Origin of the sequence: Marinitenerispora sediminis (assembly GCF_003336425.1) — a bacterium.
In the GTDB taxonomy this organism is placed as follows: domain Bacteria; phylum Actinomycetota; class Actinomycetes; order Streptosporangiales; family Streptosporangiaceae; genus Marinitenerispora; species Marinitenerispora sediminis.
In genome coordinates this window covers 1-55533 of record NZ_QEIO01000013.1, presented here as the reverse complement: position 1 = coordinate 55533, position 55533 = coordinate 1, and the positions used below count along the sequence as shown (strand labels likewise).

53 protein-coding genes and 1 tRNA gene (1 of these 54 only partly in view) are annotated in these 55533 nt (G+C 73.0%); 24 read left to right on the top strand and 30 right to left on the bottom strand.

Going from position 1 to position 55533, the window contains the following annotated elements; translation table 11 throughout:
• Positions 1-1331, top strand: partial view of a DEAD/DEAH box helicase gene (locus tag DEF28_RS04105; protein ID WP_114396532.1) — the 3' portion only. It extends 1180 nt beyond the left edge of the window; the window shows 1331 of its 2511 coding nt (coding positions 1181-2511); the start codon falls outside the window, past its left edge; its stop codon occupies positions 1329-1331.
• A gap of 120 nt (positions 1332-1451) precedes the next feature.
• On the opposite strand, the gene DEF28_RS27435 is transcribed toward DEF28_RS04105, so the two are convergent.
• On the bottom strand, positions 1452-2273 hold the full coding sequence (locus DEF28_RS27435; RefSeq protein ID WP_258862200.1) for an SAM-dependent methyltransferase: 822 nt from the start codon (positions 2271-2273) through the stop codon (positions 1452-1454).
• Positions 2274-2574: 301 nt separating this feature from the next.
• On the opposite strand from DEF28_RS27435, the gene DEF28_RS04095 reads away from it, so the two are divergent.
• Positions 2575-3903 carry an alkaline phosphatase family protein gene (locus DEF28_RS04095; protein ID WP_114396531.1) on the top strand — a complete coding sequence of 443 codons (1329 nt, stop codon included), beginning with the start codon at positions 2575-2577 and terminating at the stop codon, positions 3901-3903.
• Between the two features lie 54 nt (positions 3904-3957).
• On the opposite strand, the gene DEF28_RS28285 is transcribed toward DEF28_RS04095, so the two are convergent.
• Together DEF28_RS28285 and DEF28_RS28280 are read right to left on the bottom strand one after the other, a co-directional pair.
• A complete protein-coding gene (locus tag DEF28_RS28285) occupies positions 3958-4419 on the bottom strand; it encodes a cytidine/deoxycytidylate deaminase family protein (protein ID WP_233515079.1) in 462 nt (153 codons plus the stop codon).
• Positions 4416-5102 (bottom strand): RibD family protein, encoded by a 687-nt coding sequence (locus DEF28_RS28280; RefSeq protein ID WP_233515078.1) that lies wholly within the window; start codon positions 5100-5102, stop codon positions 4416-4418. Before DEF28_RS28280 ends, DEF28_RS28285 begins: the two co-directional genes overlap by 4 nt.
• Positions 5103-5147: 45 nt before the next feature.
• Between DEF28_RS28280 and DEF28_RS04085 the strand changes: the two genes are divergently transcribed.
• The 5 genes from DEF28_RS04085 to DEF28_RS04065 all read left to right on the top strand — a co-directional run bounded on the left by DEF28_RS04085 (position 5148) and on the right by DEF28_RS04065 (position 10951).
• Complete coding sequence (locus tag DEF28_RS04085; protein WP_114396530.1) at positions 5148-5654, top strand: TetR family transcriptional regulator C-terminal domain-containing protein; 507 nt, start codon at positions 5148-5150, stop codon at positions 5652-5654.
• A gap of 138 nt (positions 5655-5792) precedes the next feature.
• Complete coding sequence (locus DEF28_RS04080; RefSeq protein ID WP_114396529.1) at positions 5793-7121, top strand: glycoside hydrolase family 15 protein; 1329 nt, start codon at positions 5793-5795, stop codon at positions 7119-7121.
• A 513-nt stretch (positions 7122-7634) separates the two neighbouring features.
• Positions 7635-9050, top strand: a complete 1416-nt coding sequence (locus DEF28_RS04075; protein ID WP_114396528.1) for an ABC transporter substrate-binding protein — start codon at positions 7635-7637, stop codon at positions 9048-9050.
• The gene (locus DEF28_RS04070) at positions 9047-10057 is read left to right on the top strand and encodes a carbohydrate ABC transporter permease (RefSeq protein ID WP_114396527.1); all 1011 of its coding nucleotides are present in this window, start codon (positions 9047-9049) and stop codon (positions 10055-10057) included. Before DEF28_RS04075 ends, DEF28_RS04070 begins: the two co-directional genes overlap by 4 nt.
• On the top strand, positions 10058-10951 hold the full coding sequence (locus DEF28_RS04065) for a carbohydrate ABC transporter permease (RefSeq protein ID WP_199493128.1): 894 nt from the start codon (positions 10058-10060) through the stop codon (positions 10949-10951). It abuts the gene before it with no gap.
• A gap of 653 nt (positions 10952-11604) precedes the next feature.
• On the opposite strand, the gene DEF28_RS04060 is transcribed toward DEF28_RS04065, so the two are convergent.
• Positions 11605-11820, bottom strand: a complete 216-nt coding sequence (locus DEF28_RS04060; protein ID WP_114396526.1) for a helix-hairpin-helix domain-containing protein — start codon at positions 11818-11820, stop codon at positions 11605-11607.
• A gap of 443 nt (positions 11821-12263) precedes the next feature.
• Between DEF28_RS04060 and DEF28_RS04055 the strand changes: the two genes are divergently transcribed.
• Entirely contained in the window at positions 12264-13106 is an 843-nt protein-coding gene (locus DEF28_RS04055; RefSeq protein WP_114396525.1) for an IclR family transcriptional regulator, read from the top strand.
• 259 nt (positions 13107-13365) lie between these two features.
• Here DEF28_RS04055 and DEF28_RS04050 read toward each other — a convergent pair whose 3' ends face one another.
• From DEF28_RS04050 to DEF28_RS04040, 3 genes are read right to left on the bottom strand one after another with little or no spacing between them, the layout of a single operon-like run.
• Complete coding sequence (locus tag DEF28_RS04050) at positions 13366-14025, bottom strand: response regulator (RefSeq protein WP_114396524.1); 660 nt, start codon at positions 14023-14025, stop codon at positions 13366-13368.
• On the bottom strand, positions 14022-15173 hold the full coding sequence (locus DEF28_RS04045; RefSeq protein ID WP_114396523.1) for a sensor histidine kinase: 1152 nt from the start codon (positions 15171-15173) through the stop codon (positions 14022-14024). The genes DEF28_RS04050 and DEF28_RS04045 overlap by 4 nt, the downstream gene beginning before the upstream one ends.
• A complete protein-coding gene (locus tag DEF28_RS04040) occupies positions 15170-16003 on the bottom strand; it encodes a CPBP family intramembrane glutamic endopeptidase (protein ID WP_114396522.1) in 834 nt (277 codons plus the stop codon). The genes DEF28_RS04045 and DEF28_RS04040 overlap by 4 nt, the downstream gene beginning before the upstream one ends.
• Before the next feature lie 785 nt (positions 16004-16788).
• On the opposite strand from DEF28_RS04040, the gene DEF28_RS04035 reads away from it, so the two are divergent.
• The 3 genes from DEF28_RS04035 (at position 16789) to DEF28_RS04025 (ending at position 19636) form a co-directional block, all read left to right on the top strand.
• Complete coding sequence (locus tag DEF28_RS04035; protein WP_114433358.1) at positions 16789-17622, top strand: CoA transferase subunit A; 834 nt, start codon at positions 16789-16791, stop codon at positions 17620-17622.
• Positions 17619-18371: a CoA-transferase subunit beta gene (locus tag DEF28_RS04030; RefSeq protein WP_114396520.1), complete on the top strand. Its 753-nt coding sequence runs from the start codon at positions 17619-17621 to the stop codon at positions 18369-18371. Before DEF28_RS04035 ends, DEF28_RS04030 begins: the two co-directional genes overlap by 4 nt.
• Before the next feature lie 89 nt (positions 18372-18460).
• Positions 18461-19636 carry a thiolase family protein gene (locus tag DEF28_RS04025; protein ID WP_114396519.1) on the top strand — a complete coding sequence of 392 codons (1176 nt, stop codon included), beginning with the start codon at positions 18461-18463 and terminating at the stop codon, positions 19634-19636.
• Positions 19637-20194: 558 nt separating this feature from the next.
• On the opposite strand, the gene DEF28_RS04020 is transcribed toward DEF28_RS04025, so the two are convergent.
• Positions 20195-21028 carry an alpha/beta fold hydrolase gene (locus DEF28_RS04020; protein ID WP_114396518.1) on the bottom strand — a complete coding sequence of 278 codons (834 nt, stop codon included), beginning with the start codon at positions 21026-21028 and terminating at the stop codon, positions 20195-20197.
• Positions 21029-21528: 500 nt separating this feature from the next.
• A complete protein-coding gene (locus DEF28_RS04015) occupies positions 21529-22104 on the bottom strand; it encodes a TetR/AcrR family transcriptional regulator (RefSeq protein ID WP_114396517.1) in 576 nt (191 codons plus the stop codon).
• Between the two features lie 104 nt (positions 22105-22208).
• Between DEF28_RS04015 and DEF28_RS04010 the strand changes: the two genes are divergently transcribed.
• Entirely contained in the window at positions 22209-23039 is an 831-nt protein-coding gene (locus tag DEF28_RS04010) for an oxidoreductase (RefSeq protein ID WP_114396516.1), read from the top strand.
• Here DEF28_RS04010 and DEF28_RS04005 read toward each other — a convergent pair.
• Entirely contained in the window at positions 22934-23407 is a 474-nt protein-coding gene (locus DEF28_RS04005) for a hypothetical protein (protein ID WP_114396515.1), read from the bottom strand. The genes DEF28_RS04010 and DEF28_RS04005 overlap by 106 nt on opposite strands.
• 131 nt (positions 23408-23538) lie before the next feature.
• On the opposite strand from DEF28_RS04005, the gene DEF28_RS04000 reads away from it, so the two are divergent.
• The gene (locus tag DEF28_RS04000; RefSeq protein WP_158562761.1) at positions 23539-23928 is read left to right on the top strand and encodes a peptidase inhibitor family I36 protein; all 390 of its coding nucleotides are present in this window, start codon (positions 23539-23541) and stop codon (positions 23926-23928) included.
• Positions 23929-24141: 213 nt separating this feature from the next.
• Here the strand turns inward: DEF28_RS04000 and DEF28_RS03995 are convergent, their stop codons facing one another.
• Positions 24142-25149, bottom strand: a complete 1008-nt coding sequence (locus tag DEF28_RS03995; RefSeq protein ID WP_114396513.1) for an ABC transporter substrate-binding protein — start codon at positions 25147-25149, stop codon at positions 24142-24144.
• A 163-nt stretch (positions 25150-25312) separates the two neighbouring features.
• On the opposite strand from DEF28_RS03995, the gene DEF28_RS03990 reads away from it, so the two are divergent.
• The 5 genes from DEF28_RS03990 to DEF28_RS03970 all read left to right on the top strand — a co-directional run bounded on the left by DEF28_RS03990 (position 25313) and on the right by DEF28_RS03970 (position 31788).
• The gene (locus DEF28_RS03990) at positions 25313-26368 is read left to right on the top strand and encodes a FecCD family ABC transporter permease (protein WP_114396512.1); all 1056 of its coding nucleotides are present in this window, start codon (positions 25313-25315) and stop codon (positions 26366-26368) included.
• Positions 26365-27465, top strand: coding sequence for a FecCD family ABC transporter permease (locus DEF28_RS03985; RefSeq protein ID WP_309485800.1), 1101 nt, complete (start codon positions 26365-26367; stop codon positions 27463-27465). Before DEF28_RS03990 ends, DEF28_RS03985 begins: the two co-directional genes overlap by 4 nt.
• Before the next feature lie 535 nt (positions 27466-28000).
• A complete protein-coding gene (locus DEF28_RS03980) occupies positions 28001-28852 on the top strand; it encodes an ABC transporter ATP-binding protein (protein WP_114396511.1) in 852 nt (283 codons plus the stop codon).
• Positions 28853-30093: 1241 nt separating this feature from the next.
• Positions 30094-30306, top strand: coding sequence for a hypothetical protein (locus DEF28_RS27955; RefSeq protein ID WP_199493126.1), 213 nt, complete (start codon positions 30094-30096; stop codon positions 30304-30306).
• A gap of 507 nt (positions 30307-30813) precedes the next feature.
• On the top strand, positions 30814-31788 hold the full coding sequence (locus DEF28_RS03970; protein WP_158562760.1) for a helix-turn-helix domain-containing protein: 975 nt from the start codon (positions 30814-30816) through the stop codon (positions 31786-31788).
• 103 nt (positions 31789-31891) lie between these two features.
• Here the strand turns inward: DEF28_RS03970 and DEF28_RS03965 are convergent, their stop codons facing one another.
• Entirely contained in the window at positions 31892-32419 is a 528-nt protein-coding gene (locus DEF28_RS03965) for a sugar O-acetyltransferase (RefSeq protein WP_114396536.1), read from the bottom strand.
• A 114-nt stretch (positions 32420-32533) separates the two neighbouring features.
• Between DEF28_RS03965 and DEF28_RS03960 the strand changes: the two genes are divergently transcribed.
• Positions 32534-33493 carry a LysR family transcriptional regulator gene (locus tag DEF28_RS03960; protein ID WP_114396509.1) on the top strand — a complete coding sequence of 320 codons (960 nt, stop codon included), beginning with the start codon at positions 32534-32536 and terminating at the stop codon, positions 33491-33493.
• Between the two features lie 248 nt (positions 33494-33741).
• Here DEF28_RS03960 and DEF28_RS03950 read toward each other — a convergent pair.
• A tRNA-Asn gene (locus DEF28_RS03950) sits at positions 33742-33814 on the bottom strand.
• A 207-nt stretch (positions 33815-34021) separates the two neighbouring features.
• On the opposite strand from DEF28_RS03950, the gene DEF28_RS03945 reads away from it, so the two are divergent.
• Positions 34022-34333 (top strand): hypothetical protein, encoded by a 312-nt coding sequence (locus DEF28_RS03945; RefSeq protein WP_114396535.1) that lies wholly within the window; start codon positions 34022-34024, stop codon positions 34331-34333.
• Between the two features lie 85 nt (positions 34334-34418).
• On the opposite strand, the gene DEF28_RS03940 is transcribed toward DEF28_RS03945, so the two are convergent.
• Positions 34419-34811 (bottom strand): thiol-disulfide oxidoreductase DCC family protein, encoded by a 393-nt coding sequence (locus DEF28_RS03940; protein ID WP_114396507.1) that lies wholly within the window; start codon positions 34809-34811, stop codon positions 34419-34421.
• A 104-nt stretch (positions 34812-34915) separates the two neighbouring features.
• Here DEF28_RS03940 and DEF28_RS03935 point away from each other — a divergent pair, with 104 nt between their 5' ends.
• Positions 34916-35389 carry a pyridoxamine 5'-phosphate oxidase family protein gene (locus DEF28_RS03935; protein WP_114396506.1) on the top strand — a complete coding sequence of 158 codons (474 nt, stop codon included), beginning with the start codon at positions 34916-34918 and terminating at the stop codon, positions 35387-35389.
• An 80-nt stretch (positions 35390-35469) separates the two neighbouring features.
• On the opposite strand, the gene DEF28_RS03930 is transcribed toward DEF28_RS03935, so the two are convergent.
• Genes DEF28_RS03930 through DEF28_RS03920 form a run of 3 tightly spaced genes read right to left on the bottom strand, consistent with a single transcriptional unit; the run spans position 35470 to position 36720 of the window.
• Positions 35470-35658 (bottom strand): DUF397 domain-containing protein, encoded by a 189-nt coding sequence (locus tag DEF28_RS03930; protein WP_114396505.1) that lies wholly within the window; start codon positions 35656-35658, stop codon positions 35470-35472.
• 17 nt (positions 35659-35675) lie between these two features.
• Positions 35676-35876, bottom strand: coding sequence for a DUF397 domain-containing protein (locus DEF28_RS03925; protein WP_114396504.1), 201 nt, complete (start codon positions 35874-35876; stop codon positions 35676-35678).
• Positions 35866-36720 (bottom strand): helix-turn-helix domain-containing protein, encoded by an 855-nt coding sequence (locus tag DEF28_RS03920; protein WP_158562759.1) that lies wholly within the window; start codon positions 36718-36720, stop codon positions 35866-35868. Before DEF28_RS03920 ends, DEF28_RS03925 begins: the two co-directional genes overlap by 11 nt.
• A 298-nt stretch (positions 36721-37018) precedes the next feature.
• On the opposite strand from DEF28_RS03920, the gene DEF28_RS27430 reads away from it, so the two are divergent.
• The 3 genes from DEF28_RS27430 (at position 37019) to DEF28_RS27425 (ending at position 39190) form a co-directional block, all read left to right on the top strand.
• Positions 37019-37525, top strand: coding sequence for an ATP-binding protein (locus DEF28_RS27430; protein WP_158562758.1), 507 nt, complete (start codon positions 37019-37021; stop codon positions 37523-37525).
• 399 nt (positions 37526-37924) lie between these two features.
• Positions 37925-39052 (top strand): methyltransferase domain-containing protein, encoded by a 1128-nt coding sequence (locus DEF28_RS03905; RefSeq protein ID WP_114396500.1) that lies wholly within the window; start codon positions 37925-37927, stop codon positions 39050-39052.
• Positions 39053-39190, top strand: coding sequence for a hypothetical protein (locus DEF28_RS27425; RefSeq protein ID WP_158562757.1), 138 nt, complete (start codon positions 39053-39055; stop codon positions 39188-39190). It abuts the gene before it with no gap.
• A gap of 5 nt (positions 39191-39195) precedes the next feature.
• Here the strand turns inward: DEF28_RS27425 and DEF28_RS03900 are convergent, their stop codons facing one another.
• From DEF28_RS03900 to arfA, 13 genes are all read right to left on the bottom strand, one after another.
• A complete protein-coding gene (locus DEF28_RS03900) occupies positions 39196-39687 on the bottom strand; it encodes a hypothetical protein (RefSeq protein ID WP_114396499.1) in 492 nt (163 codons plus the stop codon).
• 80 nt (positions 39688-39767) lie between these two features.
• On the bottom strand, positions 39768-40691 hold the full coding sequence (locus DEF28_RS03895; protein WP_114396498.1) for an NAD(P)-dependent oxidoreductase: 924 nt from the start codon (positions 40689-40691) through the stop codon (positions 39768-39770).
• A gap of 258 nt (positions 40692-40949) precedes the next feature.
• Positions 40950-41807 carry a class II fructose-bisphosphate aldolase gene (locus DEF28_RS03890; RefSeq protein ID WP_114396497.1) on the bottom strand — a complete coding sequence of 286 codons (858 nt, stop codon included), beginning with the start codon at positions 41805-41807 and terminating at the stop codon, positions 40950-40952.
• Positions 41807-43285: a four-carbon acid sugar kinase family protein gene (locus tag DEF28_RS03885; RefSeq protein ID WP_114396496.1), complete on the bottom strand. Its 1479-nt coding sequence runs from the start codon at positions 43283-43285 to the stop codon at positions 41807-41809. The genes DEF28_RS03890 and DEF28_RS03885 overlap by 1 nt, the downstream gene beginning before the upstream one ends.
• Before the next feature lie 115 nt (positions 43286-43400).
• Complete coding sequence (locus DEF28_RS03880; protein WP_114399596.1) at positions 43401-44129, bottom strand: FadR/GntR family transcriptional regulator; 729 nt, start codon at positions 44127-44129, stop codon at positions 43401-43403.
• 447 nt (positions 44130-44576) lie between these two features.
• On the bottom strand, positions 44577-45926 hold the full coding sequence (locus tag DEF28_RS03870; protein ID WP_114399598.1) for a glycoside hydrolase family 18 protein: 1350 nt from the start codon (positions 45924-45926) through the stop codon (positions 44577-44579).
• A gap of 66 nt (positions 45927-45992) precedes the next feature.
• Positions 45993-47132 (bottom strand): RNA polymerase sigma factor RpoD, encoded by a 1140-nt coding sequence (gene rpoD / locus DEF28_RS03865; protein ID WP_114446106.1) that lies wholly within the window; start codon positions 47130-47132, stop codon positions 45993-45995.
• A gap of 86 nt (positions 47133-47218) precedes the next feature.
• Complete coding sequence (gene dnaG, locus DEF28_RS03860) at positions 47219-49093, bottom strand: DNA primase (RefSeq protein WP_114399600.1); 1875 nt, start codon at positions 49091-49093, stop codon at positions 47219-47221.
• An 83-nt stretch (positions 49094-49176) separates the two neighbouring features.
• Entirely contained in the window at positions 49177-49560 is a 384-nt protein-coding gene (locus tag DEF28_RS03855) for a hypothetical protein (protein ID WP_147280208.1), read from the bottom strand.
• A gap of 331 nt (positions 49561-49891) precedes the next feature.
• The gene (gene mmsB / locus DEF28_RS03850; RefSeq protein WP_233515076.1) at positions 49892-51178 is read right to left on the bottom strand and encodes a multiple monosaccharide ABC transporter permease; all 1287 of its coding nucleotides are present in this window, start codon (positions 51176-51178) and stop codon (positions 49892-49894) included.
• A complete protein-coding gene (mmsA, locus tag DEF28_RS03845) occupies positions 51175-52740 on the bottom strand; it encodes a multiple monosaccharide ABC transporter ATP-binding protein (protein WP_114399602.1) in 1566 nt (521 codons plus the stop codon). The genes mmsB and mmsA overlap by 4 nt, the downstream gene beginning before the upstream one ends.
• Positions 52741-52756: 16 nt before the next feature.
• Positions 52757-53845, bottom strand: coding sequence for a multiple monosaccharide ABC transporter substrate-binding protein (chvE, locus tag DEF28_RS03840; protein WP_114399603.1), 1089 nt, complete (start codon positions 53843-53845; stop codon positions 52757-52759).
• 103 nt (positions 53846-53948) lie between these two features.
• Entirely contained in the window at positions 53949-55469 is a 1521-nt protein-coding gene (gene arfA, locus DEF28_RS03835) for an arabinosylfuranosidase ArfA (RefSeq protein WP_114399604.1), read from the bottom strand.
• Positions 55470-55533: the final 64 nt, after the last annotated feature.

Below are 55533 nucleotides of genomic sequence, written 5' to 3'. Positions count from 1 at the left end.
ACCCGAAGAAGCGCCGCAAGGTGGTGCGCAAGAAGGCGCCGGAGGGCTTCGTCGGGTGGGACCAGACCGCCTTCGAGAAGCTGATCGCCGCCGAGCCGGAGCCGCTGACCTCGCGGTTCCGGGTGAGCAACGCGATGCTGCTCAGCGTGATCGCGCGCCCGGGCGACTGCTTCGCGGCGATGCGGCACCTGCTCACCGACAACCACGAGGAGCGCCGGAACCAGCGGCGGCACATCCGGGAGGCGATCGCCATCTACCGGTCGCTGCTGGACGGCGGCATCGTGGAGCGGCTGCCCGAGCCCGACGGCGACGGGCGCACCGCGCGGCTCACCGTCGACCTGCAGCCGGACTTCGCGCTGAACCAGCCGCTGTCGACGTTCGCGCTGGCCGCGCTGGAGCTGCTGGACCCGACCTCGCCGAGTTACGCCCTCGACGTGCTCACGGTGGTGGAGTCGACGCTGGACGACCCCCGGCAGATCCTCGCCGCCCAGCAGAACAAGGCGCGCGGCGAGGCCGTGGCGCAGATGAAGGCCGACGGGATCGAGTACGAGGAGCGGATGGAGCGGCTGGAGGAGGTCAGCTACCCCAAGCCGCTGGAGGAGCTGCTCGACCACGCCTACCAGGTGTACCGGCGCGGCCACCCGTGGGTGGGCGACCACCCGCTGCGGCCGAAGTCGGTGGCGCGCGACCTGTTCGAGCGGGCGATGACCTTCACCGAGTACGTCGGCCACTACGAGCTCGCCCGTTCCGAGGGGCTGGTGCTGCGCTACCTCGCGAGCGCGTACAAGGCGGTCAGCCAGACGGTTCCCGAGGACGCCAAGACCGATGAACTGCTCGACCTGATCGAGTGGCTGGGCGAACTGGTCCGCCAGGTCGACTCCAGCCTGCTGGATGAGTGGGAGCAGCTGACCAACCCCGCGGACGAACCCGGCGAACGCGCCGTGGAGGAGCGGCCGAAGCCGGTGACCAGCAACCCCCGGGCGTTCCGGGTGCTGGTGCGCAACGCGCTGTTCCGGCGGGTGGAGCTGGCGGCGCTGCGCCGCTACGACGAGCTGGGCGCGCTCGACGCCGAGGACGGCTGGGACGCCGACGAGTGGGAGGACGCGCTCGCGGAGTACTACGCCGAGCACGACGAGATCCGGACCGGGCCGGACGCGCGTGGCCCGCGGATGCTGCTCATCGAGGAGGGCGCGGACACCTGGGAGGTCCGGCAGATCCTCGACGACCCGGCGGACCACCACGACTGGGGGATCTCGGTCGAGGTCGACCTCGCCGCCTCCGACGAGGAGGGCCGGGCGGTGCTGCGGATGCGGGACCTGGACCGGCTCTGACCTGAGTGAGGGGGTCGGTCGGCGCCGCGCCGGCGGCCGTGGGGGCGGCCGCGGGCCGTGGGGGCGCGCACGCGGCGTCGCCCCGCCCGACCGGTCCCCGGCGCCGCGGTGCGGCGGGGCTCAGGTGTGGACCTTGCGCCCGACCGCTCCCTTGCACCAGATCATGTCGGGATCGAAGACCTGCTCGGGATCGTCCGGGCGCCACGCGGAGACGCACCCGAAACCGGGCGGCACGAGTTCGAGCCCGTCGAGCAGCGCCAGGACCTCCTCGCTGGTGCGGAACTTGAGCCGGCCCAGGGTCTCGCCGCCGACGACCTCGGCCTTGGCGGCGTTGCCCGTGCCGTCGTTGATGAGCGTGGCGAGGCAGAGGTAGGAGCCGACGGGGAGCGGCGCGAGCACCTCGCGGATGATGCCGGGGGCGTCGTGCTCGGGCATGACGCGGTGCAGCGCCCCGGCGACGAGCACGGCGAGCGGCTCGTCGAAGTCGATCAGCTTCTGGTCGCGCAGCGCGGCCATCATCTCGCGCGGTTGCAGCAGGTTCGCGTAGATGAAGCTGGTGTTGTGGTTGTCGGCGAGCAGCGCCCGGCCGTGCACGAGGGCGACGGGGTCGTTGTCGAGGTAGACGACCCGGGTGTCGGGCGCCTCGGCGTGCGCCGCCTCGTGCACCTTGCGGGCGGAGGGCAGGCCCGAGCCGACGTCGACGATCTGGCGGATGCCGGCCTCACGGGTCAGGAAGCGCACCACCCGGCGGACGAACCCGCGCCCGGCCTGGGCGATATCCACCAGTTCCGGAGAGACCTGGCGGAGTTTCCGGCCCGCCTCGCGGTCGACGGCGAAATTGTCCTTCCCCCCGAGCAGGAAATCGTACACTCGGATAACACTCGGATGAGTTGTGTCAATTTCCGGAAATTTTCCCCACTCCGCTTTTGGTTGACGCTTCATCCAATGCATGCTGTCATTTTCCATGGGAGGGCCGCCTCGTTCCTCGAACCACCGGCGCGCAGAGTGGACGCCGCAGGTTAACCCTAACTCGATTCCCGTGGCCGCGATCATTAACCAATCGTTCTGTAACCATTCCGCGTCGCTTACCTCCACCGGATGCAAAACCCGGGAAGAATCCTCCCGGAGGATATATTCACTGCCTGTGGCGAACCGGAAGCCCCGTCCGGCAGGATGAGATCCCATACGCGGCACTTCATGACTATTGGCGAACTTCGCACGGATGCGAGGAGACGATCGGCCCATGCGCAGAAGGTCCTTTCTGGCCACCACCGCGGTTTCGGCCATCGGTGTGGGCGTCCTCGGACCGGCCGCCCAGGCGCAGGCCGCCTGGGGCGCGTCTTCGCCGTTCCCCCGCTCCCGGGCCGACCACGTCGTGCTCATCGACTGGGACGGCATCGACCCGCGCTACCTGGACCGCTACCTCGACACCCCGCGCCTGGCCAACCTGCGGGCCCTGCTGACCTCCGGGAGCGAGGCGGTCGCCGGGTGCACCTACAAGGCGGTGTCCAACCCCAACCGGGCCAGCATGGCCACCGGCGCGTGGCCGGCGGTCCACGGCAACGCCGCCTACGTCCTGGACCCCGCCACCGGGCGCGCGGTCGGCCAGTCCCGGACCGTGAACGCCGAGACCGTCGCGCAGAGCCTGCGCCGCCAGGGGCGTACCGTCCTCGCCGCCGGCTGGTACATCGTGGAGGGCCGCGGCGCCGCCTACGGCGACCCCGAGGGGCTCTACACCCAGGGCGACACCTGGGAGGAGAACCTCGCGTCCGTCACCGCGGTGCTGCGCGGCGAGCCCGTGGACTCCGGCGGCACCGAGGTCACCGTGCCGCGCGTCCCCGACTACATCGCCGTCTACGCCGCCGACATCGACTCGATCGGCCACCGCGAGGGCCCCGACTCGCCGCGCATCCCGGTGCGGCTCGCGGAGATGGACGCCGGGATCGGCGTGCTGGTCGACGCGGTCCGCGCGGCCGGTATCCACGACCGCACCGCCTTCGTGTTCGTGTCCGACCACGGCATGACCGGCTACACCCAGTCGCTGGAGCCGCAGGTGCTCGGCGCCATCACCGCGGCGGGGCATCCGGTGCAGCGGCTCTACTCCGGCCAGTCCCCCGCTCCGGACACCGAGGTGGTGCTGACCGCGAGCCCGCGCGCGGCCAACCTCTACCTGCGCGGCGCGGCGGCCGAGGAGCCCGCGCGCACCCGGCTGGAGGAGCTCCTGCGCGGCCTGCCCGAACTCGAAGGCGTCTACAACCGGGCGGAGCTCGACGCCATGGGCGCGGCGGCCAGCGAGGGCGACTTCGCCATCGAGGCGGTGCCGCCCTACGCGTTCATCGACCCGGCGGCGGTGGACGGCCTGCCGCGCGGCGGCCACGCCAGCACGCGGGAGGCCCTCGCCCCGCTCGGGTTCGCCGGAGCCGGGATCGCGGTCGGCCGGTCGCTGGCGTCGCCGCGGATCGTGGACGTCGCCCCCACCGTGAGCCACCTGCTCGGGGCCGAGCCGCCGGCCGACGCCCAGGGGCGCGTCCTGGTGGAGGTGCTGGAGGCGGACGAGCCCTCGATCGCCTAGGACCGCGGGCCCCGGGCCGGGCGGGCCGGCCCGGGTCGGTGGCGGCGGTGCAGGTCAGCTGAGCAGGTGGGCGTTCACCTCGCGGACCAGGTGCGCGAACTCCGGTGCCTCCACGACCGTCCGCCCGGCGGCCCGCAGGCGCTCGGCGCCGTCGCAGTCCACGAACAGCGAGGGCTCCCGCCACGCGAACACCACGCGCGGGAGCACGGTGTCGAGGATGAGGCAGCTGCACGGGCGGGGGCGGGACGCCCGGGCCGAGCATGGCTCCAGCGAGCTGTAGACGGTGGCCGCGGCCAGCCGGGGGTCGTCGGGTGCCAGGTCGCGCAGTGCGGCCTCCTCGGCGTGGTCGTGCGGGTCGTCGCGCCGCGAGTACCCCTCGGCCAGCACCGCGCCGTCCGCCGCCACCACGACCGCCCCCACGGAGAAGGCGGTCGCCGAAGGCGGACAGCGCCGGGAGAGGTCGATCGCGGCCCGCAGCCACCGGCGGTCCGCGGCCGTGAGCACCGCGCCGTTCACGACGCGGCCCCGTCGAGCAGGTAGCGCAGCACCACGATGCCGCCGATCGTGCGCGCCTCGGCGAGGCGCATGGGGTGGTCCGGGCCGTGCGGGAACCGGCCGGGGCGCACGAAGGTCGGCGCGGCGGCGCCGCCCACGAAGAACGGCGCGACCGCGAGCCGGATCTCGTCGGCCAGCCCGGCGGTGAGGAACGCGGTGTGCACGGCGCCGCCGCCTTCCACGAGCAGCCGGCGCACCCCGCGTCCCGCGAGGTCGGCGGTGATCCACCGGATGTCCGGCTCCACTCCGGCGGGCACGACCTCGACCCGGCAGGCGTCGGCGAAGCGCCGCGCCGCGGCTGGGTACCCGCAAGCCCCCACGTAGAAGAGAGTGGCCGCGTCGCCGCCGAACACCCGGGCCGTCGGCGCCAGGTCGCCGGTGCCGCTCAGCACGACGCGGGTCAGGCTCGCGGACCGGCCGGCGGCCAGCCGGGCCTCGCGGCGCGCGGCGGAGCGCACCAGCAGCCTCGGGTCGTCGCGCCGGATCGTCTCGGCCCCGACCAGGATCGCGTCGCATCCGGCGCGCAGTTCGTCGACCTCGTCGAAGTCCGCCTCGTTGGAGAGCCGCAGCCGGTCCGGGCCGGCATCGTCGATGCGGCCGTCCACCGACATCGCGCAGCTCAGGATCGTGTAGGGGCGCGTCATGTCTGCCAGCGTAGTCGCGCGGCGACGGCTCGGGCGGGGCGGCAGATGCTCACTGCGGCCACCAACGTGCAGGGGCAGAGCCTGTACACGGCCTTCGGCAACAAGGATGCCCTCTTCCACACCGCACTGGCCGCGTACTGCCATCGCCAGATCGACGGGCTCGCGGACGCCGCCGCTTCCGCCGCCACCGCGTGGGAGGCGGCCGTCGCCATCGCGCTGTACCAGGACCCGGGCCGGCTCGGCCTGCGGCCGTGGGGATGCATGCTCGCGCGGGCGGTCGCGGAACGGGGGCGGCGGGACCAGCGGGTGCGCGAGCTCGCGGCACGGACCTACACGGCGACCGTCGAGGCGTTACGCGCCCACATGGACCGTGCCCTTCAACGCGGCGAAATCGCGCCGATCATCCCGCTGGCAGAACTCGTCGAGGCCGGCTACGCCTACTCGCAGGCGATGGCGCAGCTGCGGGCCACCGCCCCCGACGACGCCGCGTTCGAGCCCAGCCGCGCGCACGCCCGCCGCGCCCTTGACGCGCTCGCCGGGCTCGGCCGCTGAGGTCCGTCCGCGCACCGTCGCCGCTGGCGTGCCCTAAGATGCCGGCGCCCCGGTTCGCCGGGTGGGTCTCGGGGAAGCTGCAGGTGGACGGACCCGTCGCCCCGGTAGCGCGGGCCGTGATTCGTCGGGGAGGTCGGGATGCAGGCCGGGACGAGGGTCGTGACGCTGGACGGGCCGGAGCACCATCCGCCGGGGACGCTGGGTACCCGGGGCACCGCGTGGCGGCCGGAGACGCGGCTGTACTCCGACGGCGTGGTGGTCGGCGCGGACGGCACGCCGCTGGTGGTGCCGCCGGGCTCGGCGGTCCGGCGGGTCCCGGGCACCGCTCTCCTCGACCCGTCCGGGGCTCCGCTGGACGGGGCGGCCGAGGCCACTCCGGAGGCCGTGGCGGCGGGGCGGGCGGCATTCGCGGCCACCCGGCCGCCGGGGCGCGGGTCGCGCCACGCCGGCATGGCGGACTGCGCGCTGCTCGACCTGCACGCCCTGACGTACCCCAACGGCGCACTGGTCGCCGCCGCCAGCCCCTACTGGCGGTACGTGTGGCCGCGCGACACCGGGTACGCGGCCGTGGCGCTGTGCCTGGTCGGCGCCCACGACGCCGCACTGGACGCGATCCACTATGTCGCCCGTATGCAGGAGCCGGACGGGACCTGGCAGGCCCGCTACCTGCCGGACGGTTCGGGCCGGGTGCCGGACGAGCGGGGCATCCAGCTCGACGGCATCGGCTGGACACTGTGGGCGGCCTGGGTCTGGGTCCGCACCGCGCCGCGATCGCGCGGCGCGGAGGCGCTGGCCGGGCTCCGCCCGATGCTGCTGGCCGCCACGCGGGCGATCGACGCGGTGGTGGACCCGGACACGGGTCTGCCGCGTGCCACTCCGGACTACTGGGAACAGGAGGTCGCGGAACCGACGCTGGGCACCGTCGCGCCGCTGCTGCTCGGCGCGCGCGCCGGAGCCGACCTGCTCGGCCAGCTCGGCGAGGTCGCGTCCGCCGGCGTGTGCGCGGCCGCCGCGCGGCGGCTGCGTGCAGGGCTGGACCGGTACTTCGCACCGGCCGATTTTCCGCGGCGGCCGGGTGGCGGCCGGGACGCGTCCGTGGCGTTTCTGCTGCCGCCGTTCGCCCGGCAGGCGCCCCGGACGGTGGCCGCGTGGCGGCGGGCGCTGGACGCGCTCCGGCTCGCCAACGGGGGGTTGCGCCCGGGCGAGGAGTGGCCGGACACCGCGACCGCCTGGACGCCGCAGATCTCGCTGTTCGCGATGGCGGCCGCCTCGGCCGGAGACGGGGAGACGGCCCGCGAACTGCTCGACTGGCTGGACGTGCGGCGGACCCGGCTCGGCGCGCTGCCCGAGAAGGTCACCGCCGAGGGCCGTCCGGCCGCGGTGGCACCGCTGGCGATCACGGCGGCGAGCGTCCTCATCGCGCTGGCCGCTCTGGACGGCCGGCCGCTGCCGATTCCGCCGGAGTGAGACGGCGGCAGCGGGAGTGCCGCCGCGCACGGACGTGCTCCCCTGCCGCCGCTGGGCTCGCTGGCGCTCGGTGCGGCCGTCCTGGACCTGGCGGTGCCGGCCGTGCACGTGGCCAGCCAGCGCGTCAGCTACCCGCCGCGCCTTCGACGCGGGCAGCCGCCCGATCGCCGGTCGCATGGTCTGCTGCTCGATCGGCAGCGCCCTCGGCGCCGTCACCGCGACCGCGTGCTACGCGGCCGGCGGGCGGCCGATGGGTGGCCGGCGGTCTGCCTGCTCGGTGGCGCGATCGGCCCCGCGGCGTTCCTGTGGTGGGCGCCGACCGCGCGCGGGGGCGCTCCGTCGGCTTGGCGCCCGGGGGCAGTGGCCGAAGCAGGCCCGGCGCGGACTCTGGTCTCACCGGCCCGATGGCCTGACAATCGAGGGTCCAGCGACCATCACCCACCGCACGCGCGCGATCACCACCGGCGCCGGAACCCGGAGCCGCGGCCCGCCGCGTACCCGACTGGAGGACCGATGTCCGTGCCGAACGACCCGCGGAACCGGCGGCGTGGCCGCGTACCGCGCGCCGTTCCGGTGCTGGCCGTCGTCGCGGCCATGCTGCTGGCCACGGGATGCCAGTTCGGCCGGGAACGCGACGACGCGGGCATCACCTTCTGGACGCCGCACGTCACACCGGGCCGGATCGCCCAGCAGGAGGCGACCGCGCGGCGGTTCACCGAGCGGACCGGCATCCCCGTGACGGTCGTGCCGATGGGCGCCGCGGACCAGAACCAGGCGCTGGTCACCGGGGTGGCGTCCGGGAACGTGCCGGACGTCATCCTGCTGGCACCGGACCAGGCGGCGACGTGGACCCGGCAGGGGCTGCTCGACACGGAGACGGCCGAGGACGTGGTCGCGGACCTCGGACGCGCGACCTTCAGCGCCCGCGCGCTGGACATGGTCACCCTTGACGGCCGGCTGGCGGCGGTCCCCAGCGACGGCTGGGGCCAGGTCCTCGTCTACCGCAGGGACCTGTTCGCCGCGGCCGGGCTGGAGCCGCCGGACTCCCTGGAGCGGATCGCCGCGGCCGCCCGGCGGCTGCACGGCGACGGCATGGCCGGGATCGTGCTCGGCACCCGGCCGGGCGACCCGTTCACCACCCAGACGCTGGAGGCGCTGCTCCTCGCCAACGGCTGCGAGCTGGTCGACGGCTCGGGCCGCATCGCGCTGGCCTCGCCCGCCTGCGTGGAGGGGCTGCGGCTCTACACCGAGATGGCGGCCGCCTCGGTGCGCGGCGACCAGGACGTGGAGACCACCCGGGCGGCCTACCTGGCCGGCGAGGCGGCCATGCTGTTCTGGGGGTCGCACATCTTCGACGAGCTCGCCGGCCTGGCCCCCTCCTTCCCGCCGACCTGCCCCGAGTGCGCCCGCGATCCGCGCTTCCTCGCCGAGAACTCCGGCGTGGTGACCACCCTAACCGGGCCCGACAACGACGTCGGGGTCCAGTACGGCCTCACCCTCAACCTCGGCGTGCCGCGCGGGGCCGACGCCGAGCCGGCCGGACGGTTCGTCCGGTACCTGCTCGGCGACGGCTACCTGGAGTCGCTGGCCGTCTCCCCCGAGGGCCGGGTGCCGATGCGGACCGGCACGCCGGAGTCGCCGAACTCCTTCGCCGACGCCTGGGCGCGGCTGCCCGCGGGGGAGGATCCCGACACCCGCACGCCGCTGGCGGAGGTGTACGGCGCCGGTACCGTCGCGGCGATCGTCCACGGCGCGCAGCACTTCCGGCGCTGGGGCTACGGCACCGAGGACGCCGTGCTCGCGGGCGCGCTGTCGGCGCAGAACACGCTGGTGGCCGACCTCGGCACGCTGTTCGAGACCGGCGATCCGCGTCGCTACGCCCAGGGCATGGCCGAGGCCGCGGCCGGTGTGCGGGCGGACGTCGAATGAGCGGGCTGGCAGGCGGAACGGCGCGGCGCGACGCGGCCGGCGGCCCGCCGGAGCCCGGCCGGCACCGGCCCTCCCGGCGGCGGCTGACCCGGCGGGCACGCGAGGAGCTGCACGGCCGGCTGCTCATCTCGCCGACGCTGCTGGTGGTCGGCCTGGTGGTGCTCGCGCCCTTCGCCGCGGGCATCATGCTGGCCTTCCAGCACGTCCGGCTGATCGACATCCGGTCGCTCACCCCCGCCGACCTGGACTTCACCCTCCGCAACTTCACACGCGTGCTGGGCGGCCCCGGCTTCTGGGCGGCGGCCCGCACCACGCTGGTGTACGCGACCCTGACGACGGCCGGGTCGGTGCTGGCCGGGCTGGCGCTGGCGCTCGCGCTGCGCCGGCCGTTTCCGGGGCGCGGACTGCTGCGCGGGCTGGTCCTGGTGCCCTACGTGCTGCCGGTCGTCGCGGCGGCCACGGTCTGGACCACGCTGCTGAACCCGCAGTACGGGGCGGTCAACGAGATGGGGCGGCGCTTCCTCGGGTGGACCGAACCGGTCAACTTCCTCACCACGCGCGGTGTGGACGTGGCGGGCCTCCCGGTGCCGGTGGCGCTGGGGGTGGTGGTCCTGTTCGAGGTGTGGAAGTCGTTCCCGCTGGCGTTCCTGTTCGTGACGGCGCGGCTGCAGGCGGTCCCGCGCGACGTCGAGGAAGCCGCGGTGATCGACGGCGCGTCGCCCGTCCAGCGCTTCCGGCACGTACTGCTCCCCCAGCTCGCCGGGGTGCTGCTGCTCCTGGCGCTGCTGCGGTTCATCTGGTCGTTCCAGAACTTCACCGACGTCTACCTGCTCACCGGCGGCGCGGGCGGCACCGAGGTGGTCGGGGTGCGGGTGTACCAGGAGCTGGTCACGCGGGCGGACATCGGGACGGCGTCGGCCCTGGGCGTGCTGATGACGCTGGCGCTGCTGGTGCCGCTCGCGCTCTACGTCCGGCTGTCGCGCGGCGAGCGGGAGGAGCGTGGTTAGGTGGCAGCGACCGCCCGGCGGCCCCGCCGCCCACTGGACCGGCACGCGGTCGAGAGCGCCGTGCTGGCCGTGCTCCGGATCGTGGTGATCGCGGTGGCGGCGCTGGCCGCCGTCGCTCCGCTGGCGTACGGGATCGTGCTCTCGGTCCGCCCGTTCGCCGACGTGGTCGCCGACCCGCTGGCCCTGCCCCGTCCGGGCGAGGTGGATGTCAGCTCCTACGGAACGGCGCTGCGCGACGAGGACTCCGGCGGTTTCGGTCTCGCGCGGTTCATGCGCAACTCGGTGGTGGTGGCGACCGCGAGCACGGTGCTGGCCGTGGCGTGCAGCGTACTCGGCGCCTACGCGGCCGTGCGGCTGCGCTTCTTCGGCCGCGACGCGGTCAGCGGTCTCTTCCTGGCGGTGTACCTGTTCCCGGGCATCGTGCTCGCCGTACCGCTGTTCGTGCTGTTCAGCCGGATCGGGCTCACCGGGACGCTGCCCGGGCTGGTCCTCATCTACCTCGCGCAGACGGTACCGGTCTCGCTGTACCTGCTGCGCAGCTACTTCCGGGCGGTCCCCGCGTCGGTGGAGGAGGCGGCGGAGGTGGACGGCTGCAACCGGTTCCAGGTGATCACCCGCGTCGTGCTGCCGATGGCGCTGCCGGGCATCACGGCGACCGCGCTGTACGTCTTCATGATCGCGTGGAACGAGTTCCTGTTCGCGCTGCTGTTCCTGGTCGGCGACCGCGAGCGCTGGACGGTCTCCCTGGGAATCGCCAGGCTGGCCGACTTCAGCATCCCGGCGCCGGTACTGATGGCGGGCTCGATCGCCATCACCGTTCCCGTGGTGGTGGGCTTCGTCCTGGCGCAGCGGCTACTGATCTCGGGCCTGACGGCGGGGGCGGAGAAGGGGTGAGGGGCGCCCCTCCCGGGATCGGCGCGGACGCCCGGGACGGCGTCCGGCGGAGCCGTGCCCACCGTCCTGTCGCTGGTGGCGGAGCCGCCGGAGACGTTTCCGAGCATGGCAGAGGGGGAGGAGAGCGTCCGGGCCACCGAGCGGCGGCCAGCGGGTCCGCGACAGGCTCACCGCCACCGGGCTGCCGGTGGTCGCGCCTGGTCTGGCCCCGGAGCCCGCCGTCGGCGCCGAGGTCCACGCCGGCATGGGGAACCGCCTCTTCCACAGAGGCGAGGCCGCGGTCGTCGTGAGCTGGAAGACCGGCTCCCAGCTGCGGAGTGATGCGATGGGAGACGTGCGACCGGCGCGGGTTCACTGCGGCGATCCGGCAGTCCGCAGAGGTCCAGACCGCGATGCGCGGCGTGGTGATCGCGATCCTGTCGGCGGCCGGGTTCGCCCCGCCACTCCCCAGGACCGCTTCCCTGGATCGTTGACGGGGTGTGCCGGAGCGCGCGTCCACGGCGACGGGGGCCGGGTCCGGGTGCGCGGACCGGCCCTGGCCCCTTCTCACTCCACGTCCATCTGACGATGTTCCGGCCCAGCCTTCGGCGCGGCGCTGACGCGTGTCGACCACGCGGGTCCGGTTCCGCCGCCACGTCGGGGGCGGCTCCCGCTCACGGAGCGGCGAAGGCGAGCCCCTTCGCCGCGAGTTCCGCTTCGAGGATCCGGATCGCCTTGGGCCCCACCCCGTGGAGCTTCAGGATCTCCTTGGAGGTCACCTTCGTGAGCTGGTCGTATGTCGTGTAGCCGTGGGCGACCAGCGCTCGGTGCGCTGGCCGGCCGATCGCCGGTGGGAACTCCGACGGCTGCGCCGCCTCCTGAGTGGCCATGCCGATTCCTTCCTGGTCGCCGACTCGCTGATGCCGGACCAGGTCGAGGCTAGGCGCTGCCAGTGACCATTCGGCGTGCCGTTCACCCCGCCGCGACGCCACAACCGGCTGGTCCGCGCCCCGGCTCGGCTTGGCTCGGCTCGGCTCGGCGATCGAGGGTCCGCCGACCGAACCAGGGTTGGCGGACCGCGGTGCAGTGATATGCCTCCGGCAGGCGAACGCGACGGACGGGGATCATCGCGCCGCGCGTTCCCCGGATAATGGGACCGCCTGACCAACGAGACGGGCGCCGACCGCGTGCCGGTGACCGCCCCGCGCGGCCAGCGTTCGGCTGCACGCGGCGCGTCCGCCATGGGAACATCGCGGCTGCGGCCGCACGCCGCTCCGAGGGGCCGGGGCGGACGGTCCAACGGCCAGGTACCACCGGCGGGGAGCACAGCACCATGAGCACCGAACCGAACGGCGCGAGCCGGTCCGCGGACTCGGCCGCGCCGCGCGGCGACCACTTCGTCCAGTCCCTGGAGCGCGGCCTCTCCGTGATCCGGGCCTTCTCCCCCGCCACGCGGGCCATGACGCTGAGCGAGGTGGCCCGCGCGACCGGGCTCACCCGGGCGGCGGCGCGGCGCTTCCTGCTCACGCTCGCCGACCTCGGCTACGTACGCACCGACGGACGGCTGTTCTCGCTGACGCCGCGGGTGCTGGAGCTGGGCTTCGCCTACCTCGCCTCGGCGGGCCTTCCCGAGGTGGCGCAGCCGCACCTGGAACGGCTGGTGGCGGAGGTGCGCGAGTCGTCGTCGGTGTCGGTGCTCGACGGCGACGACGTCGTCTACGTCGCGCGGGTGGCGACCTCCCGGATCATGGCGGTGTCGATCAACGTCGGCACCCGCTTCCCCGCGCACGCCACCTCGATGGGCCGGGTGCTGCTGGCGGGCCGGGACCCGGCCGAGCTCGCCGCGTACCTGGAGCGGCTGGAGGCCAGGCCGCTCACCCCGCACACGATCACGTCCCCGGCACGGCTGCGCGCGGAGATCGACCGCGTCCGCGCCCAGGGCTGGGCCATCGTGGACCAGGAACTGGAGGAGGGCCTGCGGTCGGTGGCCGCGCCCATCCGGGACCGCGAGGGCCGCGTCGTCGCCGCGGCCAACGTGTCGGCGCACGCCAGCCGGACGTCCGTGGAGGACATCCGACGGGACCTGCTGCCGCCGCTGCTCGCGACCACGGCCCGCATCGAGGCGGACCTGGAGCTCTGCACCCGGGCGGGCGGCGGGACGGCGCTGGGACGGTAGCCGGCTGTCCCGCACGGGTGAGCGGACGCTGAGCACGCCGCGCCCGGTGCCGCACCGCGCCGCGAGCCGGGAGGCGTTCCCCCGCCTCAGCCCGGACGCCTTGTGCGCGGCGGTACACGCGCCGCCGGCCGGCCTCCTCGACACCGAGACCGCCCCGGCCTCCCCGGGCCCGCCCGTCGGCAATGAATGAGGCCGGACGGGTCCCTCTCCGGGGGCGGATGCCTGTCGCCGCCCGCGCCCGGTGCTCCCGCCCGGGCCGTCAGGTCACCAGGCCGTGGCGGAAGGCGTAGACGACGGCCTGGACGCGGTCGCGCAGTCCGAGTTTGGCGAGGATCCGGGAGACGAAGGTCTTGACGGTCTCCTGGCTGATCACGAGGGTCCCGGCGATCTCGCTGTTGGAGAGGCCGTCCGCGATGAGGCGGAGCACCTCCAGTTCGCGGGGGGTCAGCGGGACCTCCGGCGGGGTGTCCTCGGCGGGCCGGATCCGGGCGGCGTACCTGCCGACGAGCTGGCGCGTCACCTCGGGGTCCAGCAGGGCCGATCCCATGGCCACGGTCCGGATGCCGTGCAGCAACTGGGCTGGCGGCGCGTCCTTGAGCAGGAACCCGCTCGCCCCCGCGCGCAGCGCCTCGTAGACGTACTCGTCCAGGTTGAACGTCGTCACCACGAGCACCTTGACCGGGTGCGCCACCCCGGCCCCGGCCAGCCGGCGGGTGGCCTCGATGCCGTCCAGCACCGGCATGCGCACGTCCATCACCACGACGTCCGGACGCAGCCGGCCGGCGAGGTCGACCGCGGTCTGGCCGTCCCCGCACTCGCCCACCACGTCGAGGTCGGGCTGAGCACCGACGATCGTCACCAGCCCCGTGCGGACCAGCATCTGGTCGTCGCAGATGAGGACGCGGATCGGTGCGGTCACACGGGCCTCCCAGCGGGGATGCGGGCCCGCACGACGAAGCCGCCGTCCCCGCGCGGGCCCGCGCTGAAGTCGCCGCCCAGGACGTCCACCCGTTCCCGGAGGCCGGCGAGCCCTCGTCCACTGCCCTCGGGGAATCCGGTCCGCGAGGCGGAACCGTCCGTACCGACCTCCACGGTGATGTCCCGCTCGCCGTGGTCCACCCGGATCGACGTGCGGCTTCCGTTGGCGTACTTCAGGGCGTTCGTCAGTGCCTCCTGTACGACCCGGTAGGCCACGAGGTCCGCGCTGCCGGTCGACTCCGCGGGGGTGCCCTCCTCGGCGAACTCCACTGGCTGCCCGGCCCGGCGCGCCTGCTCCACGAGCGTGAGGAGGCGGCCGACCGGCGGTGTCCTGGCCCCGGTGCCGTGGTCGGGGTTGAGCACGTCGAGCAGGTGCCGCAGGTCGGTGATGGCGCGCCGGCCGGTGTCGGTCACCGCGGTCAGGCTCTCGTCGAGGCGATCCGGCACCGCGGTCAGATACCGGGCCGCCTCGGCCTGCACGACCATCGCCGTCACGTGGTGGGTCACGACGTCGTGCAGCTCCCGGGCGATGCGGGCGCGTTCGGCGGCACGTGTCTCCTCGGCGACGCGGCGGCGGCGTTCGGCATCCGCCATCCGGGTGGAGCGCAGCCACGCTCCAATGCACCACACGAGGACCAGCGCGAGGTAGTAGAGCACGAACTCCCCCACCGGCTCCGTGCCGAGTCGGTGCAGCGCGACCGCCAGCGGCACGTACGCCGCGGAGAACAGGAGCGCCATGGCGCGCCGGTGCCATTCCAGGTGCGCCCCCGCGCTCAGCACCGCGAAGGCCAGCCCGGTGCCCGCGAGCGAGTGGTAGCCGCGGAGCTGGTCGAGGGCCAGGCCGAGCGAGGCCAGGGCCAGGCAGACGGCCGGCCACCGGCGGCGCACGGCGAGCGGGAGGCTCTGGAGGGCGACCGCCGCGACGGCCAGCGCGTCGAAGGGGCGGTCCGGCAGGCCGCCGAGCTGGGTCCCGTAGTTGTGGAACGCCGGCACGAACGAACCGACGAGGAGCAGCAGCCCGAACGGGAGATCCCGGACCGTGACGTCGAGTCGGCGCCACAGTTCCGGGAGCCGCCGAAGGTTCATCACCGGGGAAGTGTAGTGGCGGCGGTCCGGCTGCCGCGCCGGCGACGGGGGACCAGACGGCCGCGTCGGCGGGCCAGCCACATGAACACGATCGTGGCCAGCACGCAGAACACGATCGAGTACAGACTTCCCTCCGGGCCGAACTCGCCACCGGTGAGCAGCACCGGACCCGACATCGTGGCGTCCAGCAGCCCCTGCGCGGTGTCGTTGCCCGAGACCTCGGTGCTGAAGATGGCGGACGCGGCGAAGTTCCAGCCGAAGTGCAGGCCGATCGGCAGCCACAGGCTGCGGGTGGCGACGTAGGCGGCGGTGAGCATGCCGCCGGCCTCGATCGCGATGGCGATGGCGCCCCACAGGCTGGCATGCGGGTTGAGCAGGTGCGACAGGCCGAACACCAGGCCGGTCAGCGCCAGGGCGATCCACGTCCCGGTGCGCTGCTCGATGATCCGGAACAGGACGCCGCGCCACATCAGTTCCTCCGTCACGGCGGCGGCGGCCATGAAGCCGAGCAGCCCCACCACGCCCGTGACCGAGCCCAGGCCGTGGACCTGGTAGCCCCCGAGGAAGGCGATGTTCACGATGACGGCCGCGAATACCGCGACGCCGATCAGGGTCCCCAGGCCGGTCGCGGTAACGGCGCCCCTTCCGGCCAGCTCCGTGACCGGGCGACGCTCGGTCCGCCGCACCACCCACCGGTAGACGGGCACGGAGACCACCGCCGTCAGCAGGCCGATGGCCAGCGTGAGCCACGGGTCTCCCTGCACGGCCATGACCCCTTGACCGCCGAGGAAGGCGACCGCCGCGACGGCCGCGAATTGCCAGACCAGCCTCATGAAGACTCCTCCGCCGGATCCGCGACCGGAGCGCCGCGGCAGCGAGAACGCTACGGAGCCAGCGGCCCGAGATCGTCACCTTGCGGTGGACACCTGCGCGTAGCTCGCACGGGGGACGGATTCCACGATCGTGTCTGACCGGGACCGGGGGGCACGCCGGTCCGGCGGGGGCGTATTAGCCGAGGAAGGTGTGCCGCTCAAGCGCGCGGGCGGTTCATCCCCACATATGGGGCGCGCGGCCTGCGGATCTACCAGACATACGACCAGGGTTCATCCCCACGCACGTGGGGCGCACGCCGACATCGTGCACGGCACCCGGCCCGGCGTCGGTTCATCCCCACGCACGTGGGGCGCACTGACCCGCCGCCAGCGTGTCGAGGCGGAGCGGGGGTTCATCCCCACGCACGTGGGGCGCACATCCTGCTGCGCAGCGGACGCACCCCGGCGGCCGGTTCATCCCCACGCACGTGGGGCGCACCCTTTGCGACCTGGGGCGGAGCAAGGGTGTTACCAAAACGAAATCCACTCGTGGCGCCGAACAGCGAGACCAGCACCCCGCCATGATGCCGTACCCGGTGCCGCTCCACACCTCGCACCCCCAAGATGCGGCGGACCGACACGCGCGGCACACCCAGCACACCCCAGAACCGCCGCCGGTCTCGACCGCCGCCACCCCACTCCCCGCTTCCCCGCCCCTTGACCGGGGCCACACCCCGGGTTACGGTCGGGCGCATGGTGTTCGCTTCGAGAACATGCATTCGCGATACGAACAGGGACGCCGCCCCATGATCGTCTCCCTGGAGGAGGGCGTCCGCGAGCTCGTCCATGACGGGGACACGGTCGCGCTGGAGGGTTTCACCCACCTCATCCCGGTGGCCGCCGGGCACGAGATCATCCGGCAGCGACGTCGCGGCCTCACGCTCGTGCGGATGACCCCCGACATCGTCTACGACCAGCTCATCGGCGCCGGAAGCGCCACGCGGCTCGTGTTCTCCTGGGGTGGCAATCCGGGCGTGGGCTCGCTGCACCGGTTCCGGGACGCGGTGCAGAACGCGTGGCCGGCACCGCTGGAGATCGAGGAGCACAGCCACGCCGGGATGGCCAACCGCTACGTCGCGGGCGCCTCCGGCCTGCCGTTCGCGGTGCTGCGCGGCTACACCGGCACCGACCTCGTCGGGCGGACGGCGAACATCGCGGCCATCACCTGCCCGTTCACCGGCGAGCAGCTGACCGCCGTCCCGGCCCTCAACCCGGACGTGACGATCGTGCACGCCCAGCGCGCCGACCGGCGCGGGAACGTACAGATGTGGGGCATCACCGGGGTGCAGAAGGAGGCCGTCCTCGCGGCGCGGCGCTCACTGGTGACCGTCGAGGAGGTCGTCGACGAGCTGGAGCCGGTCCCCGGCCAAGTCCTGCTGCCGTCCCGGGTCGTGACCGCCGTGGCACGGGTGCCGGGCGGGGCCGCGCCGTCGTACGCGCACGGGTACTACAGCCGCGACAACGACGCCTACCAGGCGTGGGACCCGATCAGCCGCGACCGCGCGGCGTTCGGCCGCTGGCTGGAGCGCGAGGTGTTCGGCCGCGCCGCGGCCGCACAAGGCGGTGACGCCGCCCGATGAGCACGCGCGGCTACTCCTCCGACGAGGTCATGACGGTGACCGCCGCCCGCGCGCTCGCCGACGGCATGGCGTGCTTCGTCGGCATCGGCCTACCCAGCACCGCCGCCAACCTGGCGCGCCGCACGCACGCGCCCAACCTGTGGCTGGTCTACGAGTCCGGCACGCTCGGGGCCAGACCGGACACGCTGCCGCTCTCCATCGGGGACGGGGTGCTCGCCGAGACCGCGGACACCGTCGTCTCCGTCCCGGAGGTCTTCAACTACTGGCTGCAGCCCGGCCGGATCGACGTGGGGTTCCTCGGCGCCGCGCAGATCGACCGGTTCGCCAACATCAACACCACCGTGGTCGGCGACTACGACGCCCCGCGGGTCCGGCTGCCCGGCGCCGGCGGCGCCCCCGAGATCGCGGCGTCCTGCCGCGAGGTGGTGGTCGTCGTCCGGCAGAGCCGGCGCACCTTCGTGGCGGCGGTCGACTTCGTGACCTCGGTCGGCTACGGCAAGGGCCCCGGGGAGCGGGAGCGGCTGGGCCTGCGCGGCGGCGGCCCCTCCCGGGTCATCACCGACCTCGGTGTGCTGGAGCCCGATCCCCGCACCTGCGAGCTGACGTTGGTCAGTGTCCATCCGGGGGTGGAGCCCGAGGAGGTGCGCGCGGCCACCGGCTGGGAGCTCGCGGTCTCCCCCGAGCTCGCCACCACGCCGGAGCCCACCGCCGACGAGCTGGCGGTACTGCGCTCGCTCACGGGTAGGTGACCGACGACGGCCGGCCGCGCCGCACCGTCCACCGCGCCCCGACCACCACGCCGCCACACAGTCCCGGTCCGCCACGAAGGGAAGCCCGTATGACCGACGTGTTCGTCCTCGACGCGGTCCGCACGCCGTTCGGCCGCTACGGCGGCGCGCTCTCGGGCGTCCGGCCCGACGACCTCGCCGCGCACGCCGTCCGGGCGCTGGTCGAGCGCGCCCCCGACCTCGATCCCGCGCGCGTGGACGACGTCTACCTCGGCGACGCCAACGGCGCCGGCGAGGACAACCGGAACGTGGCCCGCATGGCCGCACTGCTCGCCGGCCTGCCCGTCACGGTCCCCGGCGCCACGGTCAACCGGCTGTGCGGCTCCGGGCTGGAGGCGGTGATCTCCGCGAACCGGGCGGTCGCCGTGGGGGACGCGTCGCTGGTCGTGGCCGGGGGTGTGGAATCCATGAGCCGCGCGCCGTGGGTGCTTCCCAAGCCCGCGGGCGCGTTCCCGGCCGGGCCTGAGACGCTGCACTCGACCACGCTGGGCTGGCGGATGGTCAACCCCGCGATGCCCGCGGAGTGGACCGTGTCGCTCGGCGAGAGCACCGAGCAGGTGGCCGAGCTGCACGGCGTCGGCCGCGACGAGCAGGACGAGTTCGCGCTGCGCAGCCACACCAACGCGGCCGACGCCTGGGCGAAGGGGGTGTTCGACGACGAGGTCGTGCCGGTGCCCGGGGTGGAGCTGGAGCGCGACGAGAGCATCCGAGCCACCTCGCTGGAGAAGCTTTCCCGGTTGAAGCCGGCCTTCCGCCCGGACGGCACCATCACCGCGGGCAACGCTTCGCCGCTGAATGACGGCGCCGCCGCGCTGCTCATCGGCGACGCGGCCGGTGCGCGGGACAGCGGGCGGGAGCCGCTGGCGCGGATCGTCAGCCGGGGGGTGGCCGCGGTGCCGCCGGACCGGTTCGGGATCGGCCCGGTCGAGGCGGCGGAGACCGCGCTGCGCCGCGCGGGGATCGGCTGGTCCGACCTCGCCGTGGTGGAGCTCAACGAGGCGTTCGCCGCGCAGGCGCTGGCCTGCCTGCGGCTGTGGCCGGAGCTCGACCCCGCGATCGTCAACCCCCACGGCGGCGCGATCGCCATCGGCCACCCCCTGGGCGCCTCGGGGGCCCGTCTGCTGGGCACCCTCGCCCACGAGCTGCACCGCCGCGGCGGCGGCTGGGGGCTGGCGGCACTGTGCATCGGAGTCGGGCAGGGGCTCGCCGTGGTCCTGCACGCCTGAGCCGCGCGGGCCGTTCGCTTCGCGGAGGCGCTGACGGCAGCCGACCAGCGGCCGGGCCGTCCTCATGCGGATCCGGCGTCCCGGCACCCGGGGTGCCGGGCGGCTAGCGGCGAACACGGAGCGCGTCCGCCGCCGGGGGCTCTCCCGGCTACCGTCGCACCCGCCTGCACTGCCCCGGCTAGTTGCGAGCCCCCGGGGGGAATGAGGAACAGCAGCTCGACAGCGGCTCGACCGACTGCGGAGGCAAACTCAGGGCGTGTTGCAAACTCTCCAGGGCAATAAGGAGCACGACCTCAACGACGAAGAGGCGCAAGCGATGATGTTGCGAGCCCTCCAGGGCTGATGAGGAACGGCCCGAGCTGCGCTACCTCACCACCCGCGACGCGTTGCCAACCCTCTAGGGGCGATGAGGAACCGTCCGGCAGCGCCACGGGCGGGTGAGCGACGGATCCAGGCGATGCCTTTTGGACTGCGAAGCCGTCGAGCGGGATGCGGAGAGGCGGCGCCGCTGTTTCCGCTCGCGCGTCCGCAGTGGGCCGCCGGCTCAGCGCCGCGGGGTCAGTCGGACTCCGCCAGGAATCCGGTGAGCGCCGCTGTGAGCTGGGCTGGTGCGTCGAACTGGACCAGGTGGCCGGCACCGGCGAGCGGGCGCAGGCGGGCGCCGGGAATGCGGGCGGCGAGGTCGCGGCCCTTCTCCGGGGGGACCCAGGTGTCGTCGGTGCCCCAGCAGACGAGCACCGGGATGTCGATGTCGCCGTAACGGGGCTCGACCTCGTCCGTGTAGCGCTGGTCGGCCTGCGCGATCTGCCGGTAGAAGGCGGGCTGCCCCTCGGGGCCGAGCCACGGGGCGCGCAGTTCGGCCAGCGCGGCGGGGGCGAGCTCGGTGTGCGCGGCCGAGGCGATGTAGGCCGTGACCAGCGCCTCGTGCAGGTGCGGCGGCAGCGCGGCGAAGACGTCGGCGTTGGCGTTGGCCGCCACCAGCCGGAAGAACGGCGACCCCCACGGAGACAGGGCGACCACGTCGACCAGGGCGAGCCGCCGGTAGGCCGCGCCGTGCAGCAGGTGCGCGCGCAGCGCCACCGCGCCGCCGAAGTCGTGGGCGATCACCGCCGGGGCGTCCAGCTCCCAGTGCCGCAGCAGGTCGGCGAAGACGCGGCCCTGCGCGGCCAGTGAGATGTCCTGGTCGGGGCGCTTCTCCGATGTCCCGTAGCCGGGCATGTCCCACACGAACACCTCGTGGTCGGCCGCCAGCCCGCGCGCGACGTCGCGCCACACCACCGAGGAGAAGGGGGTGCCGTGCAGCAGCACCACCGGATCGCCCTGTCCGAAGCGGTCCCAGCGTACGACGCCGCTCTCGCTGGGGAAGGTCTCTCTCAGGTTCCAGTCCGACATGATCGTTGCGAACACGGTCCGGGTGCACGCCTATTCCGGCCGGCTGCGAGGGCCGGCGCGTGTGTTCGGATCGTTACCGACGACCCGAGCGGTGCCCCGAGAACCGGACGCCGCACGGCTGGGTCCGGGCTTCGCCACCCGCGGCCACGGCAGGCCGCCCGGGCCGGTCGGCTCCACTCGCTGGCCGACCCGGGCAGGGGCAGCGGCGGCTGCTGGACCGCCTCGGTGCGAGCGCTGCCACGTCGCCGGGGTGTCTCGTGACATCATGACCGGAATATGGCTGGCGGCGCACGCCACCGACCACGTGGGGCGGCTGCCCCGTGGCCGCGCCTCGCCCCGGAACGCGCCGCGACAGTGCGGCGAAGCGCCACCTCGGCGGTGGCCGGACAGGTGGTCGCGCGCCCGGAACGCCGCCGGCCACGAGTCCGCGGGTCGGCGTAGGCCAGCCCTCGCCAGGCATGGCGAGTACACGAGCAACGGAACCCTGTCGACCTCGTTGTTCAGCTGTCGATGGCCCGGGGGCGGGTGGTCAGGCCGGGCAGGACTAGGGTCAGCCAGCGTCCTCGGGCGGCGGGTGAGCGGTCGGTCGGGATCGAGGAGAAGAGCAGGTAGAGGTCGCTGACGGTGACGTCGGGGTGGATGTCGCCGTCGGCCTGCCCGGCCTGGATGATCCGGGCGAGTGCCGCGCCGCTGCGGTCTTCGGCGCTGGTGTCGCCGAGATCGGCGCCGAGGGCGCGGGCTGCGGCCTTGGCGGCGTGGTTGCTGGCGGTGGACTCGATGACACGGGCGAGGAACCCGGTGATCTCCTCCAGCGCGCGGGCGCCTGAGTTGACGCGCTCGCAGGCGGCCTCGGCGTCCTCGGCGACCCGTGCGACGTATTCGGCGACGATGGCGGCGACCAGGTCGGTTTTGTTGGGGAAGTGCCGGTAGAGGGTCCCCACCGCCACTCCTGCCGTGGCGGCGATCTCGTCCATGCCGACATCGGGCCCGTGCAGCGTGATCTGCTCACGCGCGGCGGCGATGATCTTCTTCCGGTTGCGGACCGCATCGGCGCGGGGCGGGCGGGTGTCGGACATGCCGGTCCTCCTCCAGTGGGTGAGTGTCGACTTGCACAAACATGAACCAGAGTTCATTATAAATAGTGAACTGCGGTTCATCTTACGTGAGGACACGACACCACATGACCGACAAGACCGCCCTCGTCACCGGCGCCTCATCCGGCATCGGCGAGGCCACCGCCCGCAAACTGCACGCGCTCGGCTACACCGTCTACGGCGCCGCCCGCCGCTCCGGCCGCCTGGAGCAACTGGCGCATGACGGCATCCGGCCGCTGGCCATGGACGTCGCCGACGAGCAGTCCACGCAGGCCGGGATCGACCGCATCATCGCCGAGACCGGCCGGATCGACGTGCTCGTCAACAACGCCGGCTACGGCTCCTACGGCGCCATCGAGGACGTGCCCCAGGACGAGGCCCGCCGTCAGTTCGACGTCAACGTGTTCGGCGCCCTGCGCCTGGCCCAGCTCGCGCTGCCGCACATGCGCGCCCAGCGCAGCGGAAGGATCATCAACATCTCCTCCATGGGCGGCAGGCTCCACACACCCCTGGGCGGCTGGTACCACGGCACCAAGTTCGCCCTGGAAGCCCTCAGCGACTGCCTGCGCCTGGAGGTCGCGCCCTTCGGCATCGACGTGGTCGTGATCGAGCCGGGCGGGATCGCGACCGAGTGGGGCTCCATCGCCGCCGACCACCTGAAGACGACCTCCGGCAGCGGCCCCTACGCCGACCAAGCCGACGCGGTGGCCTCCTCACTCGGCTCCGAGGCCACCGCACGGCGCAGTTCGCCGCCCTCGGTGATCGCCGACGCGATCGCCAGGGCCGTCACCGCCCGCCGGCCGCGGACCCGCTATGCCGTCGGCTTCGGCGCCAAGCCCCTGATCCGGCTGCGCGGCATCCTGCCCGACCGCGCCTTCGACACGGTGATCAAGCGCGCCACCGGCATCCGCACCTGAACCGCCCCATCCCCGACGCCAGACCTCGGGCAGGGCCGACCATCGCGGCGCGGGCGGGAGACGGCCTTTCCCGAATACGACAGGCGCAGGCTGAACAAGGAGCACGTCACCTGTTCGCCGTTCAGGCGCGCCGTGACGTCGCCGAAGTCCCCCTCGGCCTCCGCGCCGGGCCGGTGGGTCTGGGAGATGAACACCTCGACCGGGCCGCGGCCGGCCTCGACGCGGATCTGCGGTCGCCGATCGACGACGGAGCGGCGCACGATCCCGTAGGAGACGTCGTGGGCCTGGTGCTCGTCGACGAGACGGGCGAAGATCCGCTTGACGGTGTGGCGCTGTTTGCGGGGGGCGACGAGGTCGGAGCGCAGCATCGCGTCGATGATCCGCCCTGCTCAGAAGTTTCCTCCTACCCGGCGAAAACTCAGCGCGGAGGGTGACCGAGGTGCCACACTACGTGGTAATGGGTGGTCAGCCGACCACCCCCGCGCTGAAAGAGGTTGTGTTGAAGCTTCGTCTTGCAGCCCTCCTGGCCGCTGTCGCCGCCCTCGCCCCCGCCGGAGTGGGCACCGCCCATGCCGTGGTCGCTCCGCAGGATCCCATCATCAGCATTCCTGCGGGCCAGACGTGGTGCCCGAGCGGTTACGTGTGCCTGTTCCGCGACTACAACTACCAGGGCGGCGGCTACGGCTTCCGCGCCGGAACCCAGATCAGGTTCCTCGGGGACATCGGCTTCAACGACCAGATGTCGTCGTGGGCCAACGACTCCGGCCAGCGCTACTGCTGGTACTTCGACGCCGACTTCCGCGGCGAGGTCCACGACATGCGCCCCGGCTTCCGGGTGAACGTGACGTCGTGGGAGAACGACAAGGCGTCCTCGCTGCGTCCCTGCTGACCCGGGCGCGGAACCCGCACCGCACTCGACGACCGTCCCGCCGGGCCCCAGCCCGGCGGGACGCCGTTTCGGGCTGCTATGAGGCCCCATGCGTCCGGCCGGCCGCGTACATGAGGGCGCCGCTCGGAAGGTCGACGATTCAACCGCGGGACAGCCGGAGCGTCAGTCAGTCGAAGGGTCAGACCCCGAGCGGCGCCAGCTACATCCGCACCGTCAGCCCGTCTGGACGTCGAAGGTCTCGGCCATGTCGTCGAGCATCGCCTCGGCACCCTGGAGGCTCACCGACGTGAACCAGGTGACGTCGGGGACGTCGTGCCGCTCGCCTTCGAGCTGGTCCCACAACGGGTTGGAGGTGAACCGCTCCGCCTGCTCCTCGGCCGCGCCGGTGTCGTCGTTCCACGTGCTGACGAAGATGTGGTCCGCGTCGAGGTCGAGGATCTGCTCCTCGCTGAGGTCCACCGCGATGTTCTCGGTGTCGTCCGGCGCGTCCGGCGACCGGGGCAGTCCCACGTCGGCCTGCACGATGCCGGGGAAGGAGGCGGACGAGTACAGCCGGACGGTCGGCTCGCCGGCGAAACGGACGATGGAGATGGTGGGCGGTTCGCCGTCGAACCTCTCGTTGATGGCCTCGCCCAGTTCGGCGGCGCGCTCCTCGTACGCGCCGATCCGCTGCTCGGCGAGCTCCTCGCGCCCGGTGGCCTCGGCCAGCATCCGGATGTTGTCCTTCCAGCTGGACCCCGTGCTCTCGGAGAACACCGTGGGGGCGATCGCGCTCAGCTGGTCGTAGATGTCGGCGTGGCGGACCTCGGCCGAGACGATGAGGTCGGGCTCCAGCTCCGCGATCGTGGCGAGGTCGGGGGCCTCCAGCGTGCCGACGATGGTGGCGTCGCCGGCGTAGGTCTCGCCCGCCTCGCCCAGGTAGTCCGGGATGTCCTCTCCGACGGCGCGGTAGGTGATGCGGCCGACCACGTCCAGCTCCAGCGCGACGGCGGCGTCGACGTAGCTGGTGTCGAGCGCGACGACGGTCTGCGGCCGCGACTCGATCGTGGTCTCGCCCATGGCGTGCTCGACGGTGATCGGGTAGCCCTCGGAGGCGGCGCCGTCGCCCGCCTCCCCGGAGTCGCCGGCCGAGGAGCAGCCGGCCGCGAGGCCGAGGGAGGCCGCCGCGGCGAGGACGAGCAGCGTGCGACCGCGACGCCGCGGTTGAGCGACGATGGACATGGGACCCCTTACGTACGCCACCGGCGTTAGGTATGTCTATCCTTAGCTGAGCGATTAGCCCGCGATCAGGGAGTATGCGGCTCTTTTCGCCGTTTGTCCACCGGGAGGCCGTCCGGATCGCCGGCCGCGCAGTCCCCCCGCCCCCGTCACCGAGGAGTCACGCGTGAGCGCACCCCCGCTGGTCGCGTCACCGCGACGGCATCCGGCGGACGCTCCAGGCGGCACCCGCCAGCGGCGTCGGCTGATCGGCCTGGCCGTCCTGCTCGCGCTGCTCGCCGTGGCCGTCGTGGCCAGCGTCTCGGTCGGGTCGCGCCTCATCCCGCCCGAGCAGGTGTGGCGGTCGCTCGTCGCGCCGGACGGCGGCGAGGCCGACGCCATCGTGCGGTCGCTGCGGGTGCCCCGGACGGTGCTCGGCGCGCTGGTCGGGCTGTCCCTCGGGGTCGCCGGCGTGCTCATGCAGAGCCACACCCGCAATCCGATCGCCGACCCCGGCCTGCTCGGAATCTCCTCGGGCGCGGCCTGCGCCGTGGTGGCGGGCGTCTTCCTGTTCGGCGTCTCCTCGTTCGGCGGCCAGGTGCCCCTGGCACTGGCCGGCGCACTGGTGGCGAGCACCGCGGTGTTCGCGCTCGCCTCGGGCGGCCGCGGCCCGAGCCCCGTCACGCTGGTGCTGGCCGGCGCCGCCATGACCGCCCTGCTGTCCGGTGTCACGTCGGCGATCGTCCTGCTCGACGAGCGCAGCCTGGAGGTCTACCGGTTCTGGCGGATCGGCGGACTGGCCGGCCGGCCGAGCGACCTGCTCTGGCAGATGCTGCCGGTGCTGGCCGCCGGCCTGCTGCTCGCGCTGGCCAACGCGCCGGGCCTGAACGCCCTCGCCCTCGGGGACGACGTGGCCGCCGCCCTCGGTCAGCGGGTCCGCCTCACCCGCGCTGTCGGGGTCCTCGCCATCGCGCTGCTCACCGGCACCTCGGTCGCGGCGGCCGGACCCATCGGCTTCGTCGGCCTGATGGCGCCGCACCTGGCCCGCGCGCTCACCGGACCGGACCACCGCTGGATGGTGCCCTACGCGGGGCTGACCGGCGCGATCCTGGTGCTGCTCGCCGACGTGCTCGGACGGGTCGCCCGCGGCTCCGGGGAGGTCGAAGTGGGGATCGTCCTGGCCGTGCTCGGCGGCCCCTTCTTCATCGCCGTCATCCGACGCCGGAAGCTGGTGGCCCTGTGACCGCGTCAGCACCCCGCTCCCCCGCCTCCGCCACCATGCCGCGGCCGCCGGTGCTGCGCCTGGGGCCGGCCGCCTGGCCGGTGCGGCCGCGCGCGCTCATGGCCGCCTCGGTGCTCCTCGTGCTACTGCTCGCGGCGTTCGTCCGCGCGCTGCTGGCCTTCGACGACTACCCGATGGGCGCGGCCGACGTGCTCACGACGCTGCTCGGCGGCGGGGACGGCGGTCAGCGGTTCGTGCTGTTCGAGCTGCGGATGCCCCGGGCGCTGGCCGGAATGCTCGTCGGCGCGGCGCTCGGTCTCGCGGGCGCGATCATGCAGGGCCTCACCCGCAACCCGCTGGCCAGCCCCGACACGCTCGGCATCGCCTGGGGCGCGTCGGTCGGCGCGACCTTGGTGATCGTGCTCGGCGGCGGCGCGGGCGGGGTCAGCGGACTGGTCTCCGAGATCGGCGTTCCGCTGGGTGCGCTGGCCGGCGGGCTGGCCGCCGCGGTGGCGGTGTTCGGGCTGTCCTGGCGGTCCGGGGTGGAGAGCAACCGGCTGCTGCTCGTGGGCGTGGCGGTGTCGGTGACCTGCGCCAACCTGGTGTACTGGGCGCTGAGCTGGACCGACATCAACAGCGCGGCCCGCGCGCAGACGTGGCTGACCGGCAGCCTGCACGCCGCCGACTGGGACCGGGTCGGGCCCGCGGCCCTCGCCCTCGCGGTGCTGCTGCCGCTCACCCTTGGTGCGGCGCGCACCGTGAGCGCGCTCGGGCTTGGCGACGACACCGCCCGCGGGCTCGGGATCCGGGTGGACCTCGCCCGGCTGCTGCTCCTGCTCGCCGCGACGCTCCTGGTCTGCGTGGCCACCTCGGCCGCCGGGCCGATCACGTTCGTAGCGCTGGCGGCCCCGCAGATCGCGCTGCGGCTGGCGCGCACCGCGCAGCCGCCGCTGCTCGGCTCCGCCCTGCTCGGCGCGACGCTCACCCTGCTCGCCGACCAGGTGGCGGCCGGCCTGTTCGCCCCGATCCAGCTGCCCGTAGGAGTGTGCACCGCCGTCCTCGGCGCGCCGTACCTCATGTACCTGATCGCCCGCCGGCACCGGGAGTCCCGCGTTTGACGCCCCTCCCGCAGCCGCACCCCGGCCCGTCCGGACGACGCTCCGCGCGACGCCGGCGTCCCGCCTACGCTCGCCGCCCGGCGCCCGGACCGGCCGTGTCCCCGGGCACGTTCGCATGGGACGGTCCGCGCCGGGCCACGACCGACCCCGATCACGAGACCGCCGCGCCGCGCACCACGGTCTCCGAACCGCGCGACACCAGCCCGGCCCCCGCGGCCCGACGTGCGGCCGCGGGACGTGCGGCCGGTCCAGCGGGCAGCACCACTCAGCCGCGCGCCGCCGTCGAGCCGCACAGTCAGCCGCACCGCCACGCGACTCACCGCGCGCCCGGTCCGGCCCCGCGAGTACGCCAGGGTGGCCGCGCCGAAGCCGCCGCCCCCGACGCCGGGCCGTCCGCCTCCCGCACACGTGGCCACCCTGTTCCGACCGCCGCGCCACCGGCCGGCGATGACCCCGCCCGCCCGCTTCCGGCCGCCGCGGGCGGACCGCCCAGCCCACCGGCCCGTCCGGGCCGCCGACCACCACGGAGATCTCGATGACGTCAGAACCGGCCGACCCGGCACCGTCCCGGCTGCGCGCGGAGGGCGTGACCCTCGGCTACGGCGACAGCGTCATCGCCTCCGGCCTGGACTTCGCGCTCCTCGACAACGCGGTGTCGGCGATCATCGGGCCGAACGGCTGCGGGAAGTCCACGCTGCTGCGCGCGCTCGGCCGACTGCTGCGGCCCGGCGCCGGGCAGGTGCTGCTGGACGGCCGGGACGTCGCCGCGCTCCCGCCGCGCCAGGTCGCCCGCACCGTCGCGGTGCTCCCGCAGTCCCCGCAGGCGCCGCCCGGGCTGACCGTCGCCGACCTGGTGGCGCGCGGCCGGCACCCGCACCAGAGCTGGTACCGGCAGTGGTCGAGCACCGACCACGACGTGGTGGCCGAGGCGCTGGAGATGACCGGCATGCTGCCGTACGCGGAACGCGCCCTTGAGCAGCTCTCCGGCGGCCAGCGGCAGCGGGCGTGGATCTCCATGGCGCTCGCGCAGGGCACCGACCTACTGCTCCTCGACGAGCCCACGACCTTCCTCGACCTCGCCCACCAGGTGGAGGTGCTGGAGCTCGTCCGCGAACTGCACGAGCGGCACGGCCGCACGGTGCTCATGGTGCTGCACGACCTCAACCTGGCCGCCCGCTACGCTCACCGGCTGGTGGCGATGCGGGACGGCGCACTGGTCGCCGAGGGGACGCCGGAGGCGGTGCTGACCCCGGAACTCCTCGCCGACGTCTTCGGCCTGGACGCCACCGTGATCCCCGACCCCGTGGCCGGCACACCGCTCGTGGTCCCCATCGGGCTGCGCGCCCGCGCGGCGGCCGCGGCACCGGCGGACAGCGGGGCCGCCTGATCGGTGGGGACCGCTACGGCGGTCCCCGGACCGCACGGCGCCGTCTCCGCCGGGATCGCGCATCGGGGCCGCGAGGCGGGGCGCACTGCGGCACCGGCGTGGCGGGGCACGCGCACCGCACCGGACGAGCAGCTGCCCACGACGCGCGCGCCAGCGGACGCCCCACCGCGGCGCGTGCCGGAGCTCGACGCGACAGTGCTCCGCCGGGCTGCTCCGCGGCCACCGACCGAGGACCTGGCCCCGCCCTGTGAGCGCGTGCGAACGCTCAGGCGATCTCCCGCCCGCGGCGCGGCCGAGGAACCCGCGGTCGCCGATGCCAGGGCTGCGGCCGGGCTGCTCCACGCCGATGCGGAGGAGCTCGCCGTTGGCCTCCGCGGCGGTGTCGTGTGCGCCGGGGTCCGGCGCGGCGGGGACGGGCCGTGGGCGGGGAGGGCGGTGCTGCGCTTGTGGCCGCGCGGCGCGGAGGCGCGATGCCCCATGCTGGCCCCCGGCCGCCCGGTCTGCTGTCCGGCATCGGTGGGGTTCGGGGGCGTGGTGGGGGCAGCTGGAGCGGTGGTGCATGCCCCGGGCATCGTCCGTGCGGTGGCGGCCGACTTCGCGTGCGGTGGTGGCGCGGCTGGTCGGACGTGTCCCGAGCGGGACGGCGGCCGGCCATCAGCCGCCACGGAGCAGGCCGAAGGCGCCCTCCGGGTGCCGCTCAGGGGACGCTGCGACGGGGCCATCGAGACCGGCGGGACGCCCTCGCGGCTCCACCGCATGCGCGGTCGGCGATCCCTCCGCTCCGGTCCGTCACGGTTGAAACCCCAGGTGAGGCCAACAGGGACAGCGCTGGCCGGTCGTGGGAGCATGCGGCGTATGACTTCCCCCTCAGTTCGGTCGCGCGCCCAGGGAATCCAGGCCGGGTCCTTCATCGCGATCGTGTTCGGTCTCGTCTTCGTCATGGTCAACTCGGCACGGTTCGGTGCGGGCTGGACGCTCGGGGTGCGGGCCGCGGGTGTGCTGTGCGCCGTGGCGCTCGCGGTGGCCGTCCTACGGCTGCGCAGACCGGATGGGCCGGCGGACACGGCGGGGCGCGCCTGGTTCGCCGAGCGGCGCTACCTGCTGCTCGTGGCAGCCGAGGCGGTCGCGCTGGTCGGGGGGATCCAGGTGCTCGTCCGGGTGCTGGGGCCCCGGAGCTCAACATCGCCTGGATCGCGTTCGTCGTCGGAGCGCACTTCTTCGGGCTGGCGGTCATCTGGCGGATGGCGCACTTCCATGTGCTCGGCGCGGTCCTGGTGCTCCTGGGCCTGGCCGGGTTCACGCTGTACGCGCTGGGCGCTCCGGTGGCCGCGATCGACCTGGTGTCCGGCGTGCTCTCGGGCGCGGCGGTGTTCGGCTCGGTCGCCGTCGCCCTGCTCCAGGAGGCGCGGGCCGCGCGTGAGGAGGCGGCCCGGGCGGCGGTCGGGCAGCCGTAGCAGGGCGCTCGCGGCCCGCGGCTCCGGCCGTCCCCCGGGCCCGGCGCGGGACCCACCATGAGACGGGGCGGCAACGCGGGTGTCGGGCGCGGGAACGGGTCCGCCGCTGCCCGGTTCGGACATGGGCCGGAGTCCGGCGGCGTCCGGCTCGGTCCGCCCGCCGTCCGGTGCGCCTCGGTCGGCCGCACGGCCCCGGTGGCGGGAGTTCCGCGTCCGCAGGATCGTCGCGCGTCCGGCCGGTCGGTCGATCCGCGGCAGGCGGGCGGTCGCGGTGGAGCGGCCGGCCCCGCCCGGGGCACGGCCCGAGCGGGTCCGGCTCCCCAGGAGGGGTGGGGCACGGCCGCCATGCCCGCCGCCCGCGCGCTCGGCCGGGAAGGAACACGCGCCCCTCCCGCTTTGCCGCGGTTGCCCTATCTTGGAATCCTTGCCGGGCGGAGGCGAGCACAAAAGGCGCCGGCGCCGCCCGAGGCCATCCCGCCTCCTTCGCCGAGACAGCCGGGGACCCGCGTGCACACAGCCTGGATCGACACCGACGACCTGCCCCGTGACGAACGGCTCGACCACTGGAACGCGGTGCTGGTCGACGCCTTCGCGCCGCTCCGGGCCACCAGCGAGCATGCACCGGACTATCGGGCGCGATACCGGAAGGTGCGCCTGGGCACGACCGGGGTGTACACCACCTTCTTCCAGCCCATGACCATCGTGCGGACGCCCCGGCTGGTCCGGCAGTCCGACCCCGACAGGTACTTCCTCAACCTGGTCCAGAGCGGCACCCTCGCCATCACCGGGGACACCGGAGAGACGGTGTTCTCCGCAGGTCACTTCCACCCGAACGACTCGGCGACCCCGTTCCGGATGCACCTCGACCACGGCAACGGCCCGGTGCGGGTGCTGTCGACCATCATCCCGAAGGACCGGGTCCCGCTGCCGCCGGCTGTGGCGGCCCGGTTCATCGGGCGCCCGGTGCCGAGCACTGACGGCATCGCCGCTCTGCTGACCGGTCTGCTCATCCAGGTCACGACGGACGCCGACCGCTACCCGCCGGCCGACGGTCCGCGCCTGGAGGCAACGGTGGCCGACCTGATCGCCGCGCTGTTCGCCCACGAACTGGAGAACGAGTCCGCACTTGAGCCGGAAACGCGCCGGCGGACGGTGTTCCTGCAGGCCCAGGCGTTCATCCAGCGGCACCTGACCGAGCCTGGCCTGAACCCCGCCGCCATCGCCGCCGCCCACCACATCTCACCGAGCCACCTGCACCGGCTCTTTCACGACAACGGCACCACCGTCTCCGACTGGATCCGGCAGCAACGCCTCGAACACGCCCGCCGCGACCTCGCCGAGCCCGCCCTCGCCACCGAACCCATCGCCGACATCGCCGCACGCTGGGGCTTCCCCCACCCCGCCGCCTTCAGCCGCGCCTTCCGCACCGCCTACGGCATGCCACCCAGCGAATACCGGCAGCACGCCCTCCGATCGCCGTAGATCGTGCGTCAAGAAGACGTGCACACGGCGCCGACGACTGTTCTCCGCGTGTCCGGCATCCTGAACAGCGTTCCGGCACCCCGGGCCGGTGACCCGGCCGAACTCAGTCGATCGTCTTGATCACGCGGGCGGGGGTTCCCCCGACCAGGGTGCGGGCAGGAACATCACGTGTGACCACGGCGCCTGCAGCGACCACGGCACCAGCACCGATGGTCACTCCCTGCGTGATCACCGCAGCCGCTCCGATCCAGACGTCGTCCTCGATGACGATCGGGGCGAAGGAGAGGTACTCGCGGCGCTCGGCGAGCGCTAGAGGGTGCCCCCCGGTGATGAGGCTGACCTTCGGCGCGATCATGACACCGTTGCCGATGTGGATCCCGCCCTTGTCCATGAACGTGCATCCCTGGTTGACGAAGACGTTCTCACCGAACGTCGTGTTCAGCCCGTACTCGGTGAAGAACGGCGGGTAGATCGTCACCGACTCCGGGAGCGGACCACCGAACACAACAGAAAGTAGTTCAGCACGACCTTCGCTGTCACCGAACGGCAGCACGTTCAGCCGAGAGGTCGCGTCGGTCACCTCCATGATTCGCTCCGCATGGCGCGTGAATTCGGGCGTCTGGACGTATATGACCTGCTCTGTGCGTGTAGACATGCACTGATCCCACCACCCCACAGAACGCACGGTCAAACAATCGCACGAACCACCAGACACAACCAATCGTTGTGTAAGTAAGCTGAAGTCGTGGATGCTGAAGCGCTGCGGACGTTCGTGGCCGTCACTGAGACCGGCCAGTTCCAGGCCGCGGCGGACGAACTCGGGATCAGCCAGCAGGCGGTCTCCAAGCGGATCGCGGCCCTGGAGAGACACCTCGAGGTCACGCTCCTGGTGCGGACCTCCCGCGGCTCAAGGCTGAGCCTGGACGGGCAGGTTTTCCTGCCATATGCCAAGAAGGTGCTCACGGCCCTCGAACGGGCCGAGCAGGCCGTGCGCCCCGGCAGCCGGCCCTTGCGCATCGACGTCCTCAACCGGCGCATCGCTCCGGCCCAGGCCGTCTACCGGTTCTACCGCTCCCACCCCCAAATGAACCTGGACGCGGTCACGCTAAGCAACGAGAACGCTGCCCAGGCCGCCCAGGCGGTGCTCGAAGGAACCGTCGACGCGTCTTTCCGCGCCCTGCCGGCAGAACAGCTCCCGGCCGGGATCAACGCCGAACGACTCCTGGACATACCCCTGGAGCTCCTGGTCGGGCCCGCCCACCCGTTGGCGGACGCACCCCGGGCCAGGCCTGCTGACTTGGCCGGCCACCGCATCTGGATCCCCGGGATCAGGCCCGGCACGGAGTGGGCGGCGTTCTACCATGCGCTGTCCAAGGACTTTGGCCTGAGCATCGATGCGCTCGGCCCCAACTTCGGTGACGAGGCCCTGATGGACGCGCTGGCTGACTCGGCCTCTCTGGCCACCCTCGTCGGCAGCGGGGACCGATACCTGTGGCCCCAGACCTACGACCTGCGGCGCATCCCGTTGCATGATCCGACCCCGCTCTACCCGCACGTGCTGCTGTCCCGCAGCGGAGTGCAGCACCCTGTGCTGACCGCGCTACGCGAACATCTGCGCACCGCAGGGCCGCGAACCCCGGATGACGTGTGGGTCCCGGACTGGGTAACCCGTGAGCAGATGACCGATTTAACGGATACGCCCTAGTCGTTCTCGTCTGCGATTCTCAGGAAGAGCGGTCGCTTCATACAAGCCCGCTTCCTCAGCCTCGGCCGCCATCTGGTCCAGTACCTCCTCACGCTCCCGCCGCGCGCGTTCTGCCAGATCGCGAGCACGTTCGGCCAGTTGCGAACGGTCATCGGGCCGGAGCACCGTCCTGTCCCGCGGTGTCATCGCATCAGCTTCGTTCAGACAGCAAGAAACCCCACCGGATCACCAGTGGGGCTTGTTCTGTGCTCCCGCGATTGGACTCGAACCAATAACCTGCCGGTTAACAGCCGGCTGCTCTGCCAATTGAGCTACGCGGGATCGCGTTCACCGTCGCCCTCGGATCCTCTGCCCCGCGGCGACATCCACTAGGTTAGCGCACCGCCCGCAGTGCTCGTGACGGTTTTCCCGGGCGGTACGGGCCCCACGTGGGATGCCGTGCCGCGGCGGCGCGCGGCGGCCGGAACGGCGGTGGGGCAGCGGGTAACGTTCAGCCTGGGATCGATCGTCGACGCCGAGAGGGACCACATGCGTTACCGGATCACCTTCGTCGCCGGACTCGCCGTGGGTTACGTGCTGGGCGCCCGCGCGGGCAAGGCCCGCTACGAGCAGATCGCGCGCACCGCGCGGCGCATCGCGGACAGCCCGGCCGTGCAGGAGACCGCCGGTCTGGTCGGTGCCCAGGTCAGTAACGCGACCAAGACCGTCTGGACCAAGATCAACGAACGCGTCCCGGTGACCTCGCTGCGCGACTTCCTCGCGCGGCCCACGCCGGAGGAGGAGGCCGAGGTCCGGCGGACCGAGCTCAACGGGCGCGCTCTGGGCGACGAGTACCACTGAGCCCGGTCCGACGCGGGCCCCCGGACCGGTTCGGGGGCCCGCGTCGGCGTCTGCGGCCACCAGTGCTCGGCTCCCGGAGCCGCGGTCAGTCCCGCGCGGCCGGCCACTGCTCGCGCGGCAGCGCGCAGGCGGGAGTAGCCCCGGGCAGCCGGTGCCGGTTCGCGGCGACCGCCCGGTACACGAGGCCGGCCGCCGTGCGCACGACCGGCAGCGCCATCACCGTGCCGAGGACCCGCCAGGCTCCCCGGGACCGCCGCAGCAGCGCCGCCACCGCCATGGCTCCGCCGTGCACCCGGCCGGCGGGCTCCACGAGCAGGACCTCCCGCCGGGCGCGCGCCGCGTCCACGCCGAGGGCACGCAGGTCGGCGGCCTGCCACGGTACGGGCGACACGGCGACCGGCAGCCGGAGGGCGGCGCGGACGCTGCGGGTGCAGAAGCCGCAGTCGCCGTCGTAGACCAGCGTGGGGCGGTTGGGCATGTGGCGGCTCCCTTGGTGCGGCGGGTCGTTCTCCGTCCTACCCGAGCAGGGCCGCGGGCGCTACCTGACACTGGATGTCAGGTAGCGGTTGGACACTGGGGCCCATGACAAGCTGGCAGACCTTCGCCGACGAGCAGCCCGAACTGGCCGCGGCGGTGCACGCGCGTTTCACCGCCGAGAAGCACCATGTGCTGGCCACCCTGCGCTCCGACGGCTCGCCCCGCGTCAGCGGAACCGAGGTGGACTTCCGTGCGGGCCACCTGCTGCTGGGATCGATGCCCGGCGCGGTCAAGGCGCGCGACCTGCAGCGCGACGGCCGGTTCGCGCTGCACGCCAACCCCGGCGACGGCAGCAACGTGGCCGGGATCGGCGACGCCAAGCTCTCGGGGCGGGCGATCGAGGTCACCGATCCCGACGAGCTGGAGCGCCACCGGACTCCGGGCACGCCGCCGGGGCCGTTCCACCTGTTCCGGCTGCTGCTGGAGGACGTGGTGGTGACGTCGGTGGAGAACGACGAGTACCTGGTGGTCCGACTGTGGAAGCCGGGGCAGGGGGTGCGGCGGATTCAACGTAAGTAGCTGCCGAGGGCGAGCGCGCCCGCGGCGGCTTAACGGAGGGATGACGACCCCGGAGGGGCCCGGGGTCGTCAGGTCGTGTCTCAGAGGTGACCGAGTTTCAGGTCACGGAGGAAAGCGGCCCACTCGGTCGAGGGGAAGGCGAGGTGGCCGTGGTGGCGGTGCTGCGTATCACGGACGTAGACGTCACGGTTGGTTTCGGCGACCTCCACGCACGCACCGGCGTTGCCGCCGCTGTAGCTGCTCTTGTGCCACTCTGGGGTGGACGCCATGAGACCTCTTCCCGAAGCTAAATCTCGTCCCGCTTCACCGACACAATGAACGCGCTCCACTCAGGGATCGAGAACGCCAGATGACCAGCCCGCCGGTTCTGCGTATCACGCACGAGAGCGGTGGTCGGCGTCTCCCGCACCTCGACGCACTCCTGCCTGGGGTTGCCGCTATAGCTCGACTTGTGCCACCCGCGAGGTGTCGCCGATTCATGGTTCATCTTGCAAACCTTCCAACTCTTTCCGTAGCAGGCTGAGAGACTGTGGTGGGGACAGCGCTGCGGCTTGCAGGGCTCCATACACCAGTCGGTACCGCGCTACATCAGTGGGCTCATCGATGATCTGCCCGGAGTGAATGCTCTCCGCGTACACCACGTCCGGGTTCGCGGGAGCTGAGATCACTCGGAACGGTCCGGCAAGCCCTGGATGGTGGGTCGTCGATACAGGGATGATCTGAACTGTCACCCTCCCTCGCTCCACGAGGTCCACCACCCAAGACAGTTGATTCCGCATGATCTCGGGTGATCCTACGCAACGTTTCACAATCATCTCATCGAGGACAGTCCACAGGATAGGCGACTCCGACTCCACGAACCGCTGACCCCGACCCAATCGAGCTTCAACGCTTGAGGCCAGAAAATCAGCGCTTGCCCACGGCGCAGCCGCTTTGAGCACGACACGGGCATATTCCTCCGTCTGCAACAGACCAGGGAAGAGCGTCGTCTGACAGTCCAGGATCGTCGTCGCCTCGCGCTCCAAGTCCGCCAGCGCGGTCAGCCATGCCGGACGTCCCCTGTCGGTCAGCTGCTCCCACAACCGCAGCAGCCGCCCGCCGGTCTCCAGTGCCTTGTCCAGCGACGCGACGAGGTAGGAGGGCGGGAACCTGTAGCCGGATTCGACGTTCGAAAGATGCGAGGAGCTCACGCCGACTTCGCGGGCGAGACGCTCTTGCGTCTTTCCCGCCAAACGCCGCGTTTCACGTAGAGTACGGCCAAATTTCAGCGCAACGCCGTCAGATTTTTTGACCATGATCTCAGTGAAGCACACCGATAGCTGCGGTGCCACAGCACCACAAACCCTTTCATCCCGCCACGACACTTCTCGACATTCTCCCGCCCTTGGTCACGCATGGCATTCATCGGACCGCTCCCCCAGGATGAATGAGCTGCCAGAACGCAGCACAAGAACGGCCCCACCAGGTGTTACGCCACCCGGTGGGGCCTACGGCCCACAACCTGACGGGAGCAGGTTCGGACGCAATGCCAAATGCTATCGCGACATATGTCCGAGACTGTCATGCACACCGAGCGGAAATTCACCGGCGTGGATTCCAGACCCGCCGCTCCATTTCCCGGGAGGAGGCATGACCATGCACCGCCTCCACGTCTCCCACTTCCCCGGCGCCCCCAAAAGCGTCGCCGCCGCCCGTGCCTGGCTCACCTGGTCGCTCGCTTCCCCCTTCGGCCCCGTCGTCCCCGACGAGGTCCAGGCCAACGCCGTCCTGCTCACCAGCGAGCTCGCCACCAACGCCCTGCGCCACACCACCAGCGGCGACTCCGGCACCTTCAGCGTCGGACTGGCCCTGTGGCCCCACGCGCTGCGCGTCTACGTCACCGACGAGGGAATCGGCGACACCTCGCCCACACTCAAGAACCCCGGCCTTATGGCCGAGAGCGGGCGTGGCCTCTTCCTCGTGGACGCCCTCGCGAACGCCTGGGGCCGCATGCCCGGCGAACCCGTCGTCTGGTTCCGCCTGGAGTGGCCGCCCCGCCAGGCGCCACCGCTCCCCCGTCGCGACCGGGGACGGCTCTACTTCCTCCCGCCGCATCCGGCGCACCCCCGGCCCGGCGCGGACCCGTCGCCCACCTGAGGGCCGTGTTCGGTCATTTGCGCTGGTGCAGACCACAGGGCGGGATGCACCAGCGCCGCATCGCGCAGGCCGACGGCGGCCTGCGCACCGCCCTCGTAGTCGAAGAGCACGGGAGACAGGAACGCCGTCCGTGGGCGGTGCCACGGCCGCGCAGGACCTCGGTGAAGCGGAAGACGTCGTCGATGGTGGAGTAGGCGTTACCCGAGGGCAGCTCCGCGTTCTCGTCGAGAACCTTGGTGAGCAGCTGGAGCAGGACCGGGGTGGTGGGACCAGTGTTCTGCTCGGTGAAGGAGACAGGGACCCGGCGCCCGCCTGATGGCCGGAGTGGGCCATTTTCGCTGATGGGAACCACAGCGGGGGCATACCCTCGCTGTGGCATCCCCGCTCGGAAAGGTCCCCATGCCCCCGCCCAACGGTGATCGGATCGCCGGTCTCTACCTCCCACCGGAATGGGCCGAGGTGTTCCGGGCCGCCCCCCGGCATCTCTTCGCGCCGAACGCGGGCTGGGACGCGGATCGCCGGGTGTGGATCGACCGGACCGCCGATCCCGAGAACTGGTGGGCGACGGTGTACGGCGACACCGCCATCGTCACCCAGATCGATGACGGCGCCACCGAGCTGACCGCCGAAACCGTGGTGCGGACGGCGAACTACACCTGCTCGCTCTCCGCCCCGGGCGTGGTCCTGGACTTCCTCCGCCTGTTGGCGCCCGACCCCGGCGACCAGACGCTGGAGATCGGCACCGGAACCGGATGGACATGCGCGCTGCTCTCGGCACGGGTCGGGGACCGGAATGTCACCTCGGTCGAGGTGGACCCCCGACTCGCCGAGCGCGCCGCCGCGAACCTCGAACTCGCCGCGTTCGCCCCCACCCTGATCGTCGGCGACGGCGCGTTGGGGTGGGCCGACCGCGCGCCGTATGACCGCGTGCACGTCACCTGCGGTGTGCGGGAGATCCCGTACACGTGGGTGACCCAGACTCGTCCGGGCGGCGTGATCGTGGCTCCGTGGATGGCGGCATCCGGCGCACGGCTGAAGGTGCGGTTCGTGATCGCCGCCAACGGCACCGCTGTGGGCCGTTTCCACGGTGGTGCGACGTACATGCTGCTGCGCGGCCAGCGGGAACCGCTCGTTCCGATCCACGGCGAGCGGCGGGAGTCGCCGGCCGGCGTGGACCCGCGCCGTCTCGATCAGGGCGGCGCCGGGCTGCGCGTGGCTCTGGCGGGTCTGCTGCCGGGAGTGACCGTGGGGGGCGGCGTGCGGAATCCGGTGGACGGCACGTTCCGGCTCGTCGTGCGAGACCTGGCGAGCGACTCACACGCCATCGCCGTGGCGCCGCCCGACGACGGCGCAGCGCAGGTGACCCAGCGTGGACCGCGTGACCTGTGGGACGAGCTGGTGACCGCGTACCGGGACTGGGTGAGCTGGGGCGAGCCGGACGCGGAGCGGTTCGGCCTGGACGTCACCCCAGACGGGCAGCGCGTGTGGCTGGACCGTCCCGCCACCCCTGTCGAACGGAGGACGTGAATGGGCAAGCATGGCGAGGCACCGGACTGTCCGGTCTACGGAGGTACCGGTGTCGTCGAGTCGACCCACGACGGCTCCGGCGGCCAGAGTTCGGACACGATGAGCTGCCCGGCCTGCCGCGGCACCGGAAAGATGTGACCGGGCTACAACCCCATCTGGTCGCGGACCTCGGTCAGCGCCCTGGCGGCGCGCTCGCGCACGGCCGGGTCGGTGGGATCCACGCCCTCGTCGTAGTACACCCGCCACAGCACGTCCTCGCCGTCGGGCGGGCGGCGGGCCACCAGTCTGGCGCCCCTGGGGTCGTCGGCGTCGCCGGTGAGCGGGACGTGCTGGGTGAACAGGATGCTCGCGGTCACCCGCTCGTAGACGGTCTCCGCGAGCCGGCCGGGCTCGGTGACGGTGTAGGTGTGCTCGCCGGCGCCCTCCTCGACGAAGGTGAAGCCGGCGCCGGTCCAGCGGATCTGGTCGACGTCCTGCCACGGAACGGCGCGGCCGTCGGGCAGGTGCAGGGCGCGGGTGGTGGCGACCAGTTCACCCTCGGGGGTCGTGCCGCGCGCCAGCGCCCGTTCGCCGGACGGCAGGTGGAGCCGGGACTCCACGTCCCTCGGTCGTCCGTACCGGCGCAGCCATGCCATACCGCCAGCCTAGCGGCGGCCGGGCGCACGCCCGGCCGCCGCCCTGGCCGCCGGGCAGGTGAGCAGCGCGGCGCGGCTCGTCACCGGTCCCCGGTGTCGTCACGTGGCGAGAGCACGGTGACCACGCTGGAGTCGTCCTGGGCGCCGAGACCGGCCCGCTCGCCGAGGAGGTAGAGCTGCTGGGCGGCCGCCGCCAGCGGGGTGGGCACGTGGGCGCCCTTGGCGACGTCGGTGACGATGCCCATGTCCTTGACGAAGATGTCCAGCCGCGAGCGGACCTCGGCACCCTCGCCGTACGCCTGGAGCATGCGGGGTCCCCGGTCCGCGAGCATGAAGGAGCCGGCCGCGCCCTGGGCGAGGCTGCCGACGACCACGGCCGGGTCCAGCCCGAGCCCGCGGGCCAGAGCGACGGCCTCGGCCGCGGCGGCGATGTGCACGCCGGCGAGCAGCTGGTTGATGGCCTTGAGCGCCTGGCCGTCCCCGGGGTTGGGCCCGACGATGGTGAGGGTGGAGGCGAGCCGCTCCAGCACCGGGCGGGCGGGCTCCAGCGCCGCGGGCGCCGCGCCCACGACGATGAGCAGGTCGCCGTTGCCGGCGCGGGTGGGACCGCCGCTGACGGGGGCGTCCACGGTCTGGATGCCGTACTCGGCGAGCCGGGCGGCCGTGGTGCGGGTGGCGTCGGGGCCGACGGTGCTGGTGAGGACGACGACCCCGCCCGGGCGCAGCGTCGTGGCGGCGCCGTCCGGGCCGAACAGCGCGGCCTCGACCTGCGCCTGGTCCCGGACGGCGACGAGCACGACGTCGGCGGCACGGGCCGCCTCGGCCGGGCTGGCGGCGTCCTCGGCGCCGACGGCAGTGAGGAGCGCGCGGCGTTCGGCGGCGACGTCGAAGACGGTGACCGGCAGGTCGGCGGCCAGGTGGCGGGCCATGGGCAGCCCCATGGCGCCAAGGCCGAGCACCGCGACGCGGGGCACGGCGGGCGTGGACGAGGTGGATTCGGACATGTTCGGGTCCTCAGTGTCGTGGGTGTGCTTGCGGGGGTCGGCCGCCGCCGCACCGGGACCGCCCGCCTCCGATCGGCGGGAGCGTCCGGCCGCGCCCCCCGTGCGGCGGTCGGAGGTGCTCCCGTGGCGGGATCGGAGTGGGCGGGGCCGTCCCGGCGGTGGTGCCGGGGGTCCGGATCCGGGCGCTCCTCCTCGCGGCGGCGCCCCCGGGATATCGCAGCTCCGCCCGGACGCGGCGTGTGCAGGCGGAGTGCCCTGTCAGGGCGCCGGCTCGGTGCCGGCGCGGCCGAGGAGCCGGATGATCCGCAGTGCGGTGTCGCGCACCGCGCCGCGGCCAGCCGCCCAGGTGGCGACGGTGTCGGAGGCGGGCAGCGCCTCCGGGAGGCGGTCGGCGACGGCGGTCAGGTAGGCGCGGCGCAGTTCGGCGTTGACGTTGACCTTGGCGACGCCGCGGTCGAGCGCGCCGAGCAGCTGCTCCTCGGGCAGGCCGCTCGCACCGTGCAGGACGAGCGGGACCGGCACGAGCTCGTGGATGTCGGCGAGCCGGTCGAGGTCGAGCCGGACGGGCGCGCTGGTGAAGCCGTGCACGTTGCCGACCGAGACCGCGAGCGCGTCCACGCCGGTGGCGGCGACGAACTCGGCCGCCTGGCCGGGGTCGGTCATGGTGCCGCCGGAGGCGTCGGTGGACACGTCCTCGTCGCCGGCGATCGCGCCGAGTTCCCCCTCCACCCACACGCCCGCGTCGTGGGCGCGGCGCACCACCGCGCGGGTGAGTTCGACGTTCTCGGTGAACGGAAGGTGCGATCCGTCGATCATGACGGAGGTGTAGCCCGCGGCGATGCAGGCGGCGGCCTCCTCGGGATCCCGGCTGTGGTCGAGGTGCACGCCGATCGGGGCGGCGCTGCGCCGGGCCACGCCCAGGGCGAGTTCGACGAGCGCGTCGCGTCCAGTGTGCCGGAAGGCGCTCGACCCGGCCTGGAGCAGCACCGGGGCGCCGGCCAGTTCGGCCGCGGCCGCGACAGCCTGCGCGGTCTCCAGGTTGTAGGCGACGAACCCGGGCACGGCGCGGCGCTCGGCGGCGGCGCCGGTCAGGACGTCGGTTCCACGCGTCAGCATCAACGGCTCCTGAGACGGTCGACAACGACGGCGAGAGCGTCGTCGTCCCCGACGTTGCCGGGGAACACGATGTAGGGGATGCCGGCGCCGGGCCCGGAGACCGGCTGCCACAGCGAGATGATGCCGGGGAGCATGGTGCCGCGTGCCCAGGCCCGGCGGACCTCCAGTCCCTCGGTGGCGATGTCGCTGGAGGTGATGCCGCCCTTGGCGACGACGAAGGCCGGCCGCCGTTCGGCCGCGATGGCGCGGACGGACTCGACCAGGGCCGCGGAGACCTCGCGGGCGATCGCCAGGCTGCTGTCGGCGTCGCCGCCCACCACCAGGTCGCGGCTGGTGCGCAGGACCACCTCGGTGCGGTCGAGGGCCGCGGCGCAGGCGGCCACGACCTCGGCGATGTGGCCGGCGCGCCGGTCGGCGTCCAGCAGGGTGGGCACGTGCAGCTCGAACTCGGCGAGGCCGTCGAGTTGGCGGAGCCGGTCGAGCTGGCGGGTGGTGAGTCCGACGTGCGAGCCGACGGCGATCAGGCCGTGCTCGGCGGCCGGGGCGCCGTCCCGGTCGGCGCTGAGGGCGCGAAGCGACTCGGCGGTGAGGGGCGGGCGGGCGTCCTGGCCGGAGCGGGCGCGTACGAACGAGGGGCCGACCCGGTAGAGCAGCCGCGTGCCGCGCGCCTCCGCGTCGGCGAGGGCGAGGGCGAGCACCCGCAGGTCGTCGTCGCAGGCGGCGTCGACCACGGCGGGGCGTCCGCCGCGCAGGCCGGCGAGCAGCCCGGCGACGTGCTCGGGACCGCGTTCCCGCAGGTCCGCGAGGGTCACGGCGAGGACGTCGGCGGCGGCCACGCGCCCGCCGGTCTTCTCCTCGATCCACGCGCGCAGGTCGGAGCTGCGGTAGCCGAAGGTCGCGTCGCGGGCGAACTCGCTCTGTCCCACCGGCAGCATGCGGCCGTCGGCGCGCATCCAGTGCGTGGAGTCGACGGTGAGCCGGCCCGGCTCGATGTAGGCGGGCACGACGACCACACCGTCGATCGGGCCGGCGCCGGTGGCGGCGAGCTCGTCGGCGATGACGTCGGTCTCCAGCGGGAAGTGGCCGCGCAGGGTGGAGTCGCTGCGGCTGGCGATCACGAAGTCCACGCCTTCGGCGGCCGACGCCGTGCGCAGCGCGCGCACGACGGCGCGGGTGCGCTCGGCGGCCTCCTCGGGGCCGAGGCTGCGGCTGTTGGTGAGCACGAACAGCGCCGTGCTGTCCTGGCGGAGCCCCCACCGCAGGTCGTCCACCTCCCACCGGGTGAGCACCGGGACGTCGGCGACCGTCTGGGTGCCGGTGGGGTCGTCGTCGAGCACGACCAGCCGGGGGCCGCCGGCGACGCGGGCGGCGACCTCGGCGGCCGGGACGGGGCGCACGGCCGGCTGGTCGGCCAGTAGCCGCTCCAGCGGTACGGCGCCAGCGGCCTCGGCGGCACCGGGCTGCGGAGGGTGGGACATGAGGTGTGTTTCCTTCGGTCGGGTGGGAACGGGGGCGGGAGGTGTCAGGCAGTCTGACCGTCTGTCCGATACCGTGCCCCGGGACCCGCTGGCCCCGGGACGGCCGGAGGCCCGGTCAGCCGGTGCCGGCGGCCTCGTCCGGCGCGGTCCTCGGCGCGACCACGTGGGTGTGCAGGTCGTCGGCGGTCTGGTTGAGGTGCGCCGTCATGGCCGTGCGGGCGCGTTCGGCGTCGCCGGCTCTGATCGCGTCGAGAATGGCCGCGTGGTGGTCGATGGCGTGCGCCCGGATCTGCGCGACCGCCGACGTCTCGCGGCGCGCCTCCACCAGCAGCCGCCCGAACGGTTCGAAGAGCAGCGGCACGAACGCGTTGCCGGTGGCGCGCATAACGCCGTCGTGGAAGGCGATGTCGGCCTGGACGAACAGTTCGACGTCGCTGGCACCGTCGGCGGCGCGCATGTCGTCGAGCAGGGCGGCCAGCTGCTCCAGGTCCTCGTCGGTACGGCGCTCGGCGGCGAGTTGGGCGGCGCCGGTCTCGATCAGCCGGCGGGCCTCGATGAGCCGGTCGGAGATGGCGGCGCTGGTGCGGGGGGTGGAGGCGGCGGCCCGGATCATGGGCTCCAGGGCGGTCCACTGGTCCGGCGGGTTGACGTAGGTGCCCCGGCCGCGCTGGATCCGCACGACGCTCTGCACCCGCAGCGCGGTGATCGCCTCCCGGACGGTGAGCCGGCTGACCGCGTACTTCTCGGCGAGTTCGCCCTCGGGCGGCAGCGCGCTGCCGGCGGAGTAGCGTCCGTCGATGATCGCCGTCAGCAGGTCTTCGGCGATCTCGTCCGACAGGGCCACCAGGGCCTCCTTCCACGCCGTCGTGTTCGATGGTGTGACATCAGACGTCTGATGTCACAGACGAAGGTACGAGGCGCGGTTCACATCGTCAAGCGGCCGAGCCGGGCGCCCACCATCGCCGACGCGGCCCGGACCCCCGACCACCCCACCGCGCCCGGTCGGCGACGGGGTCCGGAGGCTTGCCGCCATCGCCATCGCCACCGGCGACCGCGACGCCACCGACGAGATCCTCCTGCACGACCCCTGTGGCAGCGACTGGCCGGCGGGGGCGAACTCGTCGGGCTGCTGCTGCGCGGCGGGGGCGGCGGCGGTGGACACGGCTGCCCCGCCCGGCGCTCCGCTCGCCGGCCGGCCGGGCATCGGCGGGGAAGGAGCCCTCGTTGCGGGACCGGTCCGACAGCCGAGTCCCCCGCTCATCGGCGGCGGCGGCCGCGGCCGCCCGGCCGTTCACCCCTCCCCCAGCGACTCGTCCATCGCCGCCACCAGTTCGCCGTCGGGGTCCATGTCCAGGTTCCACAGCATGAGGCCGCCCAGCCCCCGCTCCCGGGCGTAGGTCCCCTTGAGCGCGACCACCTCCGGAGGGTCGAAGGTCCACCACGCGTCGCCGTCGTAGATCCAGTACGTTCCGTTCAGCGGGTCGAGGAACCGCAGGCCGGGGCGGTCCCGCAGGTCCGCATAGGCGTCCGTCCCCTCCCCGTACCCGCCCTCGGCCGGTCCGGCGGACGGAGCGTGGCGGCCGAACCCGTCCGGGGGGACGCCGCGCCAGCCGCGCCCGAAGCCGGGGAAGCCGACCACGAGCTTGTCGGCCGGCAGGCCGTGCGACAGGTAGCCCCGCACGGACCGGTCGACGCTGGTGGCGGTCGGGGCGTCCCGGGGGGCGTACAGCTGGGAGTGGTGGTCGGTGGTGGCGCTCCACGAGCCGGTGAAGTCGTAGCCCTGGACCGTGGCGAAGTCGACCAGGTCGTACAGCTCGGGCTCGTATCCGGCCCGCATGCGCTCCAGGTCGTGCGGCAGGGAGACCGACAGCGTGTACGTCCGCCCGGTCTCGGCCGACAACGCGTCGAGCTGGCGGCGGAACTCCGCGGCCAGCAGCGTGAGGTTGCGCCGGTCCTGCGGACGCGCCGCGTTCCCGGTCCGCCCGCCGCCGCCCGGCCACTCCCAGTCCAGGTCGACACCGTCGAAGACGCCCTCGGCCGCGCCCGGGCCGCCCTGGGGTTCGCCGTCCCGGTGCGGAAGGTCGCCGCGCAGCCACAGGTCCACGCAGGAGGCGACGAACGCGCGGCGGGACTCCTCGGTCAGCGCGGCGTCGGAGAGGAACGCCGACCCGTTCCAGCCGCCCAGCGAGATGGAGGCACCGAGTCCCGGGTGGCGCTCCCGGAGCGCGCGGAGCTGGTTGAGGGCGCCGGCGAGCGGCTGCCGGTAGCCGTCCGCCTCGCCCGACACGCTCAGCTCGGCCGGGTAGCGCCGCTGGTACAGCTCCCAGGCCTGGTTGCCGTCGGCCGGCACGCCGCACCGGCCGTCGGCGCCGACGTGCCCGAACGCCCACAGCACCCGGGTGAGGCGCTCGGCGGCGCCGCTCTCCTCGATGTCGCGGACGGTGTAGCCCCGGTTGGCGATGTTCCACTCGGCGAAGTAGGCGATGCGCCGCGGCTCCCCGTCCGGTTCGGCGCGCGCGACGATCACCACGAAGGCGCTGGTCAGCACCGCGCCGAGCAGGACGGCCGCAGCCAGTGCGGCGACCGCGCCCGGGCGCCGGCCGCCGGCGCGGGTCGCGCGGGCGCGCTGGTCGGCAGGCATCACGTCCGACGGTAGCCGCGCCCCGGGCCCGGCGCACGAGGTTCGCCGGACCCGGCCACCGGCCGGTCATTCCAGGTAGTCGCGGAGCATTCTGGCCCGCGATGGGTGCCGCAGCTTCGCCAGGGTCTTGGACTCGATCTGCCGGATGCGCTCACGGGTGACACCGAACTCCCGGCCCACCTCCTCCAGCGTGCGCGGGTGGCCGTCGGCCAGTCCGAACCGGAGCCGGATGATGCGCTGCTCCCGCTCGGACAGCGCCCCCAGGAGGCCGCCGAGCTGGTCCTGCAGCATGACGAAGGCGGCGGCCTCGACGGGGGCGACGGCGTCGGAGTCCTCGATGAAGTCGCCGAAGTCGGAGTCCTCCTCGCCGATGGGCGCCTGGAGTGAGACGGGCTCCTGGGCGAGGCGCTGGATCTCCTGCACACGCTCGTCGCCGAGGCCCATCTCGCTGGACAGCTCCCCCGGGGTCGGCTCGCGGCCGAGTTGCTGGTGCAGCTGCCGCTGCACCCGCATGAGCTTGTTGATGGTCTCGACCATGTGCACCGGGATGCGGATGGTGCGCGCCTGGTCGGCGATGGCGCGGGTGATGGCCTGCCGGATCCACCAGGTGGCATAGGTGGAGAACTTGTACCCCTTGGCGTAGTCGAACTTCTCCACCGCGCGGATCAGGCCGAGGTTGCCCTCCTGGATGAGGTCCAGGAACAGCAGGCCGCGCCCGATGTAGCGCTTGGCGATCGAGACCACCAGCCGCAGGTTGGCCTCGATCAGCCGTCCCTTGGCGCGTTCGCCGTCGGCCGCCAGCTCCCGGAGTTCGACCGCGCTGTGCGGGACGCCGCCGCAGGACGGCGGGGGCGCGGGAGGGGACGGGCCGAGCTTGTGCTCGGCGTACAGGCCGGCCTCGATGGCCTTGGCGAGGTCGACCTCCTCCGCCGCCGAGAGCAGCGGGATCCGGCCGATCTCGCGGAGGTAGATCCGCACGAGGTCGCCGGTGGGGGCCCGGCGCGCGGACTCGGCCGCGGCCGCGGGCTCCTCGGCGGCCGGGTCGACGACGTCGACCCCCTGTCGCGCCAGGCCGCGGACGACCTGGTCGAGGACCTCGGGCGGGGCGTCCAGGCGGTCGAGGACGGCGGCGACGTCGGCGGTGGTGACCGGTTCATCGGATTTTTCGCCCGCGACCAGCCGCACCACCTCCTGAATGGGCGGCATCTCGCTGGGCAGCGCCGAAAGAGCCACGAATACAGTGTGCCCGCTCCGCCGCCGGAATGGAGAGGACTATTATTGTCACCTCGGTGTTACGCGGTTCCGGCGACACGCTCCCGCATGACGCGTTTCCGCTGGCCAACGGCCATGAGCTCGCCGAATACCCGCTGGTATTCCTCGGCGTCGGCGACCGCGTCGAGACGGCCCAGCCGCGATTTGAGGTTTGCGATCTGCCGATCGATGGAATGAATTGTGATTGCGCCGAGTATTTCCGTGGCGAAATGCTCGTCGAGCTCTCCATAGACCTCGATCGGCTCCACGGCGAGTTCGGTGACGAAGCCGCGCTGGGCGTCGTTGGGCGCCGCGTCGCGCAGCCGGGCCGCCCATCGCGCGGGGTCGTCGGCCGCCGCGGTGCCGCCCTGGGCGCGGATCAGCTCCTGCACCGCGCGGTGCTGCGGCACGGTGAACGCCTCGGCGTCCAGCCGGTCGAACTCCGCCGCGAGGGCGGGGTGCTGGAGGGCGATCTTGAGCGCCTGCCGCTCCCGCTGGACCACGGGGTCGCGGCGGTCGTAGCCGGCGGTGTCCGGGCCGCCGGCGGTGCGGGCCGGCTGCGGCCGGCCCCGGCGCGCGGTGCGGCCGCCGCTGGCGAGCTCGTCGACGCGGCGCAGCACGTAGCTCTCGTCCATGAGGCCGACCCACTTGTCCAGGCTGACGCCGTAGAACTTGCGGATGCCCTCGTTGCGGATTCCGGCGACGATGGGGGCGGCGGCCTCGAAGGCGGCGATGCGCCCCTCGTAGGTGTCGAGGTTGTGGTTCTCGATCTCGCTGCGGATGGCGAACTCGTACAGCGGGCGCTTGGCGGCCACGAGGTCGCGCACCGCGGCCTCGCCGTGCTTGAGGCGCAGGTCGCACGGGTCGAGGCCGTCGGGCTGCACCGCGACGAACGTCTCGGTGACGAACCCGTGCTCCTCGGCGAAGGCCCGCAGGGCGGCCTTCTGCCCGGCGGCGTCGCCGTCGAAGGTGAAGACGACCTCGCCGCCGAACTCCGAGCGGCCGAGCAGCATGCGCCGCAGGATCTTCAGGTGCTCCTCGCCGAAGGAGGTGCCGCAGGTGGCCACCGCCGTGGTGACGCCGGCCAGGTGGCAGGCCATGACGTCGGTGTAGCCCTCGACGACGACCGCCTGCCGCTCACGGGCGATGTCGCGCTTGGCGAGGTCGAGCCCGTACAGCAGGTGGCTCTTCTTGAAGATCGGGGTCTCTTGGGTGTTGAGGTACTTCGGCCCGTCGTCCTCGGGGTCGAGCTTGCGCGCACCGAACCCCACGACCTCGCCGGTGACCTCGCGGACCGGCCAGACCAGCCGGTTGCGGAACTTGTCGTAGGGGCCGCGCCGGCCCTGGCTGGCCAGGCCGGCGAGGATGATCTCCTTGTCGGCGAACCCCTTCTTGCGCAGGTGCGTGGTGAGCGACTCCCAGCCCGGCGGCGCGAAGCCGACGCCGAACCGCTCGGCGTCGGCCCGGGTGAACCCGCGGTCGCTGAGGAAGCGCCGCCCTTCCTGGGCCCGGGGGGAGAGCAGCTGCTCGACGTAGAACTCGGCCGCGGCCTTGTGCGCGTCGAGCAGCCGCTGGCGCTGCCCCTGGTCGGTGCGCTGGGTGTAGCCGCCCTGCTCGTACTGGAGCCGGATTCCGGCTCGCTGGGCGAGGCTCTCGACCGCCTCGACGAAGCTGAGGTGGTCGATCTTCTGCACGAAGGCGATGACGTCGCCGCCCTCGGAGCAGCCGAAGCAGTAGAACAGCCCCCGGCTCGGCGTCACGTTGAACGACGGCGACTTCTCGTCATGGAAGGGGCACAGGCCCTTCAGCGAGCCGCCGCCCGCGTTGCGGAGCTGGAGGTACTCGCCGACCACGTCGGCGATGGGGGAGCGCTCGCGCACGAGCGCGACGTCTTCGTCTCGAATCCGACCGGCCACAGTCCCTCAGACTACGTCGCCGCGCCCGCTGGTTTCATCCCGATCGGCGGGCTGTGCGGAGAGGGCCGGACGGCGCGCGGACGTCAGCCGACCTCGGAGTTGCGGAGCGTCCCGGTGGCCGTGTACGCCTGCCGGAGCACCCCGTAGAGCTCGTCGAGCTGGGTGCGCACCTTGGCGATGCCGAGGGCTCCTCCGGACACGCCGGTGCTGTTCAGCAGCAGCGACACCGTGTGGCTGCCGTCCGGGTTGGCGTCGAGCTTGAGGGCGTACCTGTAGTGCATCGCGAAGGCGCCGAGCAGCATCGCCTTGACCTTGCTGCCCTTCTCGGCAAGGCCCTGCTGCGGGTTCTCCCAGGTGTAGCGGTACCCCTGCTGGGCGAGGGTGCTGTGCAGCACCTCGCGGGAGGCGTCGGGGTGGGCGTCGAGGTGGAACTTGGCGAAGGTGGCCATGGTGTGTCGTTCTCTCACCGGTCGTGGATGGGTCGACCGGGGCCGGACGCGGGCGGCGCGGCGGGTACCCCGCACCACCGACGTCCGTCCCGGTTATTCGCAGGACCGTAGCGGCCGGTCCACCCGGCTGCCCACCGGAAAGAGATCACGAACTGCTTACAAATGCCAACGGATACCCGTGAAGCGCAGCGAATCCCGGCGCTCACTGCAACTCACCGGCGTTTCCGCCCTGTTCGCCGGTTCGCCGGTTCGCCGGTTCGCCGGGCCTTCGGGCCTTCGGGCCTTCGGTGCGCTCGGCGGTCCGCGCCGCGGGCCGTTCCGGTAACCGCCGGCCCGGCCCGCGGCCGCCTCAGCCCCGGCCGGATCCGGTCGCGCGGGCGGCCGGCGGCGGTGCCCCGGGCTCGCTGCCGCCGTCCCCGGGCGGCGGCACCGGACGCTGCGCCGCGCGCCGCCGGGCGGCGCCGGACGTGCCGACCCGGTTCTTGTTGTAGATGTCGAACGCCACGGCGGCGAGCAGCACCAGGCCCTTGATGGCCTGCTGCCAGTCCACGCCCAGGCCGATGAGCGACATGCCGTTGTTCATGACGCCCATGACGAGCGCTCCCACGACCGCGCCGACCACGGTGCCCACACCGCCGGCGGCCGACGCGCCGCCGATGAACGCCGCGGCGATCGCGTCGAGCTCGAACATGGTGCCCGCGCGCGGGGTGGCCGCGTTCAGCCGGGCCATGAACACCAGGCCGGCCAGGGCGGAGAGCACCCCCATGTTGACGAACACCCAGAACGTGGTGCGCCGCGTCTTCACGCCGGACAGCATCGCCGCCTTCTCGCTGCCGCCCACCGCGTAGATGCGCCGGCCCACGGTCGTGGAGTTCATGACGAAGGAGAACGCGACGATCAGCGCGACCAGCACCAGGCCGACGATCGGGATGCCGTTGTGGATCGCGAGCACGTAGGCGAACACCATGACCACCACGACCAGGGCAGCGCACTTGGCGACGAAGAGGTTGCGGGAGCCGACCGGCAGCCCGTAGCGCAGTCCGCGTGCCCGGATCCGCACCTGGCTGGCGACCAGCGCGGCGCTGGCGAGCACGCCGAGCAGCAGGGTCAGCAGGTGCACCTCGCCGCCGGCGACGTCGGGAACGTAGCCGCTGCCCAGGGCACGCAGCGACTCCGGGAGCGGGCCGATCGACTCGCCGCCGAGCACGATCATCGTCGCCCCGCGGAACACCAGCATCCCGGCCAGCGTGACGATGAACGCCGGGATGCGCACGTAGGCGATCCAGAACCCCTGCCAGGCGCCGATGAGCCCGCCGGTGAGCAGGGCGAGCACCACGACCACGGGCACCGGCAGCCCCCAGCCGGTGAGCATCACCGCGGAGGTCGCCCCGACGAAGGCCACCACCGAGCCGACCGACAGGTCGATGTGGCCGGTGATGATCACCAGCATCATCCCGATCGCCAGGATCAGGACGTAGCTGTTCTGCATGATGAGGTTGGTGATGTTGAGCGGCCGGAGCAGCAGGCCGCCGGTGAGGATCTCGAACAGGATGACGATGACGGCGAGCGCCATCACCATCCCGTACTGCCGGGCGTTGCTCCGTATCGCGTCGCGGATGGCTGTCATCGGTGTCATGCCTCGCTGGTGGTCGGGGCCGCGGCACCGGCGGGGCGGGCCGCCGTCATGAGCCGCATGAGGGATTCCTGGTCGGCCCGCCCGCGGGGCAGCACGCCGGTGACGCGGCCCGCGCTCATGGCGTAGACGCGGTCGCACATGCCGAGCAGCTCGGGGAGCTCGGAGGAGATGAGCAGGACGCACTTGCCCTGGTCGGCCAGGCGGTGGATGATCTGGTAGATCTCGTACTTCGCGCCGACGTCGATACCGCGGGTCGGTTCGTCGAGGATGAGCAGGTCGGGTTCGGCGAACATCCACTTCCCGAGCACGACCTTCTGCTGGTTGCCGCCGCTGAGGTCGCCGGTGCGCTGGAAGACGTCCCGGCTCCGGATCCGCAGCCGCTCCCGCAGCTCCCCGGCCCGCAGCACCTCCTGCCCGGGGTCGAGGACCCCGCGCCGGCTGACCCTGCCGAGCGCGGCCAGGGTCATGTTGCGCCGGATGTCGTCGTCGAGGATCAGCCCGAGCTCCTTGCGGTCCTCGGGCACGTAGGCGATGCCGTGCGCGATAGCGTCGCCGACGTCGCGGACGCGGATCTCGCGGCCGTCCTTGTGCAGCGTCCCGGCGACGTAGCGCCCGTAGCTGCGGCCGAACAGGCTCAGGGCGAACTCGGTGCGCCCCGCGCCCATGAGCCCGGCCATGCCCACGATCTCGCCGCCGCGCACCGCCAGGTCCACCCCGTCGACTACCCGGCGGTCCAGCCGGGTGGGGTGGTCGACCGTCCAGTCGCGCACCTCGAACCGGACCTCCCCGATCCGCGGGGTCCGCTCCGGGTAGCGGTGGTCGAGGTCGCGGCCGACCATGCCGCGGATGATGCGCTCCTCGGTCACTTCGCCGTCGGCGGTGCGCAGCGTCTCGATGCTGCGTCCGTCGCGCAGGACGGTGATGCTGTCGGCCACCTGCGTGATCTCGTTCAGCTTGTGCGAGATGAGGATCGAGGTGAGCCCGTTGCCCTGGAACTCGCGCAGCAGCCGGAGCAGGTTGGCGCTGTCGGTCTCGTTGAGCGCGGACGTCGGCTCGTCCAGGATGAGCAGCCGGACGTCCTTGGACAGCGCCTTGGCGATCTCGACCAGCTGCTGCCGGCCGAGGCTGAGCGACCCCACCGGGGCGGTGGGGTCCTCGCGCAGCCCGACCCGGGCCAGCAGGGCCCGGGCGTCGCCGATGGTGCGCCCCCAGTCGACGACGCCGGAGCCGCGGGTGCGCTCGTTACCCAGGAAGATGTTCTCGGCGACGCTCAGCTGGGGGATGAGCGCGAGCTCCTGGTGGATGATGGCGATGCCCGCGGCCTCGCTGTCCCGGATGTCGCGGAACGCGCGGACCTCGCCGTCCACGAGGATGTCGCCGCCGTAGGTGCCGTGCGGGTACACCCCGCTCAGCACCTTCATCAGGGTCGACTTGCCGGCCCCGTTCTCGCCCATCAGGGCGTGGATCTCCCCGCGCGCGACCCGTAGGTCGACGTTCTCCAGCGCGAGCACGCCGGGGAACTCCTTGCTGATCCCGCGCATCTCCAAGATGGTGTCGGTCATCGCGGCCTCCGGCCGGCTAGTCGGCGAGCTGTTCGGCGGTGTGGTAGCCGCTCTCGACCACCACCTCCTCGTAGTTGTCCTGGTCCACCGAGACCGGTTCGAGGAGGTAGGCCGGAACGACCCGGACGCCGTTGTCGTAGCTCTCGGTGTCGTTGACTTCGGGCTCCTGGCCGTTGATCACCGCGTCGGCCATGCCGACCGCGACCTCGGCGAGTTCGCGGGTGTCCTTGAACACCGTCTGGGTCTGCTCGCCGGCGATGATCGACTTGAGGGAGGCGACCTCGGCGTCCTGGCCGGTGATGACCGGCATCGGCCGGTCCTCGGTGCCGTAGCCGACGCTCTTCAGCGAGGAGATGATGCCGATGCTGATGCCGTCGTAGGGGGACAGCACGGCGTCGAGGTGCTCGTCGCTGTAGTTGGCGCTGAGCAGGTTGTCCATGCGGGCCTGCGCCGTGGCGCCGTCCCAGCGCAGCGTGCCGATCTGCTCCATGGAGGTCTGCCCGCTGCGGATCACCAGGTCGCCCGAGTCGATGTAGGGCTGCAGCACCGACATCGCGCCGTCGAGGAAGAAGGAGGCGTTGTTGTCGTCCGGCGAACCGGCGAACAGTTCGATGTTGAACGGCCCCTCGCCGTCGGCGAGCCCCAGGCGCTCCTCGATGTACTCGCCCTGGAGCACGCCCACCTGGAAGTTGTCGAAGCTGGCGTAGTAGTCGACGTGCTCGCTGCCGAGGATGAGCCGGTCGTAGGAGATGACCGGGATGTCCTGGTCGGCGGCCTGCTGGACGACGTCGGTGAGGGCCGCGGCGTCGATCGGCGCGATCACCAGGGCGTCCACGTCCTTGGTGATCATGTTCTCGATCTGCGAGACCTGGTTCTCGACCACGTCCTCGGCGTACTGCAGGTCGGTGCTGTAGCCCATCTCCTCGAACTGCTCGACCATGCTCTCGCCGTCCAGCACCCAGCGCTCGGAGGACTGGGTGGGCATGGCGATGCCGACCATGCCGTTCTCGCCGCGGGCGGCGTCGCCGACCGCGCACGCCGTCAGCGTCGTCATCAGCAGCGCCGCGGTGGCGATCGCCGCGGCGGTGAGTCGTCGGGTCCTCATGTCTGCTCCCTCCGGCGCCGGCCCGCCCGGCGGTGCGCGCGGACCGGCGCCGATTCACTGGTGGGTTCGGTGCGGTGGGGATGGAAGGGGTGGACGGCGGGTCTCACTCGTCCTGGACGGCGGTGAGCTCGATGACGGTCCAGGACACCTGCGGCAGCACGACGCGGACGCGCGCGCTGTCGACGGTGGCGTCGGGGTTGGGGTGCGGGACGACCCGGTCGGGGTCGTCAGGGGTGTTGACGGCGCGCGGGTCGTCGTCGGCGACGGTCAGGCAGCGGGCGATGCGGCCGGCGCCGAGCGCGCGGGCGTCGATGTCGAGCTCGACCCGCTGGTCGGTGGAGCGGTTCACCGCGAACACCGCGGTGGTACCGGCGTCGGCGTCGTGGGTGGCCACGGCGTCGACCACGGGGACCGGGCCGAACCGGGCGGTGTCCTGGACCGGCCCGGCGGGCTCGACCCGGAGCACGTCGCCGGCGGCGGTGTGCGCGGTCAGGGAGAAGGGGTGGAAGGTGGTCTGCCGCCACGCGCGCCCGCCGGGCTCCGTCATGATCGGGGCGATCACGTTGACCAGCTGGGCCTGGCAGGCGGCGGTGACCCGGTCGCTGTGCCGCAGCAGCGAGATCAGCAGGCCGCCCACGACCACCGCGTCGGCGACGTTGTACACGTCCTCCAGCAGCGGCGGCGCGACCGGCCAGTCCTCACCCGTGGGCGGCCGGCTCGGGGAGCCGCTCTGGTACCAGACGTTCCACTCGTCGAACGACAGCATCATCCGTTTGGGGCTGCGGACCCGGGAGCGGACGTGGTCGGCGGCGGCGACGACGGCGTCGATGAACCGGTCCATGTCCACCGCGGAGGCGAGGAAGCTCGGCAGGTCGCCGTCCTTCTCCTCGTAGTAGGCGTGCAGGGAGATGTAGTCGACGGCGTCGTAGGCCTCCTCCAGGACGGCGGCCTCCCACTCCGCGAACGTGGGCATGCCCAGGTGCGAGCTGCCGCACGCGACGAGTTCGAGGCCGGGCTGGAGGAGCCGCATGGCGCGGGCGGTCTCGGCGGCCAGCCGGCCGTACTCGCGGGCGGTCTTGTGCCCGATCTGCCAGGGGCCGTCCATCTCGTTGCCGAGGCACCACATGCGGATGCCGTGCGGCTCGGGCGACCCGTTGGCGATCCGCCGGTCCGACCAGGTGGTGCCGCCGCGGTGGTTGGCGTACTCCAGCAGGTCCAGCGCCTCCTGGATGCCCCGGGTGCCGAGGTTGACCGCCATCATGGGTTCGACGCCGGCCCGGGCGCTCCACCGGACGAACTCGTCGAGGCCGACCTCGTTGGTCTCGGTGCTGTGCCAGGCGAGGTCGAGCCGGGTGGGGCGCGACTCACGCGGACCGATCCCGTCCTCCCAGCGGTAGCCGGAGACGAAGTTGCCGCCGGGGTAGCGGACCACCGTCACGCCGAGCTCCCGGGCGAGGTCGAGGACGTCGGTGCGGAAGCCGTCGGCGTCGGCCGCGGGGTGCCCGGGTTCGTAGATGCCGGTGTAGACGCAGCGGCCGAGGTGCTCGACGAAGGAGCCGAAGGTGCGGCGGTTGACCGGGGCGACGCGGAAGGCCGGGTCGAGAGTGATCGAGGCGGTGAGCATCGGTCGCGTTCTCCCTGCGAGTGGGGTGCGTGCGTCGGTTCGTCGCGGGGGGCCGGGGGCAGTG

What these genes read in the sequence shown, in the direction of transcription:
- DEF28_RS27955 (WP_199493126.1), top strand. Translation starts at nt 30,094, where the DNA reads ATGGCGCACTTCCATGTGCTCGGCGCGGTCCTGGTGCTCCTGGGCCTG.
- DEF28_RS04085 (WP_114396530.1), top strand. Translation starts at nt 5,148, where the DNA reads ATGCTCACTGCGGCCACCAACGTGCAGGGGCAGAGCCTGTACACGGCC.
- DEF28_RS03930 (WP_114396505.1), bottom strand. Translation starts at nt 35,658, where the DNA reads ATGGCGTCCACCCCAGAGTGGCACAAGAGCAGCTACAGCGGCGGCAAC.
- DEF28_RS04015 (WP_114396517.1), bottom strand. Translation starts at nt 22,104, where the DNA reads ATGTCCGACACCCGCCCGCCCCGCGCCGATGCGGTCCGCAACCGGAAG.
- DEF28_RS03870 (WP_114399598.1), bottom strand. Translation starts at nt 45,926, where the DNA reads ATGCCTGCCGACCAGCGCGCCCGCGCGACCCGCGCCGGCGGCCGGCGC.
- chvE (WP_114399603.1), bottom strand. Translation starts at nt 53,845, where the DNA reads ATGAGGACCCGACGACTCACCGCCGCGGCGATCGCCACCGCGGCGCTG.
- DEF28_RS04040 (WP_114396522.1), bottom strand. Translation starts at nt 16,003, where the DNA reads ATGAGGCTGGTCTGGCAATTCGCGGCCGTCGCGGCGGTCGCCTTCCTC.
- DEF28_RS04035 (WP_114433358.1), top strand. Translation starts at nt 16,789, where the DNA reads ATGATCGTCTCCCTGGAGGAGGGCGTCCGCGAGCTCGTCCATGACGGG.
- DEF28_RS04095 (WP_114396531.1), top strand. Translation starts at nt 2,575, where the DNA reads ATGCGCAGAAGGTCCTTTCTGGCCACCACCGCGGTTTCGGCCATCGGT.
- DEF28_RS04025 (WP_114396519.1), top strand. Translation starts at nt 18,461, where the DNA reads ATGACCGACGTGTTCGTCCTCGACGCGGTCCGCACGCCGTTCGGCCGC.
- DEF28_RS27425 (WP_158562757.1), top strand. Translation starts at nt 39,053, where the DNA reads ATGGGCAAGCATGGCGAGGCACCGGACTGTCCGGTCTACGGAGGTACC.
- DEF28_RS03935 (WP_114396506.1), top strand. Translation starts at nt 34,916, where the DNA reads ATGACAAGCTGGCAGACCTTCGCCGACGAGCAGCCCGAACTGGCCGCG.
- DEF28_RS27435 (WP_258862200.1), bottom strand. Translation starts at nt 2,273, where the DNA reads ATGAAGCGTCAACCAAAAGCGGAGTGGGGAAAATTTCCGGAAATTGAC.
- DEF28_RS04010 (WP_114396516.1), top strand. Translation starts at nt 22,209, where the DNA reads ATGACCGACAAGACCGCCCTCGTCACCGGCGCCTCATCCGGCATCGGC.
- DEF28_RS04070 (WP_114396527.1), top strand. Translation starts at nt 9,047, where the DNA reads ATGAGCGGGCTGGCAGGCGGAACGGCGCGGCGCGACGCGGCCGGCGGC.
- DEF28_RS03885 (WP_114396496.1), bottom strand. Translation starts at nt 43,285, where the DNA reads ATGTCCCACCCTCCGCAGCCCGGTGCCGCCGAGGCCGCTGGCGCCGTA.
- DEF28_RS03895 (WP_114396498.1), bottom strand. Translation starts at nt 40,691, where the DNA reads ATGTCCGAATCCACCTCGTCCACGCCCGCCGTGCCCCGCGTCGCGGTG.
- mmsA (WP_114399602.1), bottom strand. Translation starts at nt 52,740, where the DNA reads ATGACCGACACCATCTTGGAGATGCGCGGGATCAGCAAGGAGTTCCCC.
- DEF28_RS03945 (WP_114396535.1), top strand. Translation starts at nt 34,022, where the DNA reads ATGCGTTACCGGATCACCTTCGTCGCCGGACTCGCCGTGGGTTACGTG.
- DEF28_RS04060 (WP_114396526.1), bottom strand. Translation starts at nt 11,820, where the DNA reads ATGGCCACTCAGGAGGCGGCGCAGCCGTCGGAGTTCCCACCGGCGATC.
- DEF28_RS03890 (WP_114396497.1), bottom strand. Translation starts at nt 41,807, where the DNA reads ATGCTGACGCGTGGAACCGACGTCCTGACCGGCGCCGCCGCCGAGCGC.
- DEF28_RS27430 (WP_158562758.1), top strand. Translation starts at nt 37,019, where the DNA reads ATGACCATGCACCGCCTCCACGTCTCCCACTTCCCCGGCGCCCCCAAA.
- DEF28_RS04005 (WP_114396515.1), bottom strand. Translation starts at nt 23,407, where the DNA reads ATGCTGCGCTCCGACCTCGTCGCCCCCCGCAAACAGCGCCACACCGTC.
- DEF28_RS04020 (WP_114396518.1), bottom strand. Translation starts at nt 21,028, where the DNA reads ATGTCGGACTGGAACCTGAGAGAGACCTTCCCCAGCGAGAGCGGCGTC.
- DEF28_RS03980 (WP_114396511.1), top strand. Translation starts at nt 28,001, where the DNA reads ATGACGTCAGAACCGGCCGACCCGGCACCGTCCCGGCTGCGCGCGGAG.
- DEF28_RS03905 (WP_114396500.1), top strand. Translation starts at nt 37,925, where the DNA reads ATGCCCCCGCCCAACGGTGATCGGATCGCCGGTCTCTACCTCCCACCG.
- DEF28_RS04055 (WP_114396525.1), top strand. Translation starts at nt 12,264, where the DNA reads ATGAGCACCGAACCGAACGGCGCGAGCCGGTCCGCGGACTCGGCCGCG.
- DEF28_RS28280 (WP_233515078.1), bottom strand. Translation starts at nt 5,102, where the DNA reads ATGACGCGCCCCTACACGATCCTGAGCTGCGCGATGTCGGTGGACGGC.
- mmsB (WP_233515076.1), bottom strand. Translation starts at nt 51,178, where the DNA reads ATGACACCGATGACAGCCATCCGCGACGCGATACGGAGCAACGCCCGG.
- DEF28_RS03925 (WP_114396504.1), bottom strand. Translation starts at nt 35,876, where the DNA reads ATGAACCATGAATCGGCGACACCTCGCGGGTGGCACAAGTCGAGCTAT.
- DEF28_RS03995 (WP_114396513.1), bottom strand. Translation starts at nt 25,149, where the DNA reads ATGTCCATCGTCGCTCAACCGCGGCGTCGCGGTCGCACGCTGCTCGTC.
- arfA (WP_114399604.1), bottom strand. Translation starts at nt 55,469, where the DNA reads ATGCTCACCGCCTCGATCACTCTCGACCCGGCCTTCCGCGTCGCCCCG.
- DEF28_RS04080 (WP_114396529.1), top strand. Translation starts at nt 5,793, where the DNA reads ATGCAGGCCGGGACGAGGGTCGTGACGCTGGACGGGCCGGAGCACCAT.
- DEF28_RS03940 (WP_114396507.1), bottom strand. Translation starts at nt 34,811, where the DNA reads ATGCCCAACCGCCCCACGCTGGTCTACGACGGCGACTGCGGCTTCTGC.
- DEF28_RS04030 (WP_114396520.1), top strand. Translation starts at nt 17,619, where the DNA reads ATGAGCACGCGCGGCTACTCCTCCGACGAGGTCATGACGGTGACCGCC.
- rpoD (WP_114446106.1), bottom strand. Translation starts at nt 47,132, where the DNA reads ATGCCGCCCATTCAGGAGGTGGTGCGGCTGGTCGCGGGCGAAAAATCC.
- DEF28_RS03900 (WP_114396499.1), bottom strand. Translation starts at nt 39,687, where the DNA reads ATGGCATGGCTGCGCCGGTACGGACGACCGAGGGACGTGGAGTCCCGG.
- DEF28_RS04075 (WP_114396528.1), top strand. Translation starts at nt 7,635, where the DNA reads ATGTCCGTGCCGAACGACCCGCGGAACCGGCGGCGTGGCCGCGTACCG.